Annotated in this window: 55 protein-coding genes, 1 tRNA gene and 1 riboswitch (1 of these 57 cut by a window edge); of the genes, 35 read left to right on the forward strand and 21 right to left on the reverse strand. The window is 64.8% G+C overall.

Annotation, left to right across the window (positions count from 1 at the left end; genetic code table 11):
• Window positions 1-87: 87 nt before the first annotated feature.
• Both K4G67_RS09390 and K4G67_RS09395 read left to right on the forward strand, forming a co-directional pair.
• The gene (locus K4G67_RS09390; protein ID WP_239806124.1) at window positions 88-483 is read left to right on the forward strand and encodes a DUF2231 domain-containing protein; all 396 of its coding nucleotides are present in this window, start codon (window positions 88-90) and stop codon (window positions 481-483) included.
• Window positions 480-1,832 (forward strand): PQQ-dependent sugar dehydrogenase, encoded by a 1,353-nt coding sequence (locus tag K4G67_RS09395; protein ID WP_239806125.1) that lies wholly within the window; start codon window positions 480-482, stop codon window positions 1,830-1,832. The genes K4G67_RS09390 and K4G67_RS09395 overlap by 4 nt, the downstream gene beginning before the upstream one ends.
• 253 nt (window positions 1,833-2,085) lie before the next feature.
• Here K4G67_RS09395 and K4G67_RS09400 read toward each other — a convergent pair whose 3' ends face one another.
• Window positions 2,086-4,290 carry a cadherin repeat domain-containing protein gene (locus K4G67_RS09400; protein ID WP_239806126.1) on the reverse strand — a complete coding sequence of 735 codons (2,205 nt, stop codon included), beginning with the start codon at window positions 4,288-4,290 and terminating at the stop codon, window positions 2,086-2,088.
• A gap of 597 nt (window positions 4,291-4,887) precedes the next feature.
• On the opposite strand from K4G67_RS09400, the gene K4G67_RS09405 reads away from it, so the two are divergent.
• The 9 genes from K4G67_RS09405 (at window position 4,888) to K4G67_RS09445 (ending at window position 11,890) form a co-directional block, all read left to right on the forward strand.
• Window positions 4,888-5,541, forward strand: coding sequence for an alpha/beta hydrolase (locus K4G67_RS09405; RefSeq protein WP_239806127.1), 654 nt, complete (start codon window positions 4,888-4,890; stop codon window positions 5,539-5,541).
• A gap of 73 nt (window positions 5,542-5,614) precedes the next feature.
• Window positions 5,615-5,807: riboswitch (cobalamin riboswitch) on the forward strand.
• Between the two features lie 205 nt (window positions 5,808-6,012).
• Window positions 6,013-7,029 carry a nicotinate-nucleotide--dimethylbenzimidazole phosphoribosyltransferase gene (gene cobT / locus K4G67_RS09410; RefSeq protein ID WP_239806128.1) on the forward strand — a complete coding sequence of 339 codons (1,017 nt, stop codon included), beginning with the start codon at window positions 6,013-6,015 and terminating at the stop codon, window positions 7,027-7,029.
• Window positions 7,026-7,592, forward strand: a complete 567-nt coding sequence (locus tag K4G67_RS09415) for a histidine phosphatase family protein (RefSeq protein ID WP_239806129.1) — start codon at window positions 7,026-7,028, stop codon at window positions 7,590-7,592. The genes cobT and K4G67_RS09415 overlap by 4 nt, the downstream gene beginning before the upstream one ends.
• On the forward strand, window positions 7,589-8,299 hold the full coding sequence (locus K4G67_RS09420; RefSeq protein WP_239806130.1) for an adenosylcobinamide-GDP ribazoletransferase: 711 nt from the start codon (window positions 7,589-7,591) through the stop codon (window positions 8,297-8,299). The genes K4G67_RS09415 and K4G67_RS09420 overlap by 4 nt, the downstream gene beginning before the upstream one ends.
• Complete coding sequence (locus K4G67_RS09425) at window positions 8,296-9,252, forward strand: threonine-phosphate decarboxylase (RefSeq protein WP_239806131.1); 957 nt, start codon at window positions 8,296-8,298, stop codon at window positions 9,250-9,252. The genes K4G67_RS09420 and K4G67_RS09425 overlap by 4 nt, the downstream gene beginning before the upstream one ends.
• A 36-nt stretch (window positions 9,253-9,288) precedes the next feature.
• Window positions 9,289-9,795 (forward strand): bifunctional adenosylcobinamide kinase/adenosylcobinamide-phosphate guanylyltransferase, encoded by a 507-nt coding sequence (gene cobU / locus K4G67_RS09430; protein WP_239806132.1) that lies wholly within the window; start codon window positions 9,289-9,291, stop codon window positions 9,793-9,795.
• Window positions 9,796-9,877: 82 nt separating this feature from the next.
• A complete protein-coding gene (locus K4G67_RS09435) occupies window positions 9,878-11,158 on the forward strand; it encodes a PP2C family protein-serine/threonine phosphatase (protein ID WP_239806133.1) in 1,281 nt (426 codons plus the stop codon).
• On the forward strand, window positions 11,155-11,472 hold the full coding sequence (locus K4G67_RS09440; RefSeq protein WP_239806134.1) for an STAS domain-containing protein: 318 nt from the start codon (window positions 11,155-11,157) through the stop codon (window positions 11,470-11,472). Before K4G67_RS09435 ends, K4G67_RS09440 begins: the two co-directional genes overlap by 4 nt.
• Window positions 11,456-11,890, forward strand: coding sequence for an ATP-binding protein (locus K4G67_RS09445; RefSeq protein ID WP_239806135.1), 435 nt, complete (start codon window positions 11,456-11,458; stop codon window positions 11,888-11,890). Before K4G67_RS09440 ends, K4G67_RS09445 begins: the two co-directional genes overlap by 17 nt.
• 22 nt (window positions 11,891-11,912) lie before the next feature.
• Here the strand turns inward: K4G67_RS09445 and K4G67_RS09450 are convergent, their stop codons facing one another.
• From K4G67_RS09450 to K4G67_RS09460, 3 genes are all read right to left on the reverse strand, one after another.
• Entirely contained in the window at window positions 11,913-12,557 is a 645-nt protein-coding gene (locus K4G67_RS09450) for a TorF family putative porin (protein WP_239806136.1), read from the reverse strand.
• Window positions 12,558-12,791: 234 nt separating this feature from the next.
• Window positions 12,792-13,331 (reverse strand): GAF domain-containing protein, encoded by a 540-nt coding sequence (locus tag K4G67_RS09455; protein WP_239806137.1) that lies wholly within the window; start codon window positions 13,329-13,331, stop codon window positions 12,792-12,794.
• Between the two features lie 103 nt (window positions 13,332-13,434).
• Window positions 13,435-14,478, reverse strand: a complete 1,044-nt coding sequence (locus K4G67_RS09460; protein ID WP_239806138.1) for a response regulator — start codon at window positions 14,476-14,478, stop codon at window positions 13,435-13,437.
• Between the two features lie 306 nt (window positions 14,479-14,784).
• Between K4G67_RS09460 and K4G67_RS09465 the strand changes: the two genes are divergently transcribed.
• The 9 genes from K4G67_RS09465 to K4G67_RS09505 are packed head-to-tail and all read left to right on the forward strand — an operon-like array spanning window position 14,785 to window position 22,232.
• Window positions 14,785-16,233: a methyl-accepting chemotaxis protein gene (locus K4G67_RS09465; RefSeq protein WP_239806139.1), complete on the forward strand. Its 1,449-nt coding sequence runs from the start codon at window positions 14,785-14,787 to the stop codon at window positions 16,231-16,233.
• A gap of 21 nt (window positions 16,234-16,254) precedes the next feature.
• Window positions 16,255-16,518 carry an STAS domain-containing protein gene (locus K4G67_RS09470; RefSeq protein ID WP_239806140.1) on the forward strand — a complete coding sequence of 88 codons (264 nt, stop codon included), beginning with the start codon at window positions 16,255-16,257 and terminating at the stop codon, window positions 16,516-16,518.
• Window positions 16,515-18,626, forward strand: a complete 2,112-nt coding sequence (locus tag K4G67_RS09475) for a chemotaxis protein CheA (RefSeq protein ID WP_239806141.1) — start codon at window positions 16,515-16,517, stop codon at window positions 18,624-18,626. Before K4G67_RS09470 ends, K4G67_RS09475 begins: the two co-directional genes overlap by 4 nt.
• Window positions 18,626-19,504 carry a CheR family methyltransferase gene (locus K4G67_RS09480; RefSeq protein ID WP_239806142.1) on the forward strand — a complete coding sequence of 293 codons (879 nt, stop codon included), beginning with the start codon at window positions 18,626-18,628 and terminating at the stop codon, window positions 19,502-19,504. Before K4G67_RS09475 ends, K4G67_RS09480 begins: the two co-directional genes overlap by 1 nt.
• Window positions 19,504-20,535 (forward strand): chemotaxis-specific protein-glutamate methyltransferase CheB, encoded by a 1,032-nt coding sequence (cheB, locus tag K4G67_RS09485; RefSeq protein WP_239806143.1) that lies wholly within the window; start codon window positions 19,504-19,506, stop codon window positions 20,533-20,535. Before K4G67_RS09480 ends, cheB begins: the two co-directional genes overlap by 1 nt.
• Complete coding sequence (locus tag K4G67_RS09490; RefSeq protein ID WP_239806144.1) at window positions 20,532-21,086, forward strand: chemotaxis protein CheD; 555 nt, start codon at window positions 20,532-20,534, stop codon at window positions 21,084-21,086. The genes cheB and K4G67_RS09490 overlap by 4 nt, the downstream gene beginning before the upstream one ends.
• Before the next feature lie 20 nt (window positions 21,087-21,106).
• On the forward strand, window positions 21,107-21,484 hold the full coding sequence (locus K4G67_RS09495; RefSeq protein WP_239806145.1) for a response regulator: 378 nt from the start codon (window positions 21,107-21,109) through the stop codon (window positions 21,482-21,484).
• A 14-nt stretch (window positions 21,485-21,498) separates the two neighbouring features.
• Window positions 21,499-21,939: a chemotaxis protein CheW gene (locus tag K4G67_RS09500; RefSeq protein ID WP_239806146.1), complete on the forward strand. Its 441-nt coding sequence runs from the start codon at window positions 21,499-21,501 to the stop codon at window positions 21,937-21,939.
• Complete coding sequence (locus K4G67_RS09505; RefSeq protein ID WP_239806147.1) at window positions 21,936-22,232, forward strand: hypothetical protein; 297 nt, start codon at window positions 21,936-21,938, stop codon at window positions 22,230-22,232. Before K4G67_RS09500 ends, K4G67_RS09505 begins: the two co-directional genes overlap by 4 nt.
• A 68-nt stretch (window positions 22,233-22,300) precedes the next feature.
• Here the strand turns inward: K4G67_RS09505 and K4G67_RS09510 are convergent, their stop codons facing one another.
• Entirely contained in the window at window positions 22,301-26,980 is a 4,680-nt protein-coding gene (locus K4G67_RS09510; RefSeq protein WP_239806286.1) for an NAD-glutamate dehydrogenase, read from the reverse strand.
• Between the two features lie 244 nt (window positions 26,981-27,224).
• Window positions 27,225-28,085 carry a pantoate--beta-alanine ligase gene (gene panC / locus K4G67_RS09515; protein ID WP_239806148.1) on the reverse strand — a complete coding sequence of 287 codons (861 nt, stop codon included), beginning with the start codon at window positions 28,083-28,085 and terminating at the stop codon, window positions 27,225-27,227.
• Window positions 28,086-28,115: 30 nt separating this feature from the next.
• Between panC and K4G67_RS09520 the strand changes: the two genes are divergently transcribed.
• From K4G67_RS09520 to K4G67_RS09535, 4 genes are all read left to right on the forward strand, one after another.
• Window positions 28,116-29,027, forward strand: a complete 912-nt coding sequence (locus K4G67_RS09520) for a division plane positioning ATPase MipZ (protein WP_239806149.1) — start codon at window positions 28,116-28,118, stop codon at window positions 29,025-29,027.
• A complete protein-coding gene (locus tag K4G67_RS09525) occupies window positions 29,024-29,311 on the forward strand; it encodes a DnaJ domain-containing protein (protein ID WP_239806150.1) in 288 nt (95 codons plus the stop codon). The genes K4G67_RS09520 and K4G67_RS09525 overlap by 4 nt, the downstream gene beginning before the upstream one ends.
• A 120-nt stretch (window positions 29,312-29,431) precedes the next feature.
• Complete coding sequence (gene pgmG / locus K4G67_RS09530; protein ID WP_239806151.1) at window positions 29,432-30,844, forward strand: phosphoglucomutase/phosphomannomutase PgmG; 1,413 nt, start codon at window positions 29,432-29,434, stop codon at window positions 30,842-30,844.
• A 325-nt stretch (window positions 30,845-31,169) separates the two neighbouring features.
• Window positions 31,170-33,611 carry a ligase-associated DNA damage response DEXH box helicase gene (locus tag K4G67_RS09535; protein ID WP_239806152.1) on the forward strand — a complete coding sequence of 814 codons (2,442 nt, stop codon included), beginning with the start codon at window positions 31,170-31,172 and terminating at the stop codon, window positions 33,609-33,611.
• Window positions 33,612-33,666: 55 nt separating this feature from the next.
• Here K4G67_RS09535 and K4G67_RS09540 read toward each other — a convergent pair whose 3' ends face one another.
• From K4G67_RS09540 to K4G67_RS09555, 4 genes are all read right to left on the reverse strand, one after another.
• A complete protein-coding gene (locus K4G67_RS09540; RefSeq protein WP_239806153.1) occupies window positions 33,667-34,119 on the reverse strand; it encodes an ExbD/TolR family protein in 453 nt (150 codons plus the stop codon).
• Between the two features lie 12 nt (window positions 34,120-34,131).
• Entirely contained in the window at window positions 34,132-34,659 is a 528-nt protein-coding gene (locus K4G67_RS09545) for an ExbD/TolR family protein (RefSeq protein ID WP_239806154.1), read from the reverse strand.
• Window positions 34,660-34,797: 138 nt separating this feature from the next.
• Window positions 34,798-35,613, reverse strand: a complete 816-nt coding sequence (locus K4G67_RS09550; protein WP_239806155.1) for a MotA/TolQ/ExbB proton channel family protein — start codon at window positions 35,611-35,613, stop codon at window positions 34,798-34,800.
• Window positions 35,614-35,688: 75 nt separating this feature from the next.
• Entirely contained in the window at window positions 35,689-36,387 is a 699-nt protein-coding gene (locus K4G67_RS09555) for an energy transducer TonB (protein WP_239806156.1), read from the reverse strand.
• Between the two features lie 431 nt (window positions 36,388-36,818).
• Here K4G67_RS09555 and K4G67_RS09560 point away from each other — a divergent pair, with 431 nt between their 5' ends.
• The 8 genes from K4G67_RS09560 to rplT all read left to right on the forward strand — a co-directional run bounded on the left by K4G67_RS09560 (window position 36,819) and on the right by rplT (window position 43,112).
• Window positions 36,819-37,640, forward strand: a complete 822-nt coding sequence (locus K4G67_RS09560; protein WP_239806157.1) for a hypothetical protein — start codon at window positions 36,819-36,821, stop codon at window positions 37,638-37,640.
• A gap of 137 nt (window positions 37,641-37,777) precedes the next feature.
• Window positions 37,778-39,094, forward strand: a complete 1,317-nt coding sequence (locus K4G67_RS09565; RefSeq protein WP_239806158.1) for a homoserine dehydrogenase — start codon at window positions 37,778-37,780, stop codon at window positions 39,092-39,094.
• Between the two features lie 109 nt (window positions 39,095-39,203).
• Window positions 39,204-40,181, forward strand: a complete 978-nt coding sequence (glpX, locus tag K4G67_RS09570) for a class II fructose-bisphosphatase (RefSeq protein ID WP_338026418.1) — start codon at window positions 39,204-39,206, stop codon at window positions 40,179-40,181.
• Between the two features lie 213 nt (window positions 40,182-40,394).
• Window positions 40,395-41,330 carry a ribose-phosphate pyrophosphokinase gene (locus tag K4G67_RS09575; RefSeq protein WP_239806159.1) on the forward strand — a complete coding sequence of 312 codons (936 nt, stop codon included), beginning with the start codon at window positions 40,395-40,397 and terminating at the stop codon, window positions 41,328-41,330.
• Window positions 41,330-42,112, forward strand: coding sequence for an inositol monophosphatase family protein (locus tag K4G67_RS09580; protein ID WP_239806160.1), 783 nt, complete (start codon window positions 41,330-41,332; stop codon window positions 42,110-42,112). The genes K4G67_RS09575 and K4G67_RS09580 overlap by 1 nt, the downstream gene beginning before the upstream one ends.
• Before the next feature lie 79 nt (window positions 42,113-42,191).
• Window positions 42,192-42,401, forward strand: coding sequence for a hypothetical protein (locus K4G67_RS09585; RefSeq protein WP_239806161.1), 210 nt, complete (start codon window positions 42,192-42,194; stop codon window positions 42,399-42,401).
• A gap of 134 nt (window positions 42,402-42,535) precedes the next feature.
• Window positions 42,536-42,739 carry a 50S ribosomal protein L35 gene (gene rpmI / locus K4G67_RS09590; protein ID WP_239806162.1) on the forward strand — a complete coding sequence of 68 codons (204 nt, stop codon included), beginning with the start codon at window positions 42,536-42,538 and terminating at the stop codon, window positions 42,737-42,739.
• Between the two features lie 13 nt (window positions 42,740-42,752).
• Complete coding sequence (gene rplT / locus K4G67_RS09595; RefSeq protein WP_239806163.1) at window positions 42,753-43,112, forward strand: 50S ribosomal protein L20; 360 nt, start codon at window positions 42,753-42,755, stop codon at window positions 43,110-43,112.
• A 101-nt stretch (window positions 43,113-43,213) separates the two neighbouring features.
• Here rplT and K4G67_RS09600 read toward each other — a convergent pair whose 3' ends face one another.
• From K4G67_RS09600 to radC, 3 genes are all read right to left on the reverse strand, one after another.
• Complete coding sequence (locus K4G67_RS09600; protein ID WP_239806164.1) at window positions 43,214-46,552, reverse strand: amidohydrolase family protein; 3,339 nt, start codon at window positions 46,550-46,552, stop codon at window positions 43,214-43,216.
• Between the two features lie 134 nt (window positions 46,553-46,686).
• Complete coding sequence (locus tag K4G67_RS09605) at window positions 46,687-48,147, reverse strand: methyl-accepting chemotaxis protein (protein ID WP_239806165.1); 1,461 nt, start codon at window positions 48,145-48,147, stop codon at window positions 46,687-46,689.
• Between the two features lie 363 nt (window positions 48,148-48,510).
• Window positions 48,511-49,290: a RadC family protein gene (radC, locus tag K4G67_RS09610; protein ID WP_239806166.1), complete on the reverse strand. Its 780-nt coding sequence runs from the start codon at window positions 49,288-49,290 to the stop codon at window positions 48,511-48,513.
• A 386-nt stretch (window positions 49,291-49,676) separates the two neighbouring features.
• Between radC and K4G67_RS09615 the strand changes: the two genes are divergently transcribed.
• Window positions 49,677-49,979, forward strand: coding sequence for an alkylphosphonate utilization protein (locus tag K4G67_RS09615; RefSeq protein WP_239806167.1), 303 nt, complete (start codon window positions 49,677-49,679; stop codon window positions 49,977-49,979).
• 155 nt (window positions 49,980-50,134) lie between these two features.
• On the opposite strand, the gene K4G67_RS09620 is transcribed toward K4G67_RS09615, so the two are convergent.
• From K4G67_RS09620 to K4G67_RS09645, 6 genes are all read right to left on the reverse strand, one after another.
• Window positions 50,135-50,210: transfer RNA gene (locus K4G67_RS09620), tRNA-Thr, on the reverse strand.
• A 231-nt stretch (window positions 50,211-50,441) separates the two neighbouring features.
• The gene (locus K4G67_RS09625) at window positions 50,442-50,618 is read right to left on the reverse strand and encodes a hypothetical protein (RefSeq protein WP_239806168.1); all 177 of its coding nucleotides are present in this window, start codon (window positions 50,616-50,618) and stop codon (window positions 50,442-50,444) included.
• Window positions 50,615-51,493 carry a hypothetical protein gene (locus K4G67_RS09630; protein ID WP_239806169.1) on the reverse strand — a complete coding sequence of 293 codons (879 nt, stop codon included), beginning with the start codon at window positions 51,491-51,493 and terminating at the stop codon, window positions 50,615-50,617. Before K4G67_RS09630 ends, K4G67_RS09625 begins: the two co-directional genes overlap by 4 nt.
• A complete protein-coding gene (locus K4G67_RS09635; RefSeq protein WP_239806170.1) occupies window positions 51,490-52,827 on the reverse strand; it encodes a replication-associated recombination protein A in 1,338 nt (445 codons plus the stop codon). Before K4G67_RS09635 ends, K4G67_RS09630 begins: the two co-directional genes overlap by 4 nt.
• Window positions 52,828-53,086: 259 nt before the next feature.
• Window positions 53,087-54,241 (reverse strand): glycosyltransferase family 4 protein, encoded by a 1,155-nt coding sequence (locus tag K4G67_RS09640; RefSeq protein WP_239806288.1) that lies wholly within the window; start codon window positions 54,239-54,241, stop codon window positions 53,087-53,089.
• A gap of 59 nt (window positions 54,242-54,300) precedes the next feature.
• The gene (locus K4G67_RS09645) at window positions 54,301-54,975 is read right to left on the reverse strand and encodes a queuosine precursor transporter (RefSeq protein WP_239806171.1); all 675 of its coding nucleotides are present in this window, start codon (window positions 54,973-54,975) and stop codon (window positions 54,301-54,303) included.
• 162 nt (window positions 54,976-55,137) lie between these two features.
• Here K4G67_RS09645 and K4G67_RS09650 point away from each other — a divergent pair, with 162 nt between their 5' ends.
• Window positions 55,138-56,124, forward strand: coding sequence for an adenosine kinase (locus K4G67_RS09650; RefSeq protein WP_239806172.1), 987 nt, complete (start codon window positions 55,138-55,140; stop codon window positions 56,122-56,124).
• Between the two features lie 8 nt (window positions 56,125-56,132).
• On the forward strand, window positions 56,133-56,702 hold the full coding sequence (locus K4G67_RS09655) for an LOG family protein (protein WP_239806289.1): 570 nt from the start codon (window positions 56,133-56,135) through the stop codon (window positions 56,700-56,702).
• Between the two features lie 3 nt (window positions 56,703-56,705).
• Here K4G67_RS09655 and K4G67_RS09660 read toward each other — a convergent pair whose 3' ends face one another.
• Complete coding sequence (locus tag K4G67_RS09660; RefSeq protein WP_239806173.1) at window positions 56,706-57,146, reverse strand: cytidine deaminase; 441 nt, start codon at window positions 57,144-57,146, stop codon at window positions 56,706-56,708.
• Between the two features lie 49 nt (window positions 57,147-57,195).
• Window positions 57,196-57,283, reverse strand: the 3' end of a protein-coding gene (locus tag K4G67_RS17555) for an energy transducer TonB (protein ID WP_338026419.1). The gene runs 719 nt beyond the window's last position; only the last 88 of its 807 coding nucleotides appear in the window; its start codon lies beyond the right edge, outside the window; its stop codon occupies window positions 57,196-57,198.

The following is a 57,283-nucleotide window of genomic DNA, read 5'->3' on the forward strand; positions in this document are numbered from 1 at the left end:
GCCTAAACATCAATTCCCAGACGAGGCCCAAGCTCCGCTAATTTACGCAGCTAGGTGTGCCAAATGTTCTGACGACGGACAGCACCATTGCACGGGATATTGCTGGCGTTTCCGGTGGCGCTTTTCGCCGCTGCGCTGGTCACCGACATCACCTATCTCAACACGGCGGAGGTCCAGTGGACCAATTTTTCGCAGTGGTTGATCGCGGGGGCGGATCTGTTTTCCGGTTTCGTCCTCGCCTGGGCGCTGCTTGCCGTGTTTTTCGGCCGGTCCGGGCAGGGCAGGGGGCGGCGCGTCGTCTATTTGATCGTCGTGGCGGCCATGTTTGTCCTCGGTGTGGTAAACGCGTTTCAACATGCGCGTGACGGCTGGCATTCGGTGGGTACGGTGGGGCTTGTCCTGTCGATCGTGTGTTCGCTGCTGGCGCTCGTCGCGGGCTGGCTCGCCTATGGAAGCGGCCGCGGTATGGAGTACGGTCGATGAACCGTCTTCCCCTTCTCGCCCTTGCGGCGGCGCTCTCCCTCTCGGCGTGTCAGCGTTCGTCCGATCCCGCGATCGACCAGACAGGCGCGCGGCCCGACCTCCCGACGCAGAACGATACGCTCGTGCCCGCGATGGAGATACCCACGCCCGAAGGCTGGGGCGGTGAATTGCCGACCGTCCCCGCCGGGTTCACCGTGACGCCGATCGGCCGCGATCTGAAGATTCCGCGCCAGACGCTCGTCCTGCCCAATGGCGATATTCTGGTGGCGGAGGGGTCGGGCGGCCATGCCCCGAAATTGCGGCCAAAGGACATGATCGCCGGTCTTATCAAGAGCCGCGGCAAAAGCCCGGTCGAGGGGGGTGACCGCATCACGCTCCTGCGCGACAGCGACGGCGACGGTGTGACCGATCTGCAAACGGTTTTCATCGACGGACTCGACGCGCCATATGGGCTCGCCTTTGTCGACAACACGCTTTACGTCGCAAATCAGGGCAATCTCGTGAGCTTTCCCTATACCGAGGGGGTGACCAGCCTTCCCGGCCCCGGCACGGAGGTGACGAAGCTTCCGTCCAAAATCAATCACCACTGGACCAAGGCGTTGACCGCGAGCGCGGACGGATCGCGCCTCTATGTCGGCATCGGCTCCAACAGCAATGTCGGAGAGCGCGGGCTGGATGTGGAGGAGGACCGCGCCGTGATCTGGGAAATCGACCGGGAAAGCGGGGCGAGCCGCATCTACGCCTCGGGCGTGCGCAATCCCACCGCGCTGGCCATCAATCCGCAGACGAACACGCTCTGGGCCGTGGCGAACGAGCGTGACGAATTGGGCCCGCAGCTCGTGCCCGATTACCTGACCTCGGTTCGCCGGGGGGCGTTTTACGGCTGGCCCTACAGCTATTACGGGCAGAACGTCGATCCGCGCGTCCGGCCGCAGCGCCCCGATCTCGTGCAAAAGGCGATTGCGCCCGATTATGCGCTGGGCTCGCATGTTGCCGCGCTTGGCGTGGATTTCGCGCGCGGCGGCGGTCTTGGCGGCGCCTTTTCCGAGGGAGCCTTCGTCGGCGAACACGGCAGCTGGAACAGGAGCGATCCGTCGGGATACAAGGTGGTATTCGTGCCGTTTCGCAACGGACGACCCTCCGGCAAGCCGATGGATCTTCTCACCGGCTTTCTCAAGGATGGACATGCGCGCGGCCGCCCGGTCGGCGTGACATTCGACGCGGCGCGCGGCGCGCTGCTGGTCGCCGACGACGTGTCGAACACGGTGTGGCGGATCGCGCCCGAGCGAGGCGCTCGCCCACCCGCGATTGCCACCGACCGACCGGACACCGGGCCCGCGCCACGCTGAGTTTTCAGAAGCGGACTGCTCAGGCCACAGGGGCAGGTTCGGCGCCGTGTGCAACGACGCCCACCGCACATGGTTTCGACCCGGAACGGCGTCGGCTGTCGATGAAGAGCCGCGCCCGCCCGTGGCGGCGGGGCGGGACAGACACCAAAAGGGCGCCGCATCGCGCGGCGCCCTTTATCATTGCATGCGATGCCGATGCGATCCGCGAGAGTGCCGGGCGAACCCGCCCCCGCGGCGCATCGGCGCGCGGGAATCAGGCGAACGATGCGCTCGATGCCATGTCCATCTGCATGTTGCCTTGCGCAAAGGCATCGATCATCATTTGCAGATCGACCTCGTCAATCGACGTGATCTCGTCCAGCGAACCCGCGGCCACGGGCAATGTTCCCTTGTAACCCGCCGTGCCGTCCGCTTCTCCGCCATTGCTGCCTTCGCCCTGGGCAAGCGTTTTGCCGTGAAGCACGATTTCGCGCAGATCCAGCATCGGGTCGGCACCCAGATCCTGTTCCGGCAGCTGGAAACTCTGCGTGAAGGACAGGTTTCCGTTTTCGTCGGCCATCGGAAATTCGCCATCGCTCATCAGGCTGAGCAGGACAGGCCCGTAGCTTTCGGCCGCCTCCATCAGTTCGATGAAACCGTCGCCATCGTCGTCGACATCCATCGTCGGCACCATGGATTCGGCGACCGAGCCATCTTCGCCCGCCATGAAGCCGTGGATATGCTGCGCATGGACCTCGCCCGCTTCGAGACCGCTGGCCTGAATGGTGACGGTGATGGTGCCGGTATCCTCGTCGAACCCGACAAGGCCGATACCCGACACGCCCGAATCGTTGAGCGGGGTATAGGAGGTGAAGAAGAACCGGTCGGCATCCTGAAACGCGTCATCGCCGGTCAGCGCGGAAGCGATCAGGCCGAACTCGCTGGCGAAATCGCCATCCGCTCCGAATGCGTCGATAAGCGCGACGATACCGTCCCCGCCATCGGCATCGACGGCATCGAGCGCGCCCGCCGCCACGGGCAGCGTCGCCTTGTAGCCCGCCGTGCCATCGGCCTCGCCGCCGTTCGCGCCTTCGCCCGCCTCCAATGTCAGCCCGTGCAGCACGAATTCACGCAAGGCCAGCATCGGGTTTTCACCAAGATCCTGCTCCGGCAGGGTGTAGGTCTGCGTGAAGGACAGCGAGCCATCGGCGTTCGCCGTCGGGAATTCGCCGTTCTCGGTCAGGCTGAGCAGGACGGGACCGTAATCGCCCGCCGCTTCCATCAACTCGATGAAACCGTCGCCATCCGCATCCGAATCGAGCGTGGGGACCATGGATTCCATGACCGATCCATCCTCGCCCGGCATGAAGCCATGGATATGTTGCGGATGAAGCTGGTTCGCTTCGAGCCCGTCGGCCATGATCGTGACCGTCACCGTGCCGCTGTCCTCGTCATAGGCCGCAATACCGACACCCGACACGCCCGATCCGTTGAGCGCGGTGAATTCGGTCGCAAAGATATTCTCGGCATCGAGATACGCATCGTCGCCCGTAAGGTTGAACGCAACCTGGTTGAGCAGCGTGTTATATTGCGCGTCCGTCGGGCCTTCGTCGATGTCGTTGATGGTGATCGACACATCCTGCGAATCGGACGCGCCGTCGCTGTCGGTGGCGACGACGGTGATGTCGAAGCTGTCCATCATCTCGAAATCGGGCGATGCGACGAACCGCACCTCGCCCGTATCGCCATCGATGGTGAAGGCATCGGCGTCGTCGCCTTCGAGGGTGAAGGTGATGTCGTCGTCTTCGGGATCGGTCGCGGTGGCGGTATAGACGACCGTATCGGTCGGCGTATTCTCGTCCACGTCGATCGTGTCGGCGGAGGTGATCGTCGGCGCCTCGTTCACCGGCGGCGGCGGGATGTCGACATCGTTGTCGTCGTCATCGACCAGGAAATAGATACCCGCGCCCACGGCGGCGATCCCCGCGATGGCGAGCAGCGTGCCCGATCCGTCGCCTGTCCCGGCAAGGGCGGAGGCGCCTTCGCCATCCTCGCCCGGGGCGGCACGAACCGCTTCGGCATCGGCGGCGGCAATGGCCGCATCCACGTCAAAGCCCCAGTCCATCGACGCCTGCGCCGGCTGATTCTCGGCGGTGTGTTCGGCGCCTTCCTCGTCCTCGTCCTTCTCGTCCTCGACGAATGCGAGGACGCTCTGCGCCGGGGGGGCGGGCGTTTCGGCGGTCTCGGCCTCGGTTTCGGTTTCGGCGAGGAGTTCGGCCGCGGCGAGCGCCGTGGCTTCGGCCTGACGGTCCGCGGTGGGCGGGGCGAAGCTGTAATATGTGTCGGCGGCAAGCGGCGTTGCCGGTTCGGCGGCGCGCGTTTCGGGATTGGCCGCCTGTGCGGTACCGTCCTGCTGCGAAGGGCTGGAATTGGGCGCGGCATTGCCTGCCCCGACTGTCATGGGCGTATCGGTGGACATTCTGGATTCTCCCTTTCGTGTGCGCGCATCTCAAACACGGGTGCGCGCGAACGGCTGTCGCGCATGAGAGCGCTTGCAAAATGGCTGTGTTGCGGGGTGGTCGCGACTGGCCGAACGGGCCGAATGTGCCGGTTTTGCAGTTGCTTTATCGCGGCACGTCGCGATCATGATCTTCCCGAGAAGCCATAGACGCAACCTGAGCGTGTCGGAAAAGGTCCGGACTTATCCCGTTATCAGAAGAGTTTACGACGGGGCGAGCCGATGGTGGGGCAGGCCGAGCCGATTGTAGGAATCGGTCGGGATCCGAAATCGTATTGCAATGCTGTGTCGCGGACATGATGCGTATGGCAATCGCCCGGCGGAACGGTTTGCGCGTCAAGATGCGATTTTCATGTGTCATGCTCGCCAATTGCCCGAACGGGCCATCGTAAGACCGCAGAATGTTGCCGCGGGACAACTTGCACACGATTGAGCGCGCGAATTCGCGATGCACGTCCATGGTTTCGATGGCCGGGCCCATTGTGGACTTCGCGCGCATGCTGCGCCATGGACGGGCCGTTCCGCCCATCCCGCGGCGGATAGCGCACGAGGCCTTGCATGTCGAAGATCGTCAATGGGAAAAGCTGTCAGCCCTTGTCGGGGGCACCGCCGCGCCGGATCGTGCTCTTGCTTCACGGCTACGGCTCGAACGGGGCGGATCTCATATCCATCGCGCCCATGTGGCAACATGCCTTGCCCGACGCGCTTTTCCTTGCGCCCGATGCGCCCCATCCATGCGACATGGGGATGGGGTATCAATGGTGGCCGCTCGCCGATCTGTCGCCCGATGCGCTGGCGCGCGGGGCGCAGAATGCGGCGGGCACCGTCGATGACTTCATCACGCGAAAGCTCACGCAATACGACCTCACCGAGGCCGATCTCGCCATTGTCGGTTTCAGCCAGGGTACGATGCTGGCGCTGCATGTCGGGCCGCGCCGGTCGCGGCAGGTCGCCGCGATCGTGGGCTATTCCGGCATGCTGACCGGCGCGGCGCAGCTTCGGCGCGAAACGGTCACGAAACCGCCGGTGCTGCTCGTGCATGGCGATGCCGATCCGGTGGTGCCCTTTGCCGCGATGGCCGATGCGGAAACCGCGCTCGCCGCGTGCGGCTTTGATGTGGACAGCCATGCGGCACCGGGCGTCGGCCATTCGGTCGATCCCGAAGGGTTGCGGCTCGGCGCCGAATTCATTGCGCGGCATTTCGCGGACTGAGGCCGGACAGGCGGTGAGCGCCGCCAGGCCCTGCTCCGGCATTTCCTGCTTGCGCATCGGCGGGGCGGGGCATATTCCGGCGGGTGCGACAGGTTCCCCGCAAGGGGATTGAAAGGGAAGTCGGGTGGAAGCCCCGCGCTGCCCCTGCAACTGTGAGCGGAGAGCCATCGGCCGAGGCGCCATTGGGACGTTTCCATGTCCCGAGAAGGCGGCATGCATGGCATCGACCCGCAAGCCAGGAGACCTGCCGGTCGCGGTCGTTCTTCGTCCGGGCAGGGTGCCCCGGCCGAACGGGGCTCGCCTCGCGCAGCGACGGATGAAACCTGCCTCGCGCGTCGATGCCGCACGGGGGCGAAGCGCCGTGCGAGATGTCGCGGCCATGCCCTCCCCCACGGTACGGTCACGCGGGGCGAAACGCCGTGCGATGGACAATGCCATGACCGTTTCCGACATCAGTATGGGCGCCGTATCATGACCGGCTTTGCCACGCGCGACGCGTTCGACGCCGCACTCGCCACCATGCCGCGCGCGGATGGGACGGCCATCGCAGCGGCACGGGCGCGGCAGGCGCTGCTCACCAAGCCGGCAGGATCGCTCGGCAGGCTGGAGGATATTGCGGTCTTCATCGCCGGGTGGCAGGGGCAGGCCCGGCCCCGGATCGACCGGGTGCAGGCGGTGGTGTTCGCCGGCAATCACGGCGTCGCCGCACGCGGGGTGAGCGCATTTCCACCCGAAGTCACCACGCAGATGGTCGCCAATTTCAACGCAGGGGGCGCGGCGATCAACGCGCTTACCCAGGCATGCGGCGCGGATCTATCGGTCGTGGACCTGACCGCGGAGGGGCCGACCGCCGACATTTGCGAAGCCCCCGCAATGGACGAGGCGGCATGCCTTGCCGCGCTCTCCGCAGGAGCGATGGCGGTCGATCCTACGGCGCAGCTGCTTTTCGTGGGCGAAATGGGCATCGGCAACACCACGCCTGCGGCGGCCATCTGCGCCTGTGGATTTGGCGAAGGAGCGACCGAATGGGTCGGACGCGGGACCGGCGTCGACGATACGGCGCTGGCGCATAAACGTGCGGCGGTGGACCGGGCGCTCGCTCTTCACCGCGCGCATTGCACCGATGGCTTCGAAACGCTGCGCCGGCTCGGCGGGCGGGAGATTGCGGCGATGGCGGGCGCGGTGCTGCGCGCGCGGCATCTGCGAATCCCCGTGCTTGTGGACGGTTTCATCGCGGCGGCGGCGTTGCTGCCGCTCGCGCTGTCGCACCGCGACATGCTGGACCATTGCCTCGCCGCGCATCGTTCGGCGGAGGCGGCGCATGGCCGCCTGCTGAAGGCGATGGGGCTCGACCCGCTGCTCGATCTCGGCATGCGGCTGGGCGAGGGGACGGGCGCCGCGCTCGCGGTCCCGATCGTGCGGGCGGCGGTGATGGCGCATGACAATATGGCAACCTTCGAGGAAGCCGCGGTCACGGATCGCGCATGAACGGGCAACGGCTCTATTTCATCCGGCATGGCAGGACCGTTGGGGCCGGCGCACTCATCGGCCATGCGGATCCCGCGCCGCTGGAATCGGGTACGGCGGACTGCGTCGAAAAATGCGTGGGCCTATACCTGAACACGGTCCTATCGTCCGATCTCATGCGGGCGTGCATCACGGCGGAACGGATCGCGGCATGGCACGGCATCCCGGTGCAAAGCGATCCCGACTGGCGCGAATTGCATTTCGGCGCGTGGGAGGGGCAATCGCCAGCCGATCTCGACAATGCGGCCCTGTCCCGGTTCTGGTCCGATCCCGATGCCGATCCGCCGCCGGGCGGCGAACGCTGGTCCGCGCTATGCGACCGGGTGGCGCGCGCGTTGGGCCGGGTGGGGCCGGAAACGCTGATCGTGGCGCATGCGGGATCGATCCGGGCGGCGCTGTGCCGGCTTTGCGGATTCGACTACGCGCAATCCTGGGCGATCGACCTTCCCTATGGCGTGCTCGTCACGTTGGAGGTGCGCCGGTTCGAACCCGGCGGCGCCCGCATCATGGCGTTGCACCCATGAAATCCGCGATCATCGCCATACAATTCATGACCCGCATCCCCATGCCCCGCGTGCGGATGGAGCCGGGGGATTTCGCCGCGTCCATGCGCTGGTTCCCGTTGGTCGGGATCGTCGTGGGGGCGATGGTCTGGGGCGCGGCGGCGATAGGGGCGATGGTAGACCCGATGCTGGCCGCGCTGCTTGCGCTCATCACATGGGTGGCGGTGACAGGGGCGCTGCATCTCGACGGGCTGGGTGACATTGCCGATGCGGCGGGCGGCGCGCATCGAGATCCGGCCCGCCTCGACGCCATTCTTTCGGATCCGCATGCCGGGAGCTTCGCGGTGACGGTCATCGCGCTTCAGCTGCTGGCGAAATTCGTGCTGCTCGTCCTGCTTCTGGAACAGGGGGCGGGCTGGCCGCTGCTCGCCGTGGCGGCGCTCGCCCGGCTGGGCACGATGATGTGGAACCGGTTCCTCCCGCAACGGGGGACAGGGTTGGGGAGCCAGTTCGCCGCGGTTCGTCATGGGCCGGCGATGGCTGTTTGGAGCGCCGGGGGAATCGCCGCCGCGTGGTTCGCGCCGCCGCTTTTCGCCGCGCCGGCGGCCTGGGCGCTTTGGGGCATGTGGTTGAAACGGCGGATCGGCGGGATTTCGGGCGACGGCCACGGCGCGGGTATCGAGCTGTGCGAGACGGCCTTGCTGCTGGCGCTCGTGATCGCGGGGTGAGCGACGCCTTCTCCTGGCATGGTGGGCGTCTGGACGCGGCCCGCGCGCTTTACGGCGACAGGCGCGAGGGGTGGGTCGATCTGTCCACCGGGCTCAACCCCGTGCCATGGCCGGTCGCGCGCGCGCCTGCCTGGGATTGGGCGGCCTTGCCGTCGGTCGCGGCGCTGGCCGGGCTGGAGCAGGTGGCGGCGCGCGTCTTCGGCGTCGATCCCGCCCATCTCTGCACCGTTCCGGGGAGCGAGATCGCCCTGCGGCTGCTTCCCACGATCCTACCGGGGCCGGGCCGCCATATTGCGCCCGCCTATCGTAGCCATGGCGCCGTTTTCCCGGCGAGCGATGGCAGCGGCACGTTGCTTCTGGCCAATCCGAACAATCCCGACGGGCGTTGCCGATCCCGGGCGGAGATGGACGCGCTGCTGCATCGGCAGGAGCAAGCGAACCAATGGCTGATCGTCGACGAGGCCTTTGCCGATGCACGTCCGGAGCATAGCATGGCCGACGCGGTGGCGAACGGGCGCCGCCTGATCGTCTTGCGCTCCTTCGGCAAGTTTTTCGGGCTGGGCGGGGTGCGGCTCGGCTTCGTGCTGGGGCCGGTGGAGGTGATCGCGGATTATCGGCGGCGGCTGGGCGACTGGCCCGTTCATGCAGCGGCGCTTGCCATAGGGACCGCGGCCTATGCCGATGGCGAATGGATCGCATCGGCGCGGGCAGATATTGACGCGCGGGCGCATCGTCTCGCCCGCCTGCTCTGTGGCCACGGCTTCGCGCCTGTCGGGGATTGCCCGCTTTTTACATTGATCGAGACGGATGCCGCGCCGCAATTGTTCGAGCGTCTTGCCCGCGACGGCGTGCTGACCCGGCGGTTCGATTATGCACCGCGCTGGCTCCGGCTCGGCCTGCCGGGCGGGGAGGATCAATGGGCGAGGCTCGACAAGGCATTGGGCGATGCATGAAGGAGGCGTGTCGATGGAATATTGCGGAACCGCACGATGAGCGCGCTGCTCGTGCTTGGCGGGGCGCGTTCGGGCAAGAGCCGCCACGCGCAGCTTTGGGCCGAGAGCATGCCCGGACGCCTCGCCTATGTCGCGACGGCGCAGGCGCTCGATACCGAAATGACCGACCGCATCGAGGCTCACCGGCGCGATCGCGGCGAACGCTGGCACACGCTCGAAGCGCCGCTGAACCTGTCCGACGCCATTGCGGAGGCGGCGCTGCGATATGATGCTATTCTCGTCGATTGCCTGACGCTGTGGCTGTCGAATTGCATGCTGGCCGGGCGGGATATCGGCGCGGCGACAGGCATGCTCGAACAGGCGATCGCCGCGTGCGGTGTTCCCATCGCGCTCGTCGCGAATGAGGTCGGGCTCTCGGTTGTGCCGGACAATGCGCTCGCCCGCCGGTTTCGCGACGAGGCCGGGCGGTTGAATCAGCGGATCGCCGCGATTGCCGACAATGTGGTTTTCGTCGCGGCGGGATTGCCTCTCTCGCTGAAATAGACGGGCGCTGCGTCGCATTGCGGGCAATGCCCATGGGCGCGGGGGGCAAGCCTTAACCAATTGCCCATACCGTGCACACGAGATGGTGCAGGCGCCGAACATCCGCCCCCGCATTTTCGATGCGGATGACCCGGCGTTGACCGCCGGGTCCGAACGTCTGGGCGTGTTGGTCGTGGACGATGACGATACCGTGACGCGGTTCCTCGGCGACGCGCTGGCCCGGATGGGCTGCGACATATCGCTCGCCCATGATTTCGATCAGGCGATCCGCCAGATGCATGTCGGCATCGACATGGTCGTGACCGACCTGCGCATGCCGGGGCGCGATGGCATGGACCTTGTCCGGGCGCTGCGCGAATCGCATGAACGGGCGCCGCTCCATGTCGTGATGATCACCGCGTGCAGGGATGAAGAGACGATCGGCCTCGCGACCGAGGCCGGGGTGGACGATTTCCTGTTCAAGCCGGTCGATCCGGTCAAGCTGATGCTGGTTCTGTCACGCACCCGGCGATCGGTGCGGCTGCATCGCATGGTGCAACGGCGCAACACGATGCTGACGCGCACGCATGAACGCATGCGCACGCTTTTGTGCAGGTTGCGCGACGATCTCGACGCGGCGGCGGGAATGCACCGGCGCCTGCTCCCGCGGGAGGAGCAATTGCCCGGATTGCGCATGACGCATGTCTATCGCCCGGCCACGATGCTCGGCGGCGATACGATCGGCGCCGTAACGGTAGGGGAGGGGCGCACGCTGTTCTTCCTCCTCGACGTGCAGGGGCATGGCGTGCGCGCCAGCCTTGCCAGCTTTCATTATCACCGCCGCCTTCAACAGATGGCACCCGCCGATGCGGACGCGCTGTCACTGGCGATGCAGCGGTTGAACCGCGAAATCCTGGCGGGCGAGGATGAGATCTACGCGACGGCCATTGCCGGTATCGTCGATGTCCCCGCTGGTGAGGGGTGGATCATCCGCGCCGGGCATCCCGAACCCTTGTTGATGCAATGTGGCGGCGGCGCGTCTGGGGTGGCCCGCCCGCTCGATACGGCGCCCGCCTTTCCGCTCGGCTGGTTCTCACAGGCCGATTTCCGGGCCACGCGCTTCCCGTTTACGGCGGGTGCGCGGCTCGTCATCTACTCCGACGGGCTGCTCGATTGCTGCGAAGAAACCGAAATACCGGACGCACAATCGCTGGCCGCATTGCTGGATACCTGCCGCGATCAGCCCATCGCCGCCATCGGCGCGCTGGTCGAAAGGCTCCTTGCCCGCAGGGGCGGCGACCTGCCGCTTGCCGACGATGTCTCGCTGTTTGCTATCGAGCCGGATCGCGTATCCGGCGCCTTTCACGACAGGACCGATCCTTGACCGATACGGCTATCATACATGTGCCGCATACCCGGCTGGATGCCGCAATTGCGCCCGATTTTCGCCAGATGCTGAACGCGGAGGTGGGGCCGGAATGTACCCGCGTCCTTCTCGACCTGTCGGCGGTGGAATTCATGGATTCCACGGCACTCGGCGTGCTCGTATGGCTGGTGAAACATGTGGGGGACCGGGGCGCCATCGCCATTGCCGGAACCCGTCCGGCGGTCGCAACGCTGTTCCGGCTCACCCGTTTCGATAGCTTGCTGCCGATCTGCGGGAGCGAGGAGGAGGCGCGCGATGCCCTCTCGCTCTGATCCGTTCATTCGTGTCCCCGCCAATCTGGAGGCGGTGCGCGACCTCGCCGCCTGGGCGCAGGGGGCGTGCAGCGATGCAGGGGTTGCCGATGATATCGCGCTCGAACTCGAACTCGCGCTTGTCGAGGCGGCAACCAATATCGTGGTTCACGCCATGCCGGGTGACGGCGACGTGGATCGGATCGGCGAGATGACCTGCACCGCGCATTTTACCGTCGACGTGGTGCGCTTCACCTTGAGCGACGATGGTGCCCCCGCACCGGAGGGCACGTTCACGACCGCGATGCAGCCCGCCGATCCGCTCGCCGAAACGGGGCGCGGGATGGCGATCCTGCAATTGTGCGTCGACGAGCTTGAGTATTCCCGCACAAACGGGCGCAACCGGTTGCAGTTGCGCCGGCGCCTGTCCCGGAAATAGGGCGACAACCAAAAGCGCGGTATCAGAACCGGATATTGGCGCCTGCTGTGATACGCGCGCTATAATCCGCACTTGCCGCGGGAAAGCGTATATCCTCGCCGCGAATATCCGTGTCGCTATAGGTCAATGTAAAGGACATCGGCGCCAGATTGTATTCGCCGCCGATCGCCCAGTCATTATAGGCGCCGCCGGGGCGCAGCCGTTCCGCACGGGCGGGATCGTCGACGGAACCGCTCGACCGGCCGACATGGGCGTTTACCGCCAGGGGGGAGCCCCAGAAACCGAAACGCCCCTCCAGCCTGCGGTAGAAATTGCTGCCGCCGATCGCGTCCTGCGGCGGCGCATAGCTTGCGAGGAGGGTGAGCGAGGCCGGGCCGAGCGTTCCGCCGATGCCGGCCTGCGCCTCGGCATAATCCTGCTCCCCGTCTCCACCGGGAAAGACATGGCCGATCGCCATCGCGTAATAATTGGCAAGGCCGATCCGGCCGCCATAGCTTGCATTGAGATCGACGCCGATCTCGGCCCCGCCATGCCGGTCCGAACCGCGCAGGGTCGTGGCCTCGGCGCCGACCGCGATATTCGTCGTGACGGGCAGGCTGCCGTAGACATGCGCGGCGGTTTGTCCGTCGCTCCAGCTCAGTCCCCGTACGCGTTCATCGGTCGTCACGCCGGCCTCGATCGTGGGTCCGGTTTGTGCATGCGCCGCGGGCGAAATCGCAAGCGCGCCGCCCGCCGCGAGCAGGATGCGCCATTCGCTGGACGAAAATCGGGTCGGGTATGAAGAAATCGGTCGTCTCCCACAAAGGCTTTCGAGCAAAGCCGCGCCCTTAGCGCATGGGGCTTGCTGCAATGTGTATGAAACGAAACTTTCCTCATCGGCTCGCCCGGTCATGGGCCGCCGCTACGCCTCCTGGCGAGGGGGTGTTGACGGTGCCGGGATCAGCGGAAGCGGCACGCGATATTTGCCGAATTCGATCGCGGCCGTGACCGCGCGCGACCCGCTGCGCAGGCAACGCCACTGGCTTTCGGGGAGGGGGTCACGACATATCCTGTCGATGACGCATAGCGCGCCGATACGCGCACCATACCGGCTTACGATGGGAACGCCGGCGTAATAGCGCACGTGCAGGCGACCGGTGACAAATGGATTGTCTGCAAAACGCGGATCCTGCGCAGCATTCAGCACTTCCAGCCTGTGCCGTTCGCGAATGGTATGGGCGCAAAATGCGTATTCGCGGCGGGTTTGGCACAGCTCCAGTCCGTGCCGCGCCTTGAACCATTGCCGCGACCTGTCGATAAGGCTGATCACCGCGACGGGGCACCCCGTCACATCCGCCGCCTCATCGACAATTGCATCAAGATAGGGGTCCGGATCGGTATCGAGAATATCAAGGCGATACAGCTCCGACAACCGTTTCGATTCGCTGTAACCGCGCGGCATTCATTATCCTCAAGTTCTGTTTGGCGCGCGTGCCGATCCCGGTACGTTCGAATAGAAGCAGAACCGTCGCCGCGCGTGCGGCGCTCCGGCATAGTCGGCTACCTCAGGCCGCCTTTGCCTTTTCCTTCGTCTTGCCGAGGATCCAGTTGGGCACGTTGGCAGCCGTGACCGATTCGGCCGTGACGCCAAGCTCGTCGAGTGCGGGCTTGCGGCTTTCGCTACCGGTTTCCACGCAATCCTGCACGAACACATCGGCGCCGCTCTTGGAAAGCGCCTGCAGCCCGCGGGCGCCATCCTTGCTAGTACCCGAAAGCAGGCCCGCCAGAACCGGAGTGCCCGCCCGTGCAAAGCTTGCAAAAAGCATGTCCGCAGAGGGGCGCGCGCCGCCGATCGGGTCCTTCTCCACCAGCTTCAGAAGCGGGGCGAAATCGTTTTCGAACACGACATGCTTGTGCTTTGCATAGACGAGATAGACCGTGCCGGGCACCATCATGGTTTCATCGCCGGCCGTTTCGATCTTGCACGCGACGCTTGGCCGAAGGGGGTCGATCATGCGGTCGATAAACGTTTCGTCCGCATCGATGAGGATCACGGTTTCCGGGCAATTGGCGGGGTAGCCGGCAATTGTTTCGCGAATGACCTCGATACTCTCCGTCGCGCCGGCAAGAACCACGATGCGCCCGTCCGGCCGGTAATCGGCAAGGGCAACGGATGGCCCGCCCTGCGGTGCCTCACGATTTTTGAGGTCGGTATTGGCCGCTTCGTTCACGATCGCGCCGAGCTTGGCGACGGTGGCATTGAACTGTTCAGGGGTGGTGTGAAGCGGTTTGGGAAAACAGCCCACCGCGCCAAGCTCCAGCGCCTTTTGCGCGGTGCCGGTGCCATCCTGCGTCACGCTGGACAGCATGATGACCGGGATGGGATCGTTTTCCATCAGTTCGGCCAGGAATTCCATCCCGCTCATGCCCGGCATTTCGACATCGAGGGTGAGAACATTCGGCTTCAACGTCGGGATGAGCTTGCGCGCTTCTTCTGCGCTGCGCGCATCGCCAACGACTTCGACGCCCTTGGCCTGTTCAAGAATGTCGCGAAACAATGCGCGCATTGCGGTGGAATCATCGACGATCAAAACGCGGGCCGTACTCATGGCGCTTATCCTTTGCATGGTCTGGACGGAGTGACCGTTTGTCACGACTGTCCTTTGGCCATCGTATGGAGCGCGCACTCCCAAATCTCGCCTTACCGCACCCTAAGGAATGGACCTTAACCACAAATAGCGAGTCCGTCAGCACCACGGCGCATAAGAAGCGTGCAGGGAGACGAAAGTGAGCGCGTCGAAGGTACGGATTACTCCGTAGGGCAAACGACACGTGATCGGTCCACTTTCGGACGTAGTGACGGCAATAGTGAGGGATCGCCGTCACTACATCCGATAATTATGAGAGTTACTGACATGCTTGACTGGTTTGAAAAATCAGCTCCCATACGCACGAAATTCGATACGCTTATCGCAATATTCGCATCGCTTTCCATTATCGAGATTGCGGCGGTGTTCCTGACGCAGCTGGATGTCATCGGGGCCAATTTCGAAGAAAGCATCATCGTCGTGAGCGCGCTTCTCACCATGACGACCATCTATCTGGCGAAACGGCGCGTGTGCGACCCCTATGTCGATACGGTGGAGCGTATGGAGGGGCTCGCCGCTGGCGATACCCAGTCGCGCATCGGCTACGAAGACTATAGCGATTGCGTCGGACGCATGAACAAGGCGATGACCACGTTCCGCGATAACGCAGAAGAGGTCCGCCGGGCGCAGAAAAGCTCCGAGCAGGTCGTGAAGGAATTTTCCACGGCGCTCAACCGCCTCGCCGATGGCGATCTTACCGTGCGCATCGAGCAGGCAGGGCACAGCGAATATGCCGCTCTGCATGACGCGTTCAACCGCTCGGTCTCCGGTCTTTCCGACATGATTCAGCATGTGAATGCCTCCGCCAGCGGCGTGAATACCGGTGCCAATGAAATCCGCGCCGCATCCGACGATCTTGCGCAGCGCAACGAACGTCAGGCTGCGAGCCTTGAAGAAACGGCCGCCGCGATGAGCCAGGTCACAGATCTCGTCAAGAAAGCGGCCGAAAACGCCGCAGAAGCGCAAACCGCCATGTCGCAAACGCATCAGCAGGCCACGAATGGCGGCGAAGTGGTCGAGAAGGCCGTTTCCGCGATGGCCGCGATCGAGAAATCGGCCAATGAAATCACGCAGATCATCGACGTCATCGACGGCATCGCGTTTCAGACCAATCTGCTCGCGCTCAACGCAGGGGTCGAAGCGGCCCGGGCGGGCGATGCGGGCAAGGGCTTTGCCGTGGTCGCCAACGAGGTCCGCGCACTTGCGCAGCGCAGCGCCGATGCCGCGCGCGACATCAAGGAGCTGATCAACGCCAGTTCCAAGCAGGTCGGCGCCGGCGTGCAGCTGGTTGGCGAAACCGGCGGGCTGCTCTCGCAGATCGTGACAGGGGTCGGCGACGTCCACACGCAGGTCAAAAATATCGCTCAGATGTCCGCCTCGCAGGCCTCGCGCCTCGAACAGGTCAATAGCTCGGTCGCCGACATGGACCGCATGACACAGCAGAACGCCGCCATGGTCGAGCAATCGACCGCCGCAGCGCGCAGCCTCGCCGAAGAAGCGAACGAGCTGGGCGAGCTGGTCAAGCAATTCCGTACCGGCGCCAAGATGGGCGCGACGCCTGCGAAGACCGCTGCGAAGCGGGCGCCGTCCGCCGCCAATGCCGCGCCCCAGGTCAAGCGGGCGGCCAATGCCGCACCGGCGCGGACCGCTCCCCGTGTCGAGGGCAACCTGGCCGTTAAGGAATCTTATGACGATCAGGACTGGAGCGAGTTCTAACTCGCCAGGAAGGAAAAGCAGATGCCAGTGATTGAATTGCCAGCCCTGTGCGACCGGGATGCGGCCATCGCGATATGCCCCGAACTGCGCGAAGCGGCGGGGGAACGACCTGTTCGCGTGGACGCATCCGGGGTGGAACGCATGGGCATCGCGATGCTCCAGTTGCTGGTGTCCGCCGCCCATACGGCGGGGGGGGTCGCCATCATCGACACGTCCGACCAGTTTGAAGAGGCGCTGCGCATTGCGGGTCTCGCATCGAAATTCAACCGCGGGGAAACAGCGTGAACAGCGAAGACATTCAGAACATCTTCTTCGTCGAATGCGAGGAATCGCTCGAAGCGGCCGAAGCTGGGCTGGAGGAGTGCCGGAATGGAACGCACGATGGCGAAACCATCAATGCGATCTTTCGGGCGGTCCATTCGATAAAGGGGGGTGCGGGCGCGTTCGGATATGGCCCGCTGCAGGCGTTTACCCATGTCTTCGAAACCCTGCTCGCCGACGTTCGTGAAGGAACGGTCGCGCTGACCGACGAGCTGACGGGGCTCCTGCTGCTTTCGCTCGATTGCGTGCGCGACCATGTCGAGGCGGCCCGGTCCGGCGGCACCGCACCCGAAGACGCGGCTTTGATGGCGCAGTTGAACGAGGCGCATGAAAACGCCGGTCTCGGCGAGGCTGACGAGGAAACGGCCGCTGCGCCGGCGCCGGCACCCGCCGCGACGCCCGCCGACGACGACGATTTGGATGCGATGCTCGACGATCTGCTCGGCCCGGCGGCACCGGCCGCGCCGAAGGAACCCTGGCTGTTCCACATGCGCGCGCACGGCGGGGCGATGAAGAATGGCAGCGAACCGCTCTACTGGCTGCGCGAATTGCAGGAAATGGGCGGCGAATGCGTGGTGTGCGACAGCGCGAACGTGCCGCCGCTCGACGACTTTAACGAGCAGCATGGCTATTTCGGATGGACCTTCGCCATGCCGGCTTCGGTAAGCCGGGAACAGGTGAGCGAAATCTTCGACTTCGTCGGCGACGATTGCACGCTCGCGTTCGGCGCGGAGGAAAGCATTCCCCCGATGCACCCCGACACGGCCGAGCAGACCGCGGCGGCAAGCGCCGACCCCGCGACCGGCCCCAAGCCGAAGCAAGGCAAGGATGCCGACAACGAGGCGAAGGATGCGCGCGCCGACGCCGCACAGGCCGCGTCCCGTTCGCCCAAGCCGCAATCGATCCGCGTCGATCTCGCAAAGCTGGACAAGATGAACGACGGGGTGGGTGAGCTGGTCATCGCGCAGGCCATGCTGGCGCAGCGGCTCGCCGATGAGAACCTGATGCATATCGAGGAGCTGGCCGTGCTCGATGCGCTCGTCCGCGATGTGCAGGAACATGCAATGGCCTTCCGTGCACAGCCGATCAGCGCGGTCTTCAGCCGCGTGCCCCGCCTGCTGCGCGAACTGGCGTCGAGCACGGGCAAACATGTCAACCTGGAGGTGATCGGCGAATCGACCGAACTCGACAAGACGGTTGTCGACCGGTTGGGCGAGCCGCTGACCCATCTCATCCGCAACGCCGTCGACCACGGCATCGAATCCGCCGAACGGCGCAAGGCCGCGGGCAAGGATCCGGAGGGTACGCTGACCCTGTCGGCGGAACAGAAATCGGGCCGGGTCGTCATCCGCATCGCCGACGATGGCGCCGGGATCGATCGCGAACGCGTGTTTGCAAAAGCGGTCGCCAATGGCCTGATCTCGCCCGAGGCGGAACTGCCCGACGAGGAAATCGACCATCTGATCTTCGCGCCCGGCTTCTCCACGGCGGAGCAGGTATCGAACATTTCGGGCCGCGGCGTGGGCATGGATGTCGTGCGCCAGAATGTGAAGGAACTGGGCGGCCGCATCACCATCGAATCGCGCCCGGGCGAGGGTACCACCTTCGTGCTCGCCCTGCCGCTGACGCTGGCGATTTCGGACGGCATGGTGGTTCAGGTCGGCGGGCAGTCTCTCGTCCTGCCGCTCGCGCATGTGGTCGAAAGCCTGCGCCCGCTTGCCTCCGACCTCAAGGGCATGGGCACGAGCCGGCAGCTCATCAATATTCGCGGCAGCTTCGTGCCGATCGTGCGGCTCGACCATCTGGCGGGTGAGGAACTCGCCATCGACGATCCATGCGAGGGTGTACTGGTTATCGTGGATACGGAGCGGTGCGGACAGGCGGCGTTGCTCGTCGATTCGATCACCGATCAGCGTCAGTTCGTGATCAAGAGTCTCGACACCCATTTCCGCGCCGTGGAAAGCGTTGCGGGTGCGACGATCCTAGGCAACGGGCGGGTCGCGCTTATCATCGATGTCGACAATCTGGTCCAGAGCGAAAACGCGCATACGACCCTTCAGGCGGCTGCGTGATGGTGGGCGCTTCCGCCGCCGTGGACGACACCCGCTCGCTCGTGCCCGGGGTCAGCCCGCAAATCTACTCGTCCGCCGATTTCGAGGCTATCGCCCACCTCGTGCGCGCCGAGGCGGGCATCGTCCTGTCCGAAAACAAGAAGATGCTGGCCTATTCGCGGCTCGCGCCATTGCTGCGCGAAACGCATTGCGAAACGTTCGAGGCCTATCTTCGCAAGATCGGCGAGGATACGGCCCTGCGCACGCGCACGGTCGCGGCGCTCACGACCAACCACACCTATTTCAATCGCGAATCGCATCATTACGAGCATTTCGCAAAGGTCGTGCGTCCCCATCTCCTTCAGCTGGCGGAGGCGAGGCAGCCGGTCCGGCTGTGGTCCGCCGCCTGTTCCAGCGGGGAGGAAATCTGGACATTGATGATGGTCCTTCTGGGGGAGGACAAGGCGGCGGGCCGGCAGATCGCGGATCGCGACATCGTGGCGCTGGCCACCGATCTTGCGGACCACGCATTGAGGGCGGCGGCAGAGGCGCGATACGAAAGCAAGGCGATGGAGGCTGTGCCCGAACCGCTGCGCCGGAACTGGTGCACGAATGGGGGCAAGGATACCCAGGTCGACGCCGAATTGCGGAACATGGTCCGGTTTCGCCGGCTCAACCTGTTGCGGGCCTGGCCGTTCAAGACGCTGTTCGACGTGATTTTCTGTCGCAACGTCATGATCTATTTCGATCAGCCGACAAAGGAACAGCTGGTTCTGCGCCTCACGCAGCAACTGCAACCGGGGGGCTATCTCTACATCGGTCATTCGGAACGGGTGTCGGGAGAGGCGTCCGACATGCTCGAACTGGTTGGGCCGACCGTCTACCGGCGTCGCGACTGATGACGATCCGTATTCTCATTATCGAGAATTCCACCGTCGTGCAGCGGCGGCTGGCCGCGCGCCTGTCGCCGCATGACGATCTCGACATCGTGGATTACGCCCGCGATGCGCGGGAAGGTCGCGCCATGATCAAGGCGCTCGACCCCGATGTCGTCGTGATGGATACGAAGCTGCCCGGTCTCGATGGCCTGTCCTTTCTCGAAAAGATCATGGCGCTGCGGCCGACGCCAGTCGTGATGATCGCCGACATGGCAACGCCGGGCGATCCGGCCGCGGCCCGTGCCAGGCAATTGGGGGCGGTGGGGTGTTGCGCGCGCGATCCGGCGCCGCTCGTGGCGTTCAGCGGCGAGGGTGATCCGCTCGTGTCCCTCGTGCGTAAGGCGGCGCGAACCGGGCCGGCGGGTCTTGTCGCGCCCGCGCGTGCCATGCCGGTTCGCGAGCGGCCACGCGGCCTGCCCGAACTCATCGCGATCGGCTCCTCGACCGGCGGGGTGGAGGCGTTGCGAGAATTGCTGGTTGATTTTCCCCATGCGTGCCCGCCCACCGTCATCGTGCAGCATGTGAAGGCGCGCTTTGCCGGGGATATCGTCGATGCGCTCAATGCTATCGTGCCGCCGCGGGTCGTGCTCGCGCAGACCGATACCGTCTTGAAACCGGGGCATGTCTATCTGGCGCCCGGCAATGACCGGCATCTGCGCATATCCTCGACATCGCACGGCATCATCAGCCTGCTGCGCCCGGGCCCGCCCGTATCGGGCCACCGCCCGAGCGTTGACGTGATGTTCGCATCGGTTGCGCAGAACATGGGCGCGAGCGCGATCGGCGTTCTGCTGACCGGCATGGGGCAGGATGGGGCGAACGGGCTGTGCCAGATGGCGCAGGCCGGTGCATGGACCGTGGCGCAGGACGAGGAAAGCTGTGTCGTGTTCGGCATGCCGAAGGCGGCGATCGAGAGGGGCGGGGCGTGCGCTGTCAAACCGCTGACCCAAATCGCCGAGCATATTTTTACAAGCGAAGGAGCCTGCCTGTGAAACACGCCGCTATTCCGGAGGTCGCCGAACGCGTGCGCGTCACCATTCTTCAGGGCGAGGCCAAGGCCAGTGACGACCCGAATGTGGAATTCAGCACGGTGCTTGGCAGTTGTGTGGCGACATGCATGTTCGATCCCGTCGCGCGAATCGGCGGCATGAACCACTTCCTGCTCGCCGAACCGCCATCCTATGCGGACCGGACGACATTCGACGATCACTACGGCCTTTTCCTCATGGAATTGCTGGTGAACGAAATGTTCAGCTTGGGCGCAGTCAAGGCGCGGATGAAGGCGCGGCTGTATGGCGGCGCCAATCTTCGCGAGGGGATGGCCGCGATCGGGTCGGTCAATGCCGCCTTCGCACGCAATTTCCTCAAGGAAGAGGGAATCGAGATGGTTCACGAGGACATGGAAGGGCGCAATGCGCGCCGCGTCCATTTCCTTCCCGCCAGCGGACAGGTGCGTTGCCGCACCACGGTAAACACCGCGGCATCTACGCAACAACCACTAGCGCCCCGGAAAGCCGGCAGTGGCGATGTGACATTATTCTAAGGGGCGAGGGAGCACACGTCATGAAACAAGCGACGCGAATACTGACCGTGGATGACAGTCCGAGCATGCGAGCGCTGCTGCGCAATGCGCTGACCATCAACGGTTTCGAAGTGGAACAGGCCGAAGACGGACAGGAGGCGCTCGACTGGCTGGCGTCCAATGAGGTCGATGTGGTGCTGACCGATATCAACATGCCGCGCCTCGACGGGTTCGGGCTGATCGAGCGGCTGCGCAGCAGCGCGCGCCATTCGAACCGGCCCATCCTCGTGCTAAGTACGGAAAGTTCGGACGAGAAGAAGCGCCGGGCCCGCGATGCCGGGGCGACCGGCTGGATCGTGAAACCTTTCGATGCGGAAAAACTGACCAATGCGGTCAGGCGCGTGACCCATTCGGCCTGAACGAGGACCAGACAATGACCTATGAACTCATAACCTTTCAGGTCTCCGGACAGCTGTTCGGGATCGACATCATGGCGGTGCGCGAAATCCGGGCCTGGTCGCCGGTGACGCGGCTTCCCCATGTACCGAAGTATGTGGCTGGCGTCGTCAATCTGCGCGGGGCGGTCCTGCCGGTGCTCGACCTTTCGGTTCGCCTCGGCTGGGACGCGATGGAGGCGACGCCGCGCAATCCCATCATCGTGGCCGAACACGCGGGGCAGTCGCGCGGTCTGATCGTGCACGGGGTCAACGACATCGTTTCGATCCAGGAAGACACCATACAGCAGCCTGACGCGGCCGCGCAGGACGGCATCTCCCACTTCCTCAAGGGGGTTGCCCCGATGGAGGAGGACATGGTCATGGTGCTTGGCCTGCAAAAGCTGATGATGGACGAAGAAATGGACATCGCGGCATGATCCACGCCCGTTTGACCCGGCCGTTGGTGACAGGCGTGGTCGAGGCATTGAACGTGATGTCGCGCGACATAGAGGCGCTCGGCGCGTCACTATGCGACGATGCGGAGATTGCCGCCCGCCATGCCCACAGTCTGCAGGATGTGGACCGCATCGCGCAGGTCGCTCGGCAGCTTGCCGCCGTGCTCGATGCCGAACATCCCACCGATGCGGTGGAAAACGTCGGTATCGACGCTCTTCGCCATCAATTGCAGGAAGCGGCGGAAATGAAACCGGTTCGGGTCGCCTGCCAGTAAGGAACCCGTCCGAAAAACGAAAGGGGCCGTGCCTTGCATCCAGGGCGTGGCCCCTTTCCCATCATGCCTCAACGCGAGAGCAGGTTCCGCGCCTGGCTCGCGATCTGCGCCAGCATGGCGGGGGTCACCGGCGTGCTGGCCTGCGCACGGCCGACCATTGCGCGGAACTGCCGGATCGCGCTTTCATGGCTGTCCGCCCATTCCCGCACCGCGTCACCCGGCGCTTGCTGCCCTGCCTCTCCTTGCGCAAGGGCGCGCAGGAAATCGAGGCGCATCTGCTGAAAATCGCGGGCGAGCCCGGCTACCAGCAGCCGTTCCCACGGGTCCGACGGGTTCATGATCGCCGCGGTCCCTTGCGCCCAGTCCAGCCGCAGCCGTGCGCCAAGGTCGGTGAACGAATGCGTCACGCGGCGCGGGTCCAGGCCCACGGCGGCGGCAAGGTCGGCAATGCCCACCGCACCGTCGAGGTCGAAGATATGCGATACGATGCGCGCATATTCGTCGGGCGCGCCCGCCGCGGCGAAGCTTTCGCGCAATTTGACCGAATGATCGCGCGCCTCGCTGCCCAGCAATTCATCGGTATCGCTTGAAATCGCGGTGACGGGCTCGCGCAGCCGGGCGTAAAGCTGCGACGGTTCGATCCGGCCCCCGCCAATGCGAAGGAGATCGGCCATGTGGCTGCGGATGCCGAGCGCGAGCCGGTCATGCATCAAGAGCCGCGCATCCTCCGACATGTCCGCATGTTCGAGCCTGTCCCATACCGGCGAAAGGTCGAACAGCCATTCGGCCATGACGAAGGCCGCCACGACCTGCGACAATTCGGCCCCTTCCTCCTCCGCCAGTTCGAACGGATGCACGAGACCGAGCCGGTTGATGACGCGATTGGCGAGTTTGGTCGCGATGATCTCGCGGCGCAGCCGGTGCCCTTCGATGAATTCGCGATAGGTGTCCCGCATCGGCGCGGGAAACGCGGAAAGGAGCAGATCGACCAGCGCAGGATCGTCGGGCAGGGCGCTGTTCTCGACCGCGTCCTGCAACACCAGCTTCGAACTGGACAGCAGCACGGCGAGTTCCGGCCGGGTAAGGCCCATCCCCTCGCTCGCCCGCCGGGCCAGCGTTTCTGATTCGGCCAACCCTTCGGTCCTGCGGTCGAGATCGCCGCTATCTTCCAGCATCTCGATCAGGCGCATGTGGGAGGCTGCGCTCTGCGCCCCGCCGCGCGACGCGACGGACAGGGCGAGCGCCTGCAATCGGTTGTCCTCCAGCACGAGTTCGGCGACCTCGTCGGTCATCCTCTCGAGAAGCTGGTTGCGCTCTTCTTCCGACAATGCGCCGGCGCGGCGGGCGGCGGCCAGCGCGATCTTGATGTTCACCTCGTTATCCGAACAATCGACCCCGGCCGAATTGTCGATGAAGTCGGTGTTTATCCTGCCGCCGTTGAGCGCGAATTCGATGCGCCCAGCCTGGGTGATGCCGAGGTTCGCGCCTTCGCCGATGACCTTCACCCGCAGGTTTTCGCCATCCACGCGCAGGGCATCGTTGACCGTGTCGCCAACCTGGACGTTGTTTTCCTTCGACGATTTCACATAAGTGCCGATGCCCCCGAACCAGAGCAGGTCAGCCGGTGCGCGCAAGATCGCGGAAATGAGCGCTTCGGGTTCGATTTCCTCTGCCTCGATGCCGAGTGCGGCGCGTGCTTCGGGGGACAGGGGCACACGCTTCATCGTGCGCGCGAACACGCCGCCGCCCTTTGAAATCAGGTTCTTGTCGTAATCGTCCCAGCTCGAATGCGGCAGCGCGAAGAGGCGGCTCCGCTCTTCCCAGCTTTGCGCCGGATCGGGATCGGGGTCGATGAAGATGTGACGGTGATCGAACGCGGCGACCAGCTTGATCGCCTTGGACAGCAACATGCCATTGCCGAACACGTCGCCCGACATGTCGCCACAACCGACCACGCGGACCGTCTCGCTCTGCACGTCGATTCCCATTTCGCGGAAATGACGCTGCACCGAAATCCAGGCGCCGCGCGCGGTAATGCCCATCGCCTTGTGATCGTAACCGTTGGACCCGCCGCTGGCGAAGGCATCGTCGAGCCAGAAATCCCGGCTCTCCGCAATGCCATTGGCCACGTCGGAAAAGCGCGCCGTGCCCTTGTCCGCGGCGACGACGAAATAGGGATCCTCGCCATCGTGGATGACGACGTCCTGCGGATGCACCACCGTGTCATCGACGATATTGTCGGTGATCGACAGCAGCGTGCGGATGAAAACCTCGTAACTGGCCTGCCCCTCGGCGGCCCATGCGGCGCGGTCGCGCGCGGGGTCGGGCAATTGCTTGGGATAAAAACCGCCCTTCGCCCCCGTGGGCACGATCACGGCGTTCTTCACCCGCTGCGCCTTCATCAGGCCGAGCACCTCGGTCCGGAAATCGTCACGCCGGTCGGACCAGCGTAGCCCGCCGCGCGCGATCGGCCCGGCGCGCAGGTGAATGCCCTCCACCCGGCGGGAATAGACAAATATTTCGCGCCATGGCACGGGTTTGGGGAGGCCGGGGACGAGGCTGGAATCAAGCTTGAAGGCCAGCGCTTCCTTCGCCGCCGGGGCAAAGGCATTGGTGCGTAAGGTTGCCTCTATCACCGCGAGATAGCGGCGCAGCAACCTGTCGTCATTGATCGCCATCACGTTGACGAGTGCGACCCGGATGGTTTCGCGCGCCTCGTCGGCGGCTTTGTCGCGGTCCCCTGCAAAAGCGGGATCGTGGCGCGCGCGGAAAAGGTCGATCAGCGCGCGGGCAATGTCGGGCGAATGGCCGAGCGCGTCGACCACGGTATAAATGGTGAAGCTCGCGCCCGCCTGCCGCAGATAGCGATAGAAGGCGCGCATCCACTCGGCTTCCTCGGCCTGCAATCCGGCGGACACGACCAGGCGATTGAACACGTCGTTTTCGGCCGCGTGATTCAGCACCGCGGTAATGGCGCCCTCGATCATGTCGGCGCGGTCCAGCAAGGGGACCGCATCGTCGCCCGACGGCAGCGCGAGCGTAAAATCGTGGATCGTGCCGAGCGTGCCTTCCTCCAGCATGGTCGGCACCTCGCCCAGGACGCGAAAACCGAAATTCTCGAGCGCCGGCACCGCATCGGACAGCGGCAAATTGCCCTCGTGCTGATAGATTTTCAGGCGCAGGCGTTCGGGCGCGTCATTGTCGAGCCGGTAGAGCCTTGCATCGCGCGTCGCGGTGCCCCCCGAAATCACCTCCAGCTCGCCCGCGGCGAGCCGGCGAATGCGGCGAATGTCGAGCGCGGCCTCCGCTGCGCCATATTCGGCGCGGTAGCCATTGGGGAACGCCTCGGCAAAGCGGGCGGCGATCGCGGCGGCGCGGCCCGGTTCCTCGTCCTTTGCAAGCTCGGCCTCCACCGCGTCGGGCCAGCCGCGCAGCATCGCCTGAAGCCTGTCGTCGAGCGCGGTTTCGTCCGGCACCGTCTGCGTATCGCGAATGTCGAGAACGAAGCGCATCATGGCGAGCACGCCGCCCTCGACCTGCAGGCTCCAGTCGAGGATTTCCGCCCCGGTCGCCTCGGTCAAGAGGTTCTGTATCCGCTGACGCGCGCTGGTGGAGATCATGTCGCGCGGCAACCAGACGAAGGCGAACAGATGGCGCGCAAGCGGCGCCTCCACCAATGTCAGTTTCGGCCTCGGCCGGTCGGTCAGGCTCGTCATGGTGGTCGCGACGCGTTCGATATCGCTGTCCGAAAACCCGATGACGAGGTCGTGCGGCAATTTCGTCAGCGCATTGAGAAGTGATTTGCCCGTGTGCCCGCCGGGGTCGAAGCCCAGCTTGTCCATGAGCTTGGCAAGCTGCCGGCGCATGCGGGGCACGCGGTCGGGCGGGGTGTTCATCGCCGCGCTGGTCCAGATACCGGCATGGATCGACAGCGCGGCAACTTCGCCGTCCTCCATCACCGGCACGATGAAGAGGTCGAGCGGAACCCGCCGATGGACGAGCGAGATACGGTTGGCCTTCACCACCAGCGGCGCCCGGCCGCGCCCGCCCCGCGTTTCGCGATCGAACCAGTCGAACGCCGCGTCATAGGACGCATCGGCCAGGATCTGCCGAGTGCTGCGCCGGCAGATACCCATCGTGTGCGCCTCGGTCCCGTCGCGGCGGCGGGTGATATGGCCAAGATGCGTCATCATCCCGTCATTCAGCCAGCGCAGCAGGGCGGCGCCTTCCTCATCCGCGATGCTGTCCGCGTCCTTGGCCAGCAAGGCGCGCATTTCGGCCCAGTCGTTCACCGCGGCACGCACGTCGCCCACGGTCACCGCCACGGCCTGTTCAAGAGCACGACGCTGCTTCGCATCCACGCGCGAGGTTTCGATGTAGATCATCGATTCGCTCGCGGTATCGGGCGCGGCATTTTCCGCCGGGCCGGCGCCGACCGTGTGCAACACGCCTTCGCCGTCGCGGCACACGGGCACGACCGGATGGATGAGCCGGTCGATCACCAGCCCCTGCTCCGCAATGGCCAGCGCCAGCGAATCGACAAGGAACGGCATGTCGTCATTGATGATGGCAATGCGGATGAAGCGGCGCCCCTCGCTTGCCGAGGCCAGCCCGATCGCCGGAGCGTCCTTGCGGCACGCGGCTGTCTCCAGCAGGAATTGCGCCACATCGGACAATTCGTCGTCGGTAAGCGGGGTGTCGCCGGAGAGCAGCGATTGCCGGATATGAGTGGTGATCGCCGCGATCATGCCGGGATCCGCCGCCGCGCGTGCCCCGTCCGCGCACCCGTCCGTGCGGTGTCCGTCCGTGCGGTGATCGATACCGCCGGTTTCATCCTGATCATTCGAACCCATTATCATCTCCGTTCCGGCCTTCCGCAGGCCCGTTATTTTATTACACGGGTGCGCAGCGATCGTTCCCGCGTTCGCCCGGTCCATAGCAAGCTTGCCGCCCGGCGAAAGCACCAATCGGGCGCGGGGCGATGGCGCAAACCTATTGCACCGGCATATTGTCGATCAGCCGCGTGCCGCCAATCCGCGCCGCGACGAACAGGCGGATATGCGGGCCGGGCGCATGGGCGAGCGCGAGCGTTTGGGCATCGCGCAGTTCGGCATAGTCGATGGCGTCGAAGCCCGCGCCGCGCAATGACGTCCGCAATGCGGCGAGCGCTGCGTCCGCGGGCGTACCCTGTGCCATGTCCGCGATGGCGGCTCGCATGGCCGCGGGCAGGGCGGCAGCATCGCTGCGTTGCGCTGCCGACAGGTAACGATTGCGCGAGCTTAAGGCGAGGCCGTCTGTCTCCCGCACGATGGCTACGCCGTGGATCGCATCGACATGGGGGTGGCAAAGGTCGAGATCGCGCGCCATGCGGCGAATGACGGCGAGCTGTTGCCAGTCCTTCTCTCCGAACAGGGCGAGATCGGGCCTGACCTGGTTGAACAGTTTCAGCACCACGGTCGCCACCCCGTCGAAATGGCCGGGACGATCCGCACCGCAAAGCCCGGCGCTCACCCCTTCGACCGATACGTTTGTCGCATAGCCATCGGGGTAAATTTCACCGGCATCGGGCGCCCACAACACATCGACGCCGGCATCGCGAAGCATGTCGGCATCGCGTTGCAGCGTGCGGGGATAGGCGTCGAGATCCTCGTTCGCGCCGAATTGACGAGGGTTCACGAAAATGGACACGGCGGTGAGATCGGCGCGCCGTTTCGCCTCCTTTACAAGCGTCAAGTGCCCGTCATGCAGCGCCCCCATCGTCGGGACGAGCGCGAGGCTGGCCTCCGGTCCTGCATTTTCCCGCAACCCGGCAAGGGCGCGGCGCAGTGGATTGAGCGCATGGATGGTTTGCACGGGTCGAAAGCCTTCCGTAAGGAACGATATATGCGGTCGCAGGACCGTTTCATGCGATACCTACGCCCCGCCCGCCACACCGGCAAGCAGGGCGGTAAGAACGAACTACAACAGCAATCGAGCGAGAGCGACCCAGTGAACCAGCCGCATCGTATTGTCTTCGCGAACGAGAAGGGCGGGACGGGCAAATCCACCACCGCCGTGCACATTGCGGTGGCGCTCGCCTATCAGGGGGCGAAGGTCGCCGCCATCGACCTCGATCCGCGGCAGCGCACCTTCTATCGCTATTTCGAAAACCGCGTCGGCACCGAGCAAAGGCGCGACATCGCGCTCCCGGGTGCGGCGGTGGCGGTGTTCGACGGTCCTTCGGTCGAGGAGCTCGACGCGTTGAGCGATGAAATCGGGGAGGGCTGCGATTTCCTCCTCTTCGACACGCCGGGCAAGGACGATCCCTACGCCCGCCATGTCGCGACGAAGGCGGATACGCTGGTGACGCCGCTCAACGACAGCTTCGTCGATTTCGACCTCATCGGACAGGTCGATTCCGAAACCTTCAAGGTAAAGCGCCTCTCCTTCTATGCCGAGCTGATCTGGGAAGCGCGCAAGAAGCGGGGGCTGAGCACGCTGCACGACGGGAGGAAGGAAATGGACTGGGTCGTGGTGCGCAACCGTACCCAGCATATCGAGGCGCGCAACATGCGGCGCATCAACGAGGCGCTCGCGGAATTGTCGAAACGCGTCGGTTTCCGCACCACGCCGGGTCTTTCGGAACGCGTGATCTACCGCGAATTGTTTCCGAGCGGTCTGACCCTGCTCGACAAGGGGCATCTCGGCGATCTGGCGACCAGCCATCTCGTCGCGCGGCAGGAATTGCGCGGGCTGCTCAAGGGGCTCAACCTGCCGGAGGTCGGCGCGCGGGTCGATGCGGCAATGGCGGGATGATGAAATTCGTCGTCATTGCCATCGCCCTAGCCGTGATCTGCCGGATGCTGTTCCGCGCATGGCCGTGGGAATTGTGGCGCAGGAGCGAACGCTCGCAGGAACGGGCGCAGGCTCGTAACGTGCTGGGCGTGTCGCGCACTGCCACGCGGGAGGAAATCGTCGCGGCGCATCGGCGATTGATGTACGATGCACATCCCGATCGCGGCGGCACGGCGCGCAAGGTTCACGAAATTGACGCGGCCCGAGATTTATTGTTGGAACACAAGGGCGGTGAAACGCGCTGACCGGGAAGGCAAGCTTGCGCGACGTTTCGCGTCGCAGGGGCACAGAGGTTGCCTGCTATGGAGGCAGTTTATCGAAACCGTGGGGTCCGGACCGGATCCCGCTCCTGTTGAAAGGTGATTATGGCTCATACATTCGATTCCACCGTCCTTCGCGAATATGACATCCGCGGTATTATCGGCGAAACGCTCGGCCCGGACGATGCACGCGCAATCGGACGTGGCTTTGCAACGTTGCTGCGCCGGGCAGGCGGCAGCAAGGTGGCAGTCGGCTATGACGGGCGGGTTAGCTCGCCAACGCTCGAACATGGCCTGTGCGAGGGATTGACCGCGAGCGGTTGTGACGTCGTGCGCGTGGGCATGGGGCCAACCCCGATGCTTTATTATGCAGAGGCATCATCCGAAGATGTTGACGGCGGCATTCAGATAACCGGCAGCCACAATCCCGCCAATTACAATGGCTTCAAAATGGTCTTTCAGGGGCGGCCGTTCTTCGGTTCCGATATCCTCAAGCTCGGTGAGATGGCTGTCGCCGGTGACTGGATGGACGGTTCCGGTACGCTCGAGTCCCGTGACATCATGGAGGAGTATGTCGAACGCCTCCTCGAACCCGTCCGGCAGCTCCCCGCCGTCTGCCAGGATCGGCTGGCCTCCCTTCGGGTCGCGTGGGATGCCGGGAACGGTGCGGCGGGCCCCGCGCTCGAACTGCTCACGCAGAAGCTTCCGGGAGAGCACTTCCTGTTGTTTACCGACGTCGATGGCAATTTCCCCAATCATCATCCAGATCCTACCGAGGAGAAGAACCTTGCCGATCTGAAAGCGATCGTATCGGACAAGAAGCTTGACTTCGGCATCGCTTTCGATGGCGACGGTGACAGGATCGGCGCGATCGATGGTGAGGGGCGGGTCATCTGGGGTGACCAGCTGCTCATGATCTATGCCGAGGATCTCCTGAAGATCGTCCCCAACTCCACCATTATAGCCGATGTAAAGGCCAGCCGGGCGCTGTTCGATCTGGTGGCGGAAAAAGGTGGCACGCCGGTCATGTGGAAAACGGGCCATTCGCTGATTAAATCCAAAATGAAGGAAACTGGCGCGCCGCTCGCCGGGGAGATGAGCGGACACGTGTTTTTCAAGCATGACTATTACGGGTTCGACGATGCGCTCTATGCGGGGATTCGCCTGCTGACGGCGAGCGCGCGGCTCGACCGGTCGGTGACGGCCATGCGCGGCGCCATGCCCGACATGATCAACACGCCCGAAATGCGCTTTCAGGTCGATGAAAGCCGCAAGTTCGCCGTAATCGACGAAGTGAAGGCCCGGCTCGCCGACAGCCCCGACGATGTCGACGACACCGATGGCGTGCGCGTGACCAATGACGATGGCTGGTGGCTGTTGCGGGCGTCCAATACGCAGGACGTGCTCGTCGCGCGGGCGGAAAGCGATAATGAGGCGGGGTTGGAGCGGCTGATGGCGCAGATCGATGGGCAGCTTGCGCAAAGCGGTCTCGAACGCGGGGAACAGGCCGGCCACTGACCCGGATGGGGGTCATTCGCGGCATGATATCCGTATCGGGTTGCAAATTTCCGCTTACGTCATATTAACTATGTGCCGTGACGCGCATTAAGCCATTGAATTGCCACGATTTAAAGTTAGTTGCAAAAATTACAAACTCGCTTGTTTATTTTGCGGTTGCGAAGATGGGTGCTGCGGTGCACAAAGAATGAGCCTTTTAGGCATCCTCTCCCAAACTTTATGGCCCGGGCGGTTTCGAACCGCCGGGCCTTTTTTTATCCCAATCGCTGAGGCTGTAATTGGTTTCGCCGAACCCATCGGGCCGGTTCGTGCGTTGGAGGATCACATGGCGGTTCCTCAACAGATTGCGCGCTGGTTCGACAGGCGGGGGTGGCGTATCCGCCGGCATCAGCTCGACATGCTCGACGTTGACGATGCCGGCCATCATGCATTGCTGACGGCCGACACGGGCGCGGGAAAAACGCTGGCCGGGTTCCTGCCCACGCTGGCGGCATTCAGCACGGATCGCCTCGACGGGCGGCCCCCGCCGGAGGGGCTGCATACGCTCTATATCTCGCCGCTCAAGGCGCTGGCTACCGATGTGGGCCGCAATCTCGTCGCCCCGATCGAGGAGATGGGCCTGCCGATCACGGTGGAGACGCGCAGCGGCGATACGCCGTCGAACCGCAAGCAGCGGCAGCGGCGCAAACCGCCGCACGTGTTGCTCACCACGCCGGAATCGCTGTCCCTGCTTATTTCCTACCCCGATGCGGCTGAGCTTTTCGCTGGCGTCAAGCGGGTCGTCATCGACGAAATCCATGCCTTCGCGACCGGCAAGCGCGGCGATCTTCTGGCGCTCGCCCTGTCGCGGCTGGAGGCGCTGGCGCCGGACATGAGGCGGGTCGGCCTTTCCGCGACGGTCGCCTCGCCCGATGCCTATCGCGAATGGATTGCGCCGTGGGGGGATATCGACGCGGTGCGCCACGTGACCGGCGAACCCGGCGCACCGCCCGACGTCGAGATCATGCTCCCGGTGGAGGAGCGCGTGCCGTGGGGCGGACATGCCGCGACCTGGGCGATACCGCAAATCTACGAGGAAATTCGTCGCAATCGCACGACGCTGATCTTCACCAATACGCGTTTCCTAGCCGAATATATCTTTCAGAAATTGTGGAGCGTGAACGAGGATACGTTGTCCATCGGCGTGCATCACGGCTCGCTTTCGGTGGAGGCGCGGCGCAAGGTCGAGGGGGCGATGGCGCGCGGCGAGTTGCGCGCGCTGGTCGCGACGGCGAGCCTCGATCTCGGCGTGGATTGGGGCGATATCGATTGCGTGTTGCAGATGGGCGCGCCCAAGGGCTCGTCACGGCTGCTGCAGCGGATCGGCCGCGCCAATCACCGCCTCGATCAGCGCAGCCGCGCCATTCTCGTGCCCGGCAACCGTTTCGAATTTCTGGAGGCGCAGGCCGCGCTCGACGCGGTGGATGAGGGCCAGCGCGACGGCGAGGATTTCCGGCCGGGCGGGCTCGACGTGCTGGCGCAGCATGTGATGGCCTGCGCATGCGCCGGCCCTTTTCAGGAGGATGCGCTCCTGCGCGAAATACGGTCCTCGCTCGCCTATGCCTGGGTCGACGACGCGGTATGGCAGCGGGTTCTGTCGTTCGTCGGCAATGGTGGTTATGCGCTTCGGGCGTACGACCGCTTTCAACGCATCACGCGGGAGAAGGATGGCTGGTGGCGGCTCACCCATCCGGATCAGGCGGCGCGCCACCGGCTGAATGCCGGCATCATCCTCGATGGCGAAATGATGGCGGTGCGCTTTCGAAACGGTCGCGCGCTTGGCAAGGTGGAGGAGCGCTTTGCCGCCACGCTTTCGCCCAAGGATACGTTTCAGTTCGCGGGCATGGATCTTGAGGTGGAGGCGGTCAAGGAATCGGAAGTCATCGTTCGGGCTGCAAAGATATCGGCCATGATCCCGAGCTATGGCGGCGCGCGTATGCCGCTCACCACCCATCTCGCCGACCGGGTGCGGGCGATGTTGATCGACCGGCCGGGCTGGGCACGCTTTCCCGACGATGTGCGCGAATGGCTTGAGGTGCAGGACTGGCGTTCACACCTGCCCGGCCCGGGCGAGCTGCTGGTCGAAAGCTTTCCCCACGGGGGCCGCGAATATAGCGTGTTCTATACGTTCGAAGGATGGAACGCGAACCAGTCGCTCGGCATGCTGATCACCCGGCGGATGGAGGATCGCGGCCTTTCGCCTCTGGGTTTCGTGGCCAATGACTATTCGCTGGCGGTGTGGGGGCTGAAGCCCATTCGCGAACCGGCTGCGCTTCTTTCGCCCGATATTCTGGCCCATGAATTTGTCGAGTGGGTGCTCAACTCGCATCTCCTGCGCCGCGCGTTTCGCGAGGTGGCGGTGATTTCCGGCCTGGTGGAACGGCAACAGCCGGGCAAGCGCAAGACGGGGCGGCAGGTCACGTTCTCCACCGATCTGATCTATGACGTGCTGCGCAAATACGAACCGGATCATGTGCTGATCGAGGCGGCATGGGCCGATGCCCGGACACGCATGACCGATGTGGGCCGCGTCGGCGATCTGCTCGACCGTGCGGCGGGACAGCTCGTGCATGTCGAGCTCGACCGCGTAAGCCCGATGGCGGTACCGGTGATGGTTGGCATCGGGCGCGAACGCACGCCGGCCGGTTCGGCGGACGATGACCTTCTGGTGGAGGCGGAAACGCTGGCATCGGCTGCGATGACGCCGGGCGAACGGCGGGAACGCTGACGAAAAAAGGGCAGACCAAGCGGCCCGCCCTTCGTGTTCGATGGTTTTTGACGTGTTACGCGCCGGGCTGAACACCCGCCTTGCCGAAATCGCGATATTGTTCGTTGCCGACAAAACCGAATTTCGTCGCGCCCGATGCCTTGATGATTTCAAGCACATTGGCCGACAGTTCGTAACGCGCGAACTCCTCGGGCTGAAACTGCAGCTCCGGCTCCACCGGCAGCGCCAGCGATTCATTGAGCAGCGAGACGAGCTGATTGTCCGAAACCTGTTCGCCGTTCCACAGAATCTCGTCGTTCTGGGTCAGGACGACCTTGTTCTTGACCGGATTGACCGGCGGGTTGGAGGGATTGTCGCTCGGTGCGGGGAGGTCGATATTCACCGCATGAGTCGCGACAGGAATGGTGATGATGAACATGATGAGGAGAACGAGCATGACGTCGATCAACGGCGTCGTGTTCATTTCCATCATCGGCGAACCATCGTCGGAACCACCTGACATTGCCATGGTATCGTCTCCTTAGGGTTCGACCGGGTTCGAGATGAACCCGACAGTGGGATAGCCCGCGGCCTGGATCTGATAGATCGCGCCGGCCACGCATTTCCAGGGCGCGTCGACGTCGCCGCGAATATGCACCTGGGGGATCTTTTCCGGATCGTTGGCGATGGCCTCGGGGCCACCTTCGCGCTCGATGATCGCGTCGAGACGGTCGAACGCCTGCTCCTGCAATTCGTCCGAGCTGACGGGCACGATATTGTTGAAATACACGCGGCACTGGCCGTCGCGCGATGCACCGGTATAGCCGGGTTCACCCGGGCTGCGGCCGGCCGAATCCGTGGAGGTCACCGACAGAAGAAGGTTTTCCACCTTGTCCTGCGATTCCTCGGACACCAGCACCGGTATCTCCAGATTTTCGATCGTCTGGATCGCGACGGGAACCGCGATCAGGAAGATGATCAAGAGCACCAGCATCACGTCAACGAGTGGCGTGGTGTTGATGTCGGACATCGGGGCGCCTTCGCCGCCGGATCCCGCAGAAATCGCCATTATCTCATCCTATCTCGTACTTGTTCGCTCCCTGTTCGGGAACATGCCGCCTGTCGCCTCGTGCATGGGGAGGGCGACAGGAGAATTGGCCCCGAGGGGCAGACCGGCGGCACCGATCACGGCGCCGCCGGGTAACGCTTACTTCTTGACCGTGGTGGTGGTCGTGGTCGTGCCGGTCGCGGGCGCGGTGGCCGGCTTCTTCGTCGTGGCACCGGCCGAGGTCGTCGCGGTCTTGGTCGAAGCGGTCGCGATCGCGGGCTTCACATTGCCGCCCGAGGTGATGTTGGCGAGCACGTCGGTCGAGAAGCCGTTGAGCTGCTCGGCAATGCGCTTGTTGCGCGACTGCAGGTAGTTGTAGGCGAGCACGGCCGGAACGGCGACGAGTAGACCCAGCGCGGTCATGATCAGAGCTTCACCGACGGGGCCGGCGACCTTATCGATCGAGGCCGAACCGGCGATGCCGATGTTGATCAGAGCGCGGTAGATGCCGACCACGGTACCGAACAGACCGATGAACGGTGCGGTCGCGCCGACGGTGGCGAGGAAGGGCAGGCCACCGGCGAGGCGGGCATTGACCATCGCTTCCGACCGGGCGAGCGAGCCGTGCAGCCAATCGTGCGCTTCGAGGCTGTCGGTCATCTTGGTGTGCTGTTCCTGCGCGGCGATGCCGTCATCGACGAGCTGACGATAGGCGGTGTTCTTGCCGAGCTTGCCGGCGCCTTCGCGCAGCGAGGGCGCGCGCCAGAAGGATGTGCGCACTTCGCGGCCCTGTTTCAGGATCTTGTTCTGCTCGAACCATTTCGTGAACAGGATGTAGAACGAACCGAAGGACATCACGCCGAGAATGGCGACGGTGGCGTAGGCGATGAAACCGCCCTGCTCGAGCGCTTCGGCAAAACCGAACTTGTTCTGCGGAGCGGCTTCGCCGGCCGCGGCAAGGATTTCGATGAGCATTGGGTTAATTCCTTATGATCGAATATTTGATGAGGGAGAATGGCCGGGCGGACGCAGGTTCATCCGCCCTGCCGATCAATTGAGACGATAGGTAATGGCGGTGTTCACCGTCGAAGAAATCGGGTTTCCGGCATCGTTCAGTGCGGGATCGTAGCGTGCATAACGCTCCATGCCTTCGCATGCCGCCTCGTCGAGGCTGGACGAACCGCTCGACCGGGTAACCGAACACGCGGTCACGCGTCCGTTGGTCCCCACGGTGACGCGAACGCCAACGGTGCCTTCTTCTTCGTTACGGATCGCACGGCTCGGATAATTTTCCTGAATCCGGCGGGCCCAGCCGCTCTGTCCGTCGGGGCTCGCACCGCGGGCCTTGGACGGCGCGGGCGGCGGAGCCGGCGGTGCTGGTACCGGTGCCGGTGCGCGAACGGGCGCAGGCGGCGGGATGCGCAGCACGGGCGGAGCCGGCGGCGGCGGTGTGCGGACGGTGTCGATCTGCGGCGCGGGCCGTTCGATCCGGACCGCCGGCGGCGGCGCGACGGGCGGCGGCGGCGCAACCGGCTGCGGCTGCGGCTCCTCCGGCGGCGGCGGCGGCGGCGGCGGCGGCGGTGGCGGCGGATCCTCGATATTGACCGCGGTCACCGTTTCCTTGATTTTCTCGACCGCCTCGAACGCCAGGCCGGTCACCAGGGCGTAGATTGCCACGACATGCAGCAAGGCGACAATCACGATCGCGGCAATCTTGTTGCCGCTCATCTGTTGGTCAGCGTAAGCCATTCAGATGCATCACTCCATTACTTCCCCGGGCAGAACGCGGATGCGAACGGCCGTGTAAAAAGAACGAACCGGTCTTGTCGACCGGATCGTACGCCCCATGTATACCCCTGCCGGCTGTACCGGGCGAGGGCTGCCGGCAGGCAGGACGCCAAATGTCCCGCAAACCGTTGAACCCGCGCAAAACGCAAACCGGTCTCAAGCCGGCTAATGATCGAAGCTTTAACGGCGAAGCGGCACCCACGCAATTGCTTTGTCGATTAACCCTTAATTCAGCACGTCTGTTGTTCTTTGTGCGGACAGTTTATGACATGGAAGGCCTGCCCGGTTCGATGTTCTCGCGCCACCTACGGGCGGCGCATCCGCAAACCTGGTGTAGCCTTATGCAAGTATCCTTCGGTCGCGGCCTGACACTGGCTTTTTTGACAGGGTCGATGTCGCTCGCGACCTTGTCCGTCCCGACCATCGCGCAGCCGTCCACGACGCAGGCGAACGCCCCTGTCGAATCGCAGCTTCCCTATGCCGACCTCGTCGATCTGGCGGCCGGTGCGCCGCTGACCGTGCTGGGCACCGTCCGGCGGGCCAGCACGCTCGATGACGACCGCACGGGGCCGGTTCGCGCGGGCTGGGCACGGGTATATGTGGAGGTCGAAACGGATCGCCTTATCGCGGGTACGACCCCGGTGGGGGAAAAGCTCAGATTCCTTGCCGACGTCCGGCGCGACCGGCGCGGCAAGGTGCCCAAGCTCAAGAATCGCGATGTCGTGCTATTTGCGCGCCCCGTGCCCGGGCGCCCCGGTGAATTGCAGCTTGTCGCGCCCGACGCGATGCTCCCGGTCGAGGCGGTGGGTACGGCAAGGCTGCGCGAATTGGCGGCGCAATTGCTCGACCCGGCCGCGCCGCCGGTCGTGACGGGTGTGCGCGATGCGTGGCACACCCCCGGCAATCTCGCCGGAGAGGGCGAGACGCAGATCTTCCTCGACACGCCGGGCGAGGAAGCGGCCTCCATCACCATCGTCCGCCGCCCGGGGCAGGCGCCGCGCTGGGGTCTTTCGATTGGCGAGCTGGTCAATTCCGACAGTCGCCCACCCGAACGCGGTACGCTGGCGTGGTACCGGCTTGCCTGCGCGCTTCCGGCGAATTTGCCGCAATCGGCGCTGTCCTCGGCCAATCCGGCACACCGGGAGGCTGCCGTGGCCGATTATGCGCTCGTCATCGAGGAGCTGGGCACGTGCGAACGGACGCGGGTATTCTGAAATTACGATCGAAGGGCGCTGTTCGGCACGCCCGATGACGTGCGTCACCGCCCTGGCGCAAGACTATTGCGGTTCCCCTCTGGCCAACGGGCGTTTGCTCGCCTAACCCGCTCCGGCCAAAAGGAGGACACTATTCAATGACCGAGCCGCTGCGCATCGCCCTTGCCGGCCTTGGCACCGTGGGTGCCGGGGTCATTCGCCTGATCGAGACCAATGCCGATCTGCTGACCCGCCGGGCCGGACGCGAAATTTGCATTACCGCCGTGAGTGCGCGCGATCGCGGCAAGGATCGCGGCGTGGACTTGTCGCCCTATGCATGGGAGGACGACATGACCGCGATGGCCGCGCGCGACGATGTCGATGTGGTGGTCGAACTGGTCGGCGGATCCGACGGGCCGGCGCTGACGCTGGCGCGGCGGGCGGTGGCGCAGGGCAAGAGCTTCGTCACCGCGAACAAGGCGATGGTCGCGCATCATGGCCTCGCGCTTGCCCGCGAGGCCGAGGCCGCGGGCGTCGCCATGAAGTTCGAGGCCGCGGTCGCCGGCGGCATTCCGGTGATCAAGGGTCTGCGCGAGGGGGCCGCCGCCAACGCGATCGAGCGGGTTTACGGCATTCTCAACGGGACGTGCAATTACATCCTTTCGACGATGGAGGATACCGGCGCCGATTTCGCCGACGTCCTCGCCGAGGCGCAGGCCATGGGCTATGCCGAGGCGGACCCCAGCTTCGACATCGACGGGATCGATGCGGGGCACAAGTTGTCGATCATGGCCAGCATCGCCTTTGGAACCGAGCTCGACTTCGCGAATGTCGGGGCCGACGGCATCCGCCGCATCCTGTCTGCCGACATCGCGCAGGCCGATGCCCTGGGCTACGTGATTCGGCTTCTGGGTATGGCGAATGTCGAACCGGCCACCGATGCGGCGGACGGCGACACGGTCCGCCTGTTCCAGCGTGTCCACCCTTTTCTCGTGCCCAAGGACCACCCGCTCGCCCATGTCGACGGCGCGACCAATGCCGTCGTCGCGGAGGGCAATTTTTCGGGTCGCCTGCTGTTTCAGGGGGCGGGCGCCGGCGACGGGCCGACGGCGAGCGCGGTCGTCGCCGACATCATCGACATTGCGCGCGGCGAAATCGGCGCGCCGTTCTCCATCCCCGTGTCCGAGCTTAACCCCACTGCGCCTGCACAGACCGGCCACCGCACCGGCAAGGCCTATCTGCGCTTTCAGGTGGTCGACAAGCCCGGCGTGCTGGCCGAGCTGGCGGCGGCGATGCGCGATGCGGGCGTCTCGATCGAGAGCCTCATTCAGAAGGGCGCGGGCGACGGACCCGTGCTCGTCGCGATGGTCACGCACGAGGGCGAGGAAGCCTGCGTCGACAAGGCGGTCGAACTGCTTTCCGGCTCGCCCAGCCTGGTCGAGGCGCCGCTCGTCATGCATATTCTCAAGCAATAGGGTCGGGCGGGCTTTATCCCTGTTTGCATTCGTATAATAAAGCGCGGGTCGGCGCCTGTTTTCATGCGCCGCACGCCCGCATTCCGCCAACAGCGACAGGAACACCGACGTGACCAAGCCCGTGCCCAGCAATGCTCTCGACCGTGTGCTCGTTCTCGAAATGGTCCGTGTCACGGAGGCGGCGGCGATGGCGGCCTCCCGTCTGGTCGGGCGCGGCGATGAGAAGGCCGCCGACGCCGCCGCCGTCGAAGCCATGCGCAAGGCGTTCGACGAGCTTTACATGGATGGCACCGTCGTCATCGGCGAGGGCGAGCGGGACGAGGCGCCCATGCTCTATATCGGGGAGAAGGTCGGCGGCGCGCCGGGGACCGGGCCCAAGATCGACATCGCGCTCGACCCGCTCGAAGGAACGACGATCACCGCGAAGGCGGGGCCCAATTCGCTCGCCGTGCTGGCCGCGGCGGAGGAAGGGTGCCTGCTCAATGCGCCCGACGTATATATGGACAAGATCGCAGTCGGCCCCGGCTATCCCCCCGATGTAATCGACCTCGACAAGAGCCCGACCGAAAACGTGAAGGCGGTCGCCAAGGCGAAGGGCGTGGAGCCGCACGAGATCATCGCCTGCGTGCTCGACCGTCCGCGCCATGAAAAGATCATTGCCGAATTGCGTGCGCTGGGCTGCGGCATCGTGATGATCCCCGATGGCGACGTTGCCGGCGTAATCGCGACGACCGATCCCGACACCACCATCGACATCTACATGGGGTCGGGCGGCGCACCCGAAGGGGTGCTGGCCTGCGCTGCGCTGCGCTGCGTCGGGGGGCAGTTCAAGGGGCGGCTTCTGTTCCGCAATGACGATGAACGGGCGCGCGCGGCCAAATGGGGAATCGACGATCTCGACCGGATCTACGATCTCACCGATCTGGCACGCGGTGACTGCATCTTTGCTGCGACCGGGGTGACCGACGGTTCGCTGCTCGAAGGGGTGAAGCGGCGCAAGGGCGGGCTCGTCACCACCGAGAGCGTCGTCATGCGCGCCTCGTCCGGCACGGTGCGCTGGGTCCGGGGCGAACATCACAACGGGTGAGCGGTGGAGCAGCGGGGCGCGATAGGCCGCGCGTCTTTAATCCGGACTGGACAAAGGTGCCGCGCGGCATGACCGTTGCGGCCCCTTTATCGTGTGCAGAGGCGCGCCCAATGTTGCAATTGTGCGACCGTGCGCTAGGGACGCAAGCCATTGAGGGATCACCAACGGACGGCCCGGACCGGTGCCGCTTTCGACCAATAGCGGGAACGCGCAATGAAGATCATGTCGGGCAATGCCAACCTGCCGCTGGCGCGGGCCATCGCGGGCTATCTCGAAACGCCGATGACCGATGTCAGCGTGCGGCGTTTCGCGGACGAGGAAATCTTCGTCGAAATTCACGAGAACGTTCGCGGCGAGGATGTGTTCGTCGTGCAGTCGACCAGCTTTCCCGCCAATGACAATCTCATGGAACTGCTGATCTGCATCGATGCGCTCAAACGCGCGTCGGCGCGGCGGATCACGGCGGTCGTCCCCTATTTCGGCTATGCAAGGCAGGACCGCAAGCCCGGCCCGCGCACGCCGATCTCGGCCAAGCTGGTTGCCGATCTCATCACCCGCGCCGGGGCCGACCGGGTATTGTCGGTCGATCTGCACGCCGGACAGATTCAGGGCTTCTTCGACATTCCGACCGACAATCTTTACGCCGCGCCCGCGATGGCCGCGGATATTCAGGCGCGCTACGGCGATCAGGATCTGATGGTCGTATCGCCCGACGTGGGCGGCGTGGTGCGCGCGCGCGCCCTTGCGAAGCGGCTCGAGAATGCGCCGCTCGCCATCGTGGACAAGCGGCGCGACCGTCCCGGCGAATCGGAGGTGATGAACATCATCGGCGAGGTCGAGGGGCGGCATTGCATCCTCATCGACGATATCATCGATTCGGGCGGCACGCTGTGCAACGCGGCGCAGGCGTTGCTCGACCAGGGGGCGAAATCGGTCGCGGCCTATATCACCCATGGCGTGCTTTCGGGCGGCGCGGTGGCGAAGGTTTCGGGCAGCGCGCTGACCGAGCTTGTCATTACCGACACGATTCGCGCAACCGACGCCGCGCGCGACAGCGACAAGATCCGCATCCTGTCCATCGCCACGCTCATCGGCGAGGCGATCCGCCGCATCGCCGATGAAAGCAGCGTGTCGAGCCTGTTCGACTGATGCGGATCGCGGACGATATCGCGCTGGCGCAGCGTCTGGCCGATGCGGCGGGCGCGGCGATTCGCCCGCATTTCCGCACCGCCCTGGATACAGAGCGCAAGGGCGATGCCAGCCCGGTCACCGTCGCCGACCGGGAGGCGGAGGCCGCAATGCGCGAAATTCTCACCGCCGAGCGGCTCGATGACGGCATCATTGGCGAGGAATACGGTGTCGATCGCCCCGGGGCGAAACGCCAATGGGTGCTTGACCCCATTGACGGCACGGCGGGTTTCCTCGCCGGAAGGGCAATGTTCGGCACGCTGATCGCGCTGATGGTGGATGGCTGGCCGGTGCTTGGCGTGCTGGATCAACCGATCGCGCGCGAACGCTGGATCGGGGCGGCGGGGCTGCCGACGACGCTGAACGGGGCCGAGGTGCGCACGCGCCGCTGCCGCGAGCTTGGCGAGGCGACGCTGGCCACCACCGGGCCGCATTATTTCGACGATCACGACGGCGAACATTTCATGGCGCTTGCGGCAAAGACCGATCACAGGCGCATGGTGATGGGCGGCGATTGCTACAATTATGCCATGCTGGCGACAGGGCAGCTCGACATCGTGGCCGAGGCCGGGCTGAAGCTTTACGACTGGGCCGCGCTGGTCCCCATCGTCGAGGGCGCGGGCGGGACCATGGCCGACTGGAATGGCGATCCGCTCCACGCGGACAGCGACGGGCACGTCATCGCGCTGGGCGAACCGGCGCGGCTCGAAGAGGTGGTTGAGGCGCTTGCCTGTCACCATTAGGATGGCTCTCATGCGTTGTTAAGCATTTCCATGCGAACCATCGCGTTCGCATGGGCCGGGGACGACGGACGAACGAATCGTGATATCTTTGTTCAAGGCGATTTTTCCGGCGGCCCTCCTGACCTGGATCGTGGCGGAGGTCGCGGCGGTGCAGGGGACGCGCGCCGGCGTGCTCAACGTGCACTGGGTCATCATCGGCGACTGGAGCACGTACTGGTCGTGGCCGATGATGGGCATCGCGCTCGGGCTGTGCTGGTCGATCACCTTCATGCTCGATTCCCTGCGATAGGGTGCGCGAAGGCTTGCAATGTTCGGTGCGCCCGGTTATGCGCGCGGCTTCCATCGACACGTGATTTCCAAAGCCGGCCTGGCGACAAGGGCTGCCAGGGCTGGTCGGACGTGTTTCTATTCAAGGAGACGAAAATGCCCAAGCTCAAGACGAAGAGCGGCGTGAAGAAGCGCTTCAAGCTCACCGCGACCGGCAAGGTCAAGCATGGCGTGGCCGGCAAGCGCCACCGTTTGATGAGCCATAACGCCAAGTATATCCGCCAGCAGCGCGGCACGAAGGTGTTGTCCGATGCGGACACCGCGACCATCAAGAAATGGGCGCCCTACGGGCTGAACTGAGGAGGGATAGACAATGGCACGCATCAAACGTGGTACGACCACGCGTCAGAAGCACAAAAGGCTTCTCGAACAGGCCAAGGGTTACCGGGGCCGCCGCAAGAACACGATTCGCGTCGCACGTCAGGCCGTCGAAAAGGCCGGGCAATACGCCTATCGCGATCGCAAGGTTAAGAAGCGCAATTTCCGCGCCCTGTGGATTCAGCGTATCAATGCCGCGGTCCGCGCCGAAGGCCTGACCTATTCGCAGTTCATGCACGGCACGAAGCTCGCCGGTATCGAGCTTGACCGCAAGGTGATGGCCGATCTCGCCATGAATGAAAGCGCGGCCTTCACCGCGATCATCGCGCAGGCAAAAAAGGCACTGCCCGCGTAAGACCACGCCGGCAACCGAATGCGAAAAAGGCGCGGGTGGCAAATTGCCTCCCGCGCCTTTTTTTCATGGACGCCGCCCCGGCAAAGGGGCGGCGTCGGCGATCACTCCCACCAATAAGGCGCCCGGACCCTTTCGCCGGTCACGATCTCGTTCATGGTTGCCGCGTCATAGGCACGCCCGCCCAGAACGACCGTGTTCACGCGCTCCGTATTGCGGATATTGGCGAGCGGATCGCCGTCGAGAATGACGAGATCGGCAAGCTTTCCCGGTTCGAGCGAGCCAATTTCCCGGTCCATCCCCAACGAACGCGCGGGCACGATCGTCGCGGCCTGTAGCGCCTCCAGCTCGGTCATGCCGCCGCGCACGAAGGACCAGATTTCCCAATGCGTGCCGATCCCTGCCTGCTGCCCATGGGCGCCGATGGAGACGAGCACGCCGGTATCCGCGATCTTCTTCGCCTCGCGCGCGACATCGTCATCGATGAAATCGCCCTCCGGTGCGGTGGTGCGCCGGGCATTGTCCGCGCGCAGGATCGCGGGCGGGGTATGCGCCTGCAACAAGGGCTGCGCGAACACGTCGGTCGCTTGGCGCCAATAGGGATCGCCAGCCAGCCCGCCATAACCCACCACCAGCGTCGGCGTATAATTGGTGTTCGACTGGCCAAAGAATTGCAGCACGTCGGCGTAGATCGTGCCCACCGGGATATTGTGCTCAAGCGTGGAATTACCATCGGCGACAAGGTTCATGTCCATGCCGTAGAGCGAGCCGCCCTCCGCCACGACGAGCATGTTCTCCTGCCGCGCGGCCTCCACCACCATCTGCCGCTGGTCACGGCGGGGTTGATTGTAGTTCTTCACGCTCGGTGCGCCTTCGGCCTTCAACCGGCGCACATGGTCGAGCGCGTCGTCCAGCGTGTCGATCTGCGCATAGGCACCCGGCGCCCGCGCGCCATAGATGATGCGGCCGGTCGAAAACATGCGCGGGCCGAGCAGGCGACCGGTGCGTTGCATGTCCTCCGCCACGAAGAAGCTCGTCCCGCTCGACGGATCGTGGATCGTCGTGGTGCCGAGCGCGAGGTTCTGAATGAGGCTCCAGTTCTGCTGCGGGACAAGCTCTCCATCGGCATAGGCGCCGTGGGCATGCGCATCGACGAAGCCGGGGACGATGGTCTTGCCCACGGCCTCGATGGTCGGCGTGCCTGCAGGAATGGTCGTCGTTGCCGCCGGCCCGACCGAAACGATGCGCCCGTCACGGATCAGCACGACCGCATTGTCGACGATGCCGCCATCTTCTCCCGCCATGGTGACGACCTTCGCCGCGGTGATCGCCAGCATGCCCGACGCGATCGCCGCCGGTTCGGTGCGGAGCATCGACACGCCGGTCTGCGGCGGCGTAAAGGCCGCGCGATCCTGTCCCTCCGCCGGCGGTGCGGCGGGAAAGACCTCTGCCAATGCGGCGGTGTAGAGCGTCGGGCCGAGCGACCAGTGAACGCGCTCCCCATCATTGGACCAATGGACGTAATCCGCCGCCGTGTCGGACAATTCGACCACGGGCAGATCCTTGGCCGTGGCCGAAATCGTCACCGCCTGCCCGCCCGGCATCAGCGGCATCGCATAGGCATCGAAGTTTTCGGTGAACGCGAAATACCGCCCGGATGGCGATACGCTGTATCCGGTGACGAGTTCGCCCTTCGCATGAACACGCTGCGCTTCGCCGTTGCGGTCGGTCGATACCAAGGTCTGCGCGCCATCGGCGGAGCCCGTCATGAAGATACGGTCGTTCGATGCCGCGAAATGGGGCGCCGCCATCCCCCGCGCGATCAGCGTCTGCGCGCCGCCTGTCGCCGCGATGCGATAGACGCCGGGATCGTCGCTATATTCCGGGGCGGTCAGATAGCCGCCTTCGCCGCGTTCGAAAACGATGGTGCGACCGTCCGGGGAAAAGGCAGGCCGTGCATAATGGCCGGGCCGGTCGGTGACGGTGCGCCCCCCGCGCCCGTTCGCGCCGATGGTGCGGATCTCGCCCAACCCCTCGTCGGTCCAGCGGATATAGACGATGCGCGATCCGTCCCGTGACCAGCTGGGGTAGAGTTCCAGTGCATCGTCGTCCGTCATACGCCGCATCGCGCCGCCGCCCGCGGGCATGGTGTACAGGCGGCCCAGACTTTCGAAGACGACGGTGCGCCCATCGGGCGATACCGCGGCGAAACGCGGCATCGTCACCGCGACCTCGGCCTGCTCGACCGGGATGACGGGATGCGGCGCGCTGGCGATGGCGCGCGTGTCGTCGATGGCAAAGGGGATGGTGCGGGCGTTCGATCCGTCTGCGTCCACCCGCCGGATCTTGCCACCGGCCCAGAACACGATCGACCGGCTGTCGGGCATCCAGTCCATGTTGGGATAGACACCCGTGACCGCCCAGGTTTCCTGCACGTCCTGATCGAGATCGTCGTAGATCTTGCGCGTCGCGCCGGTATCGAGATCCTTCACATAGAGTTTGGAGCGCGTATTTTCGCGCCGGACAAAGGCGATCTTCGACCCGTCGGGGGAGGGGGTGGGCCGCACCGCGCCGCCAAGCCCGGCGACCGCCGTGGTCACCTCGTCATGGACAAGGTCGTACCGTTCGATGTCGAACAGATCGGTGTTCGAATCCTGCGCATATTCGAAGATCGGGCCCGGCGTGACATTGCGCGTGTAGTAGATAGCATTGCCATTGGGGGCGTAGATCGGCTCGCCCAGTTCCTTCTGATGCTGCTCGTTCGGGCGTTCCACCAATGCGACGCCGCTTCCGCCGGACACGTGATAGAGCCATACCTCACCGGTGCCGAGCGAGCGGCCGGTGGTGAAATGCTTCTTCGCAGCGATGAATTGCCCGTCAGGCGACCATGTCGGTTGATTGAGAAGGCGGAAATCCTCCTTCGTGAGCTGCCGTTTGTCCGACCCGTCCACATTCATCAGCCAGATATTATCGCCGCCGCCCCGGTCGGAGGTGAAGGCAATGCGCCGACCATCGGGGGAAAAGCGCGGCTGCACCTCCCATGCCAGCCCCTCGGCGATGCGGGTCGGCGTGCCGCCCGCGATCCCCATGGTGTAGATATCGCCGAGCAGGGAGAAGGCGAGGGTCTGTCCATCGGGCGATACGTCGACGTCGATCCACGTGCCTTCGTCGGTGCGGATCGGCACCTGTTTGAGCGCGACGCCCGGTGGGGCGTTCACGTCCCAAGCCGCAGGCTCGGCATCCGCCGCGATCGCGGCACCGGTCGGGCCGTCCTCGGGCGTTTGCCGGGGCAGCGGATCGGGAGCGGTGACGGGGCGCCGGTTCTGATCCTCCGTCGTTTCGGTCTGTTCGACAGGGTTCGCCCGCTCCTGCGGCGCGGCGCTCTGCGCCAGGGCCGTGGTGGAAAGGAGCGTGGACGTAAGGAGACAGATTGCGAGTTTCATGAACGATCCCGAAGCATCAAAAGGATCGCCACCCTAGACCGGAACGAACCGACTGCAAGGATGCGATACAAAAGGGGCGCGGCGGTCCCGACCCGCCGCGCCCCTCATGCTCCTGTCGTGTCGTTCGCCCCCGCTTACCCGTGCGTCCCTGTCCGATTGTTGCGGCTATTGTCATTGGCGAGGGAGGGGCGCGTCGCCGTTCCGCTCTCGCTCGTGCGGAAGGTGGAGACCAGTTCGGTCAGTTCCTGCGACTCATTGGCGAGGCTGCGGGCCGCTGCGGTCGATTCCTCGACCATGGCGGCGTTCTGCTGCGTCATGGTGTCCATCCGGCCAACGGCGAGGTTCACCTGCATGAGATTGGCGGATTGCGTTTCCGCCGACACCGCGATCTCGTCGACAGAGCCGCTGACTTCGCCCACGCGTCCGACGATCTTGGTCAAAAGCTCGCCGGTTTCCCCGACCAGCTTCACGCCATTGGTGACCTGCTTGGAGCTGTTTGTGATGAGGTCCTTGATGTCCTTGGCCGCGTCCGCCGACCGCTGCGCCAATGCGCGAACCTCGTTCGCGACGACGGCAAAGCCCTTGCCCGCGTCGCCGGCCCGTGCCGCCTCGACCCCGGCGTTGAGCGCGAGGAGATTGGTCTGAAACGCGATGCCGTCGATGACGCTGATGATCTGGGAGATTTCCTGCGACGATGTTTCGATCTCGCCCATGGCGGCGGTCGCTTTTTCCACGACCTTGCCGCCGTCGGTCGCCTCTTCATGCGCGGCGCTGATGGAGCGCTGCACCTCGACGACGCGGCCGGCGGTTTCCTTCACGATGCCGGTGACCTGGTTCATGGCCGCGGCCGTTTCCTCGAGGCTGGCGGCCTGTTGTTCGTTGCGATTGGCGAGGTCGTCCGATGCGGCGCGGATCTCGGCCGAGGCGGTCGACATCGACTGCACCCCGGAAATCACCGCAAGCATGGTCTCCTGCAGCGATTCCATCGCCATGTTGAAATCCTTTTCCGCCTGCGCGAATTCGCTGGGAAGTTCGGACATGCGGGTGGTGAGGTCGCCTTCGGCCAGCCGGGAAAGCGACTTGCTCATCGATTCGATGACGAGATGAATGTTCCGCTCGTTCTGGTCGAAATAGGCCGAAAGTGCGATATCCATGTCGAGCAACGATGCGCGAACCAGGAGCGAGACTTCCTCCGCCAGCTTTTTGCGACCGGGCAGGAAACGCTGTACCCCCGGCGCGATGAGTGCGTGGATCGTTTCATCGAGGATGAGCGAGTAGCCACCGATATACCATTTCGGCTTCAGGTCGATGCGGGCGTGAACCTCGCCAATGACTTTCGACCGTTCGAGATAGGCATCGTTCAGCCCTTGCGAAAACAGCTTTTGCCAGTGGGCTTTCTGCGCCGACTTGGCACGCGAGATCTGCTGACCGCCGGAAAACATCGCGGCGAGATGGGGCGTGCCCTGAATCTTGGCGTAGAATCGCGAAATCGCGCTATCGAGAAACTTGTCGAGCTTGCGTCCCAGCTTCTGCAAGCGGCCGTCGGCATTGTCCAACTCGTAAAAACCGACGCGCTCGTGAATGGAATTTTTCATCTTCTGCCCCCCGGGACCATCGAGAAACGCGGGGCGAACGAGCGATCCCGCTCATTCCGGCTGACTCCATGATGTCGGACAGAGCCGGTCCGCCGAATATGGCGCCGGGATGCGTCCTTGCGTGTCACCCTGATACCCCGCGCGGATCGGATCCGCCCGCTTGTACCCGAAGAACGTGGAATACGTTTCTCCGGAAAGATCAAAACAAGTCCGATACGCCAAATTGTCGCGGCGCATCTGACGTCTTGATAACTATGCCCAATATTAAAAGTCGGCCTTGCGGAGCGGATAGGGGCAATCGCGTAATCCGGGGGTCGGTTCCGCACTATCGGGTCCATTTGCGGACCATTGCTCGCCGCTGCTTCAGATATGGCCCCTTTCCTTCATGGAGACGTGGCCGCTGCTGCTCATGATGATGTGATCGACGACGGTGACGTCCATCAAGCGCCCCGCCTCCGCGATGCGGTTGGTCAGCTTGATATCGGCCTGGCTCGGCTCGGGATCGCCGCTGGGGTGGTTGTGCACGAGGATGAGCGCGGTCGCTCCCAGATTACAGGCCCGGTGAATGACCTCGCGCGGGTGCATCGCGGATTCGCTGATGGATCCGTCGCTCAGATGTTCGTCCTTGATCAGTTCCAGCTTGCCATTGAGATAGAGCACGCGCGCCCGCTCACGCTTCAGATGGTTGAGATCGGTGGCAAGATAGTTGAGCAGCGTTTTCCAGTTGTTGAGCACCGGCGCCTGCCGAAGCTCGGTCGCGGCGAGGTGTTTGGACGCGACAAGCGCGATCTTGAGCGCGCCGATCACCATGTCCCCGACCCCGTAGATTCGCCGCAATTCGTTCGGATCGGCGTTGAGCAAGGCCGAAATCGACCCGAAATGTTCGAGCAGCCTTTTGGCCAGCGGCTTTGTATCGCGCCGTTCGATCGCGGCGAACAGGAGGAATTCGACGACCTCGTAATCCGCCAGCGAATCGTGATCCCCCTCGATCAGCCGCTTGCGCAATCGGGCGCGGTGCCCCCATCCGGCATGCGTTTTTCGACCTGCGTCGGCGGGGCGCGTGTGCCGTTGCTCGTTGAGCGAGGTCGGCATCCTGCTGCGCCAGGCATCGGGGTCCTCGAAAGGCTGGTCGTTGTCCTGCATAGATTTGATCCGCTGCGATTCGGAAAAATTCGTGCCGCTTACGATAACCGGCACAGGCTGCTTGGCCACCTTCGATTTGTTCCGCGTCGATCGGGCGAAGCGCGGGATCGCGTACCGCAACGGTTCGCGCATGTGCGGTGCAGGACAAACCGGTAACGCATGAGGGGGCGGTTCGCCCACGATACGAAGACGACCCTCGGCAACAGGCAGGCGCGATGCGCGGTGAACGGGGCCGCAACGATGACCGATCCCGATGGACGACATGCGCGTGATGCGCGTATCGGGGGCGACAAGCCACGCCCGCCGCCGGAAGGCTCGTCGAACGCGCGACCGGCATGGCGGCATCGGGCCGAATGATGACCCATTCTATCGAACGGAATTTTTGCATGAGCGACGAAGACTATGTTTACGATGATGAGACCGGCGAATGGATGCCTGCCTCGCAGCTGGCAGACCGCACGGCGGCGCGCACGACGGTCGAGGTTCGCGATGCGGTCGGCAATGTCCTGTCCGATGGCGACCAGGTCACGTTGATCAAGGATCTGACCGTGAAAGGGGCGGGGCAGACCTTGAAACGCGGCACCGTGATCAAGTCAATCCGGCTGACCGGCGACGAACAGGAAATCGATTGCCGGTACGAAGGCATAAAGGGGCTGGTGCTTCGCGCCGAGTTCGTCCGCAAGCGATGAGATATCGGGGGGGCGCGAACCGGCCGGCGTCCTCCCAACGACAATGGTAAAGATGGGAAGACAGCCGTTCGGGACTGGCTACGCCCGGCTTGGCCCGGCGGGATTGCGGCGCATGTCGTCGATATTTTCCGACTGATCGGCGCGGGGAAGGGGGCTGGTGCCGGCTACAGGATTCGAACCCGTGGCCCCCTGATTACAAATCAGGTGCTCTACCAACTGAGCTAAGCCGGCACACCGCACAACTCTGCGGCTCTTGAACTTTCAGGCGCGGATCGGAAGGCCCGGGTGGATCCTTCGGTTGCGCCTGGTTCCATCGGTATCGCGCCCAAGGCCCGACGCTCCGACGAGCAGAACACGCCGCTGATGATCTGCTTCGGTTGATGAGTCAACGTCAGAAAACGCAGGATCATCAGCCGATGCTCCGTCTTTCTTGCCGACACCAACAGGCTCGGCACCCGTTTTTCAAAACAGCATGGAATCACCGGACGCTTCTGCATCGAAACTGTCGTCGATGGCCGGGCTGGCGGGAAGCCCGTGTGGTACGAACGGTGCGCTCACTTTGCCCGCATGCTGCGACACGGTATCGTTCATCGTCTCGGCGCGCGCCATCGTTCGGGCGCCAGCGGCGTCCTGCGTCAAGCTACGCCGAAGGTCCAGCCTTCGGTCGCGGCAATGTCCGCACTCATGGCTCGTGGTTGCCATAATTCCCGGCGGTGGGCGGCGGTGCGCAGCCATGCTGCGGTGAGGAGCGCGTCGGCGCTGTGGTCGTCGATCGGGCCGCGGCGCGCGACAGGAGCGCTCCCCAGGTCGTCCAGCGCCGCGTTCAGCGATGCGCAATCGGTCATCTTGCTGCGCCCGGCGGTGCGCCCGGCGGCGATGGCGGCGATGGCGGTATAGATTTCAACAATCACCGAACCGCCTTCGACCACGGGATCGATCGGCCAGACCGGAACCGCCCCGGCAAGCTGCGCCAGAACGCGCATCCCCGTCAGACTGGATTTGCCGACCTGTGCCGCGCCGACGAGGTTGAAGTTGGAGTAGGGTTTGCATCCCTGCCGTTCCTGCGCGCGTTCGGTCACCCGGAACCGGCCCCGGCGATGGGTGGCATCGGGGTGGTGGAACGCCGCGCCCTCACGCCCGCCGTGTCGCCGGAAATAGGCACTCAGCCTTGGATGATCGACGACGCTGCCGACCTCCAGATTGGGGTCATCGGCGCAGATCGCATCGACCATATGCCACAGCGCGCGGGCATTGGCGGGGCTGTCCGGCCACCCCGGAAAATACGCCCCGCAATCGGCGAAGGGCAGCGCAATGCCAAGATCCATGCCGACCAGCGTTCCGGGCGCAAGGTCGTGGCGCAACCATTCCAGAACCTCGCCGCGCGACCACGGCCTGTCTCTTTGGATGAGCGTCGGCGGACCATCGCCGGTGCATTGCGCGACGGCGATACCGCGTTGGCGTTCCCCCTTCGCACCGGACCAGTCGATCGCCGCGAAATGGCGAAACCCGCTCACCCGCCGTCCGACGACCCGCGCATGTCGCGGCGGCGCGCGTCCCACCATTCCATGCGTTCGGCGATGCGCTTTTCAAAACCGCGCGGGACGGGGCGGTAATATTCCTGCGCCGTCATGTCCCCGGGCCAGTAATCCGCGCCCGAAAACCCGTCATCGGCATCATGGTCATAGGCGTAATCCTTGCCGTAGCCTATGTCCTTCATCAGCTTTGTCGGTGCGTTCAATATGTTTTGCGGCGGCATCAGGCTGCCGGTTTCCTTCGCGCTTTTCCACGCGGCTTTCATGGCCTTGTATGCCGCGTTCGATTTGGGAGCGGTCGCGCAATACAGGCACGCCTGCACGATGGCGAGCTCACCCTCCGGCGAGCCGAGGAATTCGTAGGAATCCTTCGCGGCGAGACATTGCACGAGCGCGTTGGGATCGGCGAGACCGATATCCTCCGACGCGAACCGGACCAGCCGGCGCAGCACGTAGAGCGGTTCCTCCCCCGCGGTGAGCATCCGGGCGAGATAGTAAAGCGCGGCCTGCGCATCCGACCCGCGCAGCGATTTGTGAAGCGCCGAAATCAGGTTGTAATGCCCATCGCGATCCTTGTCATAGACCGCGACCCGCCGTTGCAGGAACCGGCCGAGCGCCGCGGGATCAAGCGGCGCGTCGATCCCCGCGGCATAGAGCGTTTCGGCCTGGTTGAGCAGGAACCGCCCGTCCCCGTCCGCCGACGCGACAAGCGCGGCACGTGCATCGAGATCGAGCGGGAGCGGACGCTCCATCAAATTCTCCGCCTTCGACAGAAGCGCGCAGAGCGCGTCCGACCCCAACCGTTCGAGGATCAGCACCTGCGCCCGCGACAGCAGCGCGGCATTGAGCGCGAAGCTCGGATTTTCGGTCGTCGCGCCGACCAGCGTGACCGTGCCGCGTTCGACAAAGGGCAGGAAGCCATCCTGTTGCGCGCGGTTGAACCGGTGGATTTCGTCCACGAAGAGCAGGGTGCGCTGCCCCGCCTCGCGCGCGCGTTCGGCCTCCGCGAACGCTTTCTTGAGGTCGGCCACGCCGGAGAAGACCGCGCTGACCGAGATGAACCGCATGCCCACCGCATCGGCGAGCAGGCGCGCGATGCTGGTCTTGCCCGTGCCCGGCGGCCCCCACAGGATCATCGAGGTCAGCCGCCCCGCCGCCACCATCCGCCCGATCGCGCCGTCCGCGCCGGTCAGATGATCTTGGCCCACCACATCGGCCAGGGTGGCGGGACGCAACCGGTCGGCGAGCGGGGCATCGGCTGATGCGGGCGAAGGGGGCGGCGCCGGGGGCGGGTCGGATTGGAAAAGATCGGCCATCGGGCACAATCTAGGATGCGGTGCGCCGAATGCCAGACGCGGGTCTTCCGGAACGCAATACGCCCAGGTCTCAGTTCAGACAGGATGCGCCGGGGATCCGGTGCAGGCGCGCCATCCGGGCATTCCGGGCGAATGACGGCTGCGGCGGATAAGGCGCGCGGCGGGCGCCGCACGACCGGCTCTTGCCGGAACGCGCATCGCGGTTTCGTTCGTGCGCCGATTATGGGCCGCATCACGCAGGGCACGAGCCCGGCGTTGCCTATTCCGGCGTGCGTTCGCGGCGAAGCAGGCGGACATAGGTGTCTGCGACCGCGCTATTGATCGTGTCCCAGGCATAATCGGCGGCCCGTGCCTCACCCGCCGCACCATGCCGCCGGGCCAGCGTTTCGTCCGTGACATAGGCGGTGAGCGCCTCTGCAAAGGCATCGACATTGCCCGGCGCGACCAGCATGCCCGATTCGCCATCGGCGACGAGGCTGCTGCTCCCCGTGGCGGCGGCGGCGACCACCGGCACGGCGCAGGCCATTGCCTCCAGCGTGACATTGCCGAATGTCTCGGTCACCGACGGATTGAAGAAAACATCCATCGACGCGACCGCGCGACCCAGATTTTCGCCTGTCTGATGGCCGATAAACACGCCATGGGGCAGATTATCCTCGAACCATGCGCGGGCGGGCCCTTCGCCGATGACGAGCACGCGATGCGCAACGCCGGCCTCGCGCAATTGGCGGACGGCGGCGGTGAACACGTCCAGCCCCTTTTCCATGACCAGCCGGCCAAGGAAGCCCACGACCTTTTCATCGTCCCCGATGCCGAGCGACCGGCGCCAGCCCATGTCGCGGCGCGCAGGGTTGAAGATGTCGCGATCGACCCCCCGCGTCCATAGCGACACGTCGTCGTTCATGCCCTGCGCCTTCAACAGTTCCACCATCGAGGGCGAGGGCGCGACCAGCGCGTCGCAGCGGTTGTAGAACCGGCGCAATCCCTTCACCATCAACGGTTCGAGAAACGCCGCATTGTAGTAGCGCGGATAGGTTTCGAACCGCGTATGCACCGAGGCCAGCACCGGGATACCCCGCGCCCGCGCCCAGGTGACGGCGCGGTGGCCGAGGATGTCGGGGCTCGCCACATGCACCACATGGGGCGCGAGCCGGGCAAGGTCGCGGCGCGCCGTCGCCGACAGCGCGATGGGAAGGCGATATTCGCTGCGCCCCGGTATCGGCACGGCCGGCACGCCGATCAGCGGGCCCGTGGCGGGAAAGGCGGGTTCGTCCACCACCGGCGAATAGGTGCGCACCTCGACCCCCTGCCGCAACAGATATTCGACCAGGCGGTTGAGCGCCTGGTTCGCGCCATCGCGCACGTAATTGTAATTGCCGCTGAAGAGCGCGACACGCAGACGATCGGGTGACATGTCGCCGCCCATACCCCCCGCCGAACGCTTTGGCGAGGGGGCTGCGTCGTCGTCGCCGCTCATGCCGGGGTCTGGCGGGGTCCCGGCCGATCCAGCCGTGTCCCGATCGCAACCGACGCCGACACCAGCCACGGCACGACAAGAAGCGAAAGCGTGACCTTTGCCAGCAATTGCCCGACGAGCAGCGGCAAAATCGGGAACACGCCCAAAAACGCGACCGTGATGAAAATGACCGTATCGACCGCCTGTGAAATGGCACCGGCGATACCGGCGCGCACCCACACCGGCCCACCCATGCGTTCGCGCACGAAGGAGATGATCGTCACGTTGAGCAATTGGGACACGCCATAGGCGATCGGCCCGGCGAGCCAGATCCGGAACGTCCCCGACAGGACGGTCTGTATCGCGGTGAGCCGTTCGGGTTCCATGTCCGGGGAAGGAGGGAGTGCCGACACGAAGATCGACAGCAGGATTGCGGCCACCAGCGGCACGAAACCCCACAGCACCAGCCGGTTCGCCACCCGCCGTCCGTAAAGCTCCGTCACCGCGCCGCCCAGAATGACGAGAATGAGAAACGCGAACATGCCCGATTCCACCGCGAACGGGCCGAGCGCGACCTGCTTGTTCCCCAGCACGCCCGCAATGCATGTCATCCCGCCATAAAGCAGGGCGAACACGAAAAGGGCAGGGGCGATGACCGGGCGACCGGCAAGAGATGCGGAATGTTCGTTCATCCCTGCAGGCGATAGCCGGTTTGGCCCATACCGCAAGAGCATACCGCAAGAGCATACCGCAGGCCCATCCGCCATCGGGGCGATTGACCGGCGGCCTGTCGCTGGCTAGTTGCGCGGGTTTCCTGCCCCTTCTTGAAAAGCGCGTTTTGCCCGGAGAGCCGATTGTCCGCCGAACCTTATGACATTGTCGCGCTGGGCGATGCCATCGTCGATGTGCTGGCCCGCCGGGACGATGCGTTTCTGGGTGCGTGCGGGGTGGAGAAGGGGACGATGCGCCTTCTTGGCGATGCGGATGCCGCGGCATTGGCCCGCGCGATGCACGACAGCGGCACGGTGGACGAAATTCCGGGCGGAAGCGCGGCGAACACGCTCGCCGGGGTCGCGGCGCAGGGGGCACGGGCACGCTTCATCGGGCAGACGGGCGCCGACCGGCTGGGCACCTTGTTCGCGCAGCATATGGACGCGCTGCGCGTCGATTTCGACACGCCGCCCATTGCCGATGCGCCGACGGGCCGCTGCTTCATCCTCATCAGCCCGGATGCGCAACGCACGATGCAGACAGCGCCGGGGGCAAGCCATCTGCTGACCCGCGATGCGCTGGACGAGGATGCGATCCGTTCGGCGCGCATCCTGTTCCTCGAAGGGTATCTGTGGGGGCCGGAGACGCCACGCGGCGCCATGGTCCGCGCGATCGAAATCGCAAGGCGGGAGCAGCGCAAGGTCGCCTTTACCCTGTCCGATTCCATCGTCATTCCGGGGCGCCGCGACAGCCTCGCGCGGCTGGTGGCGGACGGGGGCGTCGATATATTGTTCGCGAACGAATACGAGGCGTGCCTGATGGCTGGCGTGCCCGATGCCGAAATGGCGATCGCCGCGCTTGCGCAGCAGGTGCCCACGCTGGTCGTGACGAAGGGGGCGGAGGGCGCGCTGGCCATGGCGGGCGGGGAGCGGGTGGAGATTGCCGCCGCGCCTGTCGAAACGGTGATCGACACGACCGGCGCGGGCGATCAGTTCGCAGCCGGCTTTCTCGCCACCCACGCGCGGGGCGGGGACATCGCCCAATGCCTCCATGGCGGAGCGGCGGCGGCGGCGGCGGTCATCGCCCATGTCGGCGCCCGCCCATTGATGAACCCGAAAGGAACCCGATGATGCCCGCGATACGCGCGCTCGCAGTCTATTGCGGATCGGCACAAGGCCGCGACCCCGAACATATGGACACCGCCCGCCGGCTGGGCCGCGCGATGGCGGAGGAAGGGATCGATCTCGTCTATGGCGGGGGCAGGCTCGGCCTGATGGGCGCGGTGGCCGATGCGGTGCTGGACGCTGGCGGTAAGGTCTTCGGCGTGATCCCCGATGCACTCGTCCGGCACGAGGTCGCGCACACGGGCCTCACCGAGTTGCACACGGTCGCCGACATGCATCAGCGCAAGGCGAAGATGACGCAGCTTGCCGATGGTTTCCTGTGCCTGCCGGGCGGGATCGGCACGATGGACGAATTGTTCGAGGCGTGGACCTGGAATGCGCTCGGCTATCACGCAAAGCCGTTCTGCCTCCTCAACAGCAGCGGATATTGGGACCGGTTCACTGCCTTTTGCGACCATATGCGCAACGAAGGCTTCATGAGCGAGCAGCGCCGAAGCCAGCTTTTGTGCGCCGAAACGATCGGCGATGCGCTTACCGTGCTGGAAGCGGCGGCGAGTGCGAAACCGGGCGGGCCGGTCTGGTAGGTATCAACGCGGCGTAAGCGCGTCCGGCCCGAAACCGTGCGGCAACAGGGCGCGGATCGTCGTGTCGAGACGGGCATCGCCCTGCGCCGCGACGCAGGTGACCGCGATGTCCCGGCCCGAAAGGCACGCCGCCTCGTAAATCGCCTGTCGGCAACCGCCGCATGGCGTCACCACGTCGGTGCCCGCGATACCCTCGCCCGATGCCGCGCCGCCCGCGATCACCACATGGGTGATCTGCGCGAGGCCAAAACGATGCTGCGCCGCGCTCAATGCCGATTGCTCCGCACACAGGCCGAGCCGGTAGCATGCGTTTTCCATGTTCGCGCCGGTCGCGATCGTGCCATCGGTGGCCAGCACCGCGCACCCGACGCGAAAGTTGGAGTAGGGCGCGTGTGCACGGGCGGCGGCGGCGCGGGCCGCGGCGATAAGATCCTCGATGGTCATGCCCGCTTTCATATCGGCGCGACGACCGGGCGCAAGGGTGCAGCGCGCCCTATCGGTTCAGAGAGAAGGTGATCGGCACCATGACCCATGCCGCCACGGCGCGCCCCGCCTGCATCGCCGGTTTGAACCGCCATTTG

Origin of the sequence: Croceicoccus hydrothermalis, assembly GCF_022378335.1 — a bacterium.
GTDB classification, from domain to species: domain Bacteria; phylum Pseudomonadota; class Alphaproteobacteria; order Sphingomonadales; family Sphingomonadaceae; genus Croceicoccus; species Croceicoccus hydrothermalis.

Coding starts and splice junctions, on each gene's coding strand:
- cobU (WP_239806132.1), top strand. CDS start 9,289: ATGAGCGCGCTGCTCGTGCTTGGCGGGGCGCGTTCGGGCAAGAGCCGC.
- K4G67_RS09575 (WP_239806159.1), top strand. CDS start 40,395: ATGAAGATCATGTCGGGCAATGCCAACCTGCCGCTGGCGCGGGCCATC.
- K4G67_RS09640 (WP_239806288.1), bottom strand. CDS start 54,241: ATGTCACCCGATCGTCTGCGTGTCGCGCTCTTCAGCGGCAATTACAAT.
- K4G67_RS09635 (WP_239806170.1), bottom strand. CDS start 52,827: ATGGCCGATCTTTTCCAATCCGACCCGCCCCCGGCGCCGCCCCCTTCG.
- K4G67_RS09460 (WP_239806138.1), bottom strand. CDS start 14,478: ATGAGTACGGCCCGCGTTTTGATCGTCGATGATTCCACCGCAATGCGC.
- cheB (WP_239806143.1), top strand. CDS start 19,504: ATGACGATCCGTATTCTCATTATCGAGAATTCCACCGTCGTGCAGCGG.
- K4G67_RS09420 (WP_239806130.1), top strand. CDS start 7,589: ATGAAATCCGCGATCATCGCCATACAATTCATGACCCGCATCCCCATG.
- K4G67_RS09660 (WP_239806173.1), bottom strand. CDS start 57,146: ATGACCATCGAGGATCTTATCGCCGCGGCCCGCGCCGCCGCCGCCCGT.
- K4G67_RS09500 (WP_239806146.1), top strand. CDS start 21,499: ATGACCTATGAACTCATAACCTTTCAGGTCTCCGGACAGCTGTTCGGG.
- K4G67_RS09400 (WP_239806126.1), bottom strand. CDS start 4,290: ATGTCCACCGATACGCCCATGACAGTCGGGGCAGGCAATGCCGCGCCC.
- K4G67_RS09550 (WP_239806155.1), bottom strand. CDS start 35,613: ATGCTCATCGAAATCCTTGCCGCGGCCGGCGAAGCCGCTCCGCAGAAC.
- K4G67_RS09465 (WP_239806139.1), top strand. CDS start 14,785: ATGCTTGACTGGTTTGAAAAATCAGCTCCCATACGCACGAAATTCGAT.
- pgmG (WP_239806151.1), top strand. CDS start 29,432: ATGGCTCATACATTCGATTCCACCGTCCTTCGCGAATATGACATCCGC.
- K4G67_RS09535 (WP_239806152.1), top strand. CDS start 31,170: ATGGCGGTTCCTCAACAGATTGCGCGCTGGTTCGACAGGCGGGGGTGG.
- cobT (WP_239806128.1), top strand. CDS start 6,013: ATGACCGGCTTTGCCACGCGCGACGCGTTCGACGCCGCACTCGCCACC.
- K4G67_RS09615 (WP_239806167.1), top strand. CDS start 49,677: ATGAGCGACGAAGACTATGTTTACGATGATGAGACCGGCGAATGGATG.
- K4G67_RS09600 (WP_239806164.1), bottom strand. CDS start 46,552: ATGAAACTCGCAATCTGTCTCCTTACGTCCACGCTCCTTTCCACCACG.
- K4G67_RS09540 (WP_239806153.1), bottom strand. CDS start 34,119: ATGGCAATGTCAGGTGGTTCCGACGATGGTTCGCCGATGATGGAAATG.
- radC (WP_239806166.1), bottom strand. CDS start 49,290: ATGCAGGACAACGACCAGCCTTTCGAGGACCCCGATGCCTGGCGCAGC.
- K4G67_RS09510 (WP_239806286.1), bottom strand. CDS start 26,980: ATGATCGCGGCGATCACCACTCATATCCGGCAATCGCTGCTCTCCGGC.
- K4G67_RS09445 (WP_239806135.1), top strand. CDS start 11,456: ATGCCCTCTCGCTCTGATCCGTTCATTCGTGTCCCCGCCAATCTGGAG.
- K4G67_RS09405 (WP_239806127.1), top strand. CDS start 4,888: ATGTCGAAGATCGTCAATGGGAAAAGCTGTCAGCCCTTGTCGGGGGCA.
- K4G67_RS09455 (WP_239806137.1), bottom strand. CDS start 13,331: ATGCCGCGCGGTTACAGCGAATCGAAACGGTTGTCGGAGCTGTATCGC.
- K4G67_RS09495 (WP_239806145.1), top strand. CDS start 21,107: ATGAAACAAGCGACGCGAATACTGACCGTGGATGACAGTCCGAGCATG.
- K4G67_RS09435 (WP_239806133.1), top strand. CDS start 9,878: ATGGTGCAGGCGCCGAACATCCGCCCCCGCATTTTCGATGCGGATGAC.
- K4G67_RS09480 (WP_239806142.1), top strand. CDS start 18,626: ATGGTGGGCGCTTCCGCCGCCGTGGACGACACCCGCTCGCTCGTGCCC.
- K4G67_RS09645 (WP_239806171.1), bottom strand. CDS start 54,975: ATGAACGAACATTCCGCATCTCTTGCCGGTCGCCCGGTCATCGCCCCT.
- K4G67_RS09470 (WP_239806140.1), top strand. CDS start 16,255: ATGCCAGTGATTGAATTGCCAGCCCTGTGCGACCGGGATGCGGCCATC.
- K4G67_RS09415 (WP_239806129.1), top strand. CDS start 7,026: ATGAACGGGCAACGGCTCTATTTCATCCGGCATGGCAGGACCGTTGGG.
- rplT (WP_239806163.1), top strand. CDS start 42,753: ATGGCACGCATCAAACGTGGTACGACCACGCGTCAGAAGCACAAAAGG.
- K4G67_RS09505 (WP_239806147.1), top strand. CDS start 21,936: ATGATCCACGCCCGTTTGACCCGGCCGTTGGTGACAGGCGTGGTCGAG.
- K4G67_RS09560 (WP_239806157.1), top strand. CDS start 36,819: ATGTCGCTCGCGACCTTGTCCGTCCCGACCATCGCGCAGCCGTCCACG.
- K4G67_RS09555 (WP_239806156.1), bottom strand. CDS start 36,387: ATGGCTTACGCTGACCAACAGATGAGCGGCAACAAGATTGCCGCGATC.
- K4G67_RS09395 (WP_239806125.1), top strand. CDS start 480: ATGAACCGTCTTCCCCTTCTCGCCCTTGCGGCGGCGCTCTCCCTCTCG.
- K4G67_RS09545 (WP_239806154.1), bottom strand. CDS start 34,659: ATGGCGATTTCTGCGGGATCCGGCGGCGAAGGCGCCCCGATGTCCGAC.
- K4G67_RS09525 (WP_239806150.1), top strand. CDS start 29,024: ATGATGAAATTCGTCGTCATTGCCATCGCCCTAGCCGTGATCTGCCGG.
- rpmI (WP_239806162.1), top strand. CDS start 42,536: ATGCCCAAGCTCAAGACGAAGAGCGGCGTGAAGAAGCGCTTCAAGCTC.
- K4G67_RS09565 (WP_239806158.1), top strand. CDS start 37,778: ATGACCGAGCCGCTGCGCATCGCCCTTGCCGGCCTTGGCACCGTGGGT.
- K4G67_RS09605 (WP_239806165.1), bottom strand. CDS start 48,147: ATGAAAAATTCCATTCACGAGCGCGTCGGTTTTTACGAGTTGGACAAT.
- K4G67_RS09520 (WP_239806149.1), top strand. CDS start 28,116: ATGCGGTCGCAGGACCGTTTCATGCGATACCTACGCCCCGCCCGCCAC.
- K4G67_RS09580 (WP_239806160.1), top strand. CDS start 41,330: ATGCGGATCGCGGACGATATCGCGCTGGCGCAGCGTCTGGCCGATGCG.